This window comes from Legionella nigrisilvae, from assembly GCF_977063395.2.
Window position 1 is genome coordinate 1 of sequence record NZ_CDRUGZ020000043.1, and the last position, 57,671, is coordinate 57,671.

The following is a 57,671-nucleotide window of genomic DNA, read 5'->3' on the forward strand; positions in this document are numbered from 1 at the left end:
GAGCTTGCTTCAATATCGACAGGATTTGGCTGTCACTAAATTTTGATTTCTTCATGCAGAATCTCCTTGCACATACATTACGAGAAAATTCTACTTTTGGCATCAACTATTTTGTGGGCGGATTACCGTCTCACTAGTGTTAATTCCTTTTGTGATGCAATTGAGGAGTTCCTATTTTATAAAGATAAGAAAGAATCTTCCCCTTATACTGAAAAAGAAATGGAAGCATTTCCCTCCGAAGAATTAACCAAAAGTAACTTTAGGGAAAATCTTTCCACCATTCAATCGCCAGGAGAATACGAGGAAAAAATTCGACTAGCAGGGTGTGAGATTAGAATACAGTGTGATAAAACATGGTTGCAAAATACCCCAAAAAAGGTTTCATACGATGACAACGACTTACCCAGTAAAACCAAATACTGCGGTTTCTTTAAAAGAAGCGATGAATCCAGTGCAACTAAACAGGAAATAACAGCTGTTCAATGCTTTAATCCAAACTAATTTAAGAAGACCAAGAAGCGCGACGAAGCATTTGGACGCGCTTCAGTGCGTCGCGAAGCGATGAGGAGCAAACAAAGTAAGCGACGAAGCTATCCTTCCCTTGAATTTCTTATCATACACCGAATCATCCAATCTCTTAAATAATTCGGTGTTACTGGAAAACATTTCCACCCAAGTAGCGACAGTTAAGGAAATCTTCTAACAAGAAAAGTTAAAAACCGTTGCTACACTATACGGTATGTGGCGATCTTTAAAAGTTTCTGTGAACGCAGATTGCGCCTGGCTCCCCGTACAGTGTCCTGTAATAACATAATCCGGGTTAAGGCTGGATAAATCAGCAACAGTTGGATCAATCCTTGGTTCAAAGGTTGGTCCTGCTAAGTGAAATCCACCCATGACGAGATAAATTTTATTTAACGCGGTGAGTTTAATAGCATGCCGGCAGGTATTTACCACTCCGGGGTGTAGCACCAGCTCAAAAGAGTTTACCCGAACATTTAGCAAATCATCCTCTTTTGCCACTAGTCCAAAGTAGTGACTCAAACACTTTTATGGGTGAACTCATAGGTAGAGCGGCCTTAGTTGCTCAATCAATTGATTTTACAGAGTTTCAGATTGAGAACCCTGAAGTTTTAGATGACAATGAGTTACATCATGAACGACACACTATAGAAACACATGATGGAGTACAATTAGATACACTCCAAATAAATCATTCATCTCAAGAAGAACTTCCTTCTCAATATCGAACCTATATTATTAACTTTAATTGTAATTTTAAAGCCTATGAGCAAAATATAGGAGAAATGCAGAATAATGCCCGTGAATTAAAAACAAATGTTATTGGCTTCAATTATCGTAGTGTTAGTCTAAGCAATGGACGTGCGAGTTCAATACGCCATCTTATAACTGATGGTATTGCACAAGTACAGCGTCTATTAGATCAAGGAGTGCCACCAGAAAATATTACTTTGAATGGTCTTTCTATTGGTGGTGCAGTCTCTACCATTGTTGCGTGGTATTTTCATCAATTGGATTACAAAGTTAATTTATTTAATGATCGCTCTTTTTCTTCAACCGAAAAACTAGTTTTGAGTCATCTTGAGGCAACTAATAAATCCTTATTCGCAGCGGTTGTAAATCCCGTAATTAAAGCAGTCGCCCCTACTCTTCTGCATTGGGCAGATTGGGAAGTTAATGCCTATCAAGCTTTTAAAGAAATTCCAGCTGAATATAAAGAGTATATGTTGATTCGTACACATAAAACTCAACGAACAGAAGAAACCAAAGATGATCACGCGATTCCTTTTAATGGTTCCCTGCATGCTGCTTTAAAAATGCTTCGCGTAATAAAAAAAGAACGAGATGGATACTCAAATTGGATTCCCTATAACGAAACAGTTTTTTGCGGCACAACAAGCGATGGAAAAAGAAAAAGCTAGAGAAAGAAAAATGTATACCCCTATTGATATTGTTGATAATAGTGCTCATACCCTATCAAAAAAGATTTTAGTTAATTATTCAGGTAATTCAGCGGATGTCTTTTTCAAAAATTTTGTTCATAAGACTTATGATGACCATGGAGTTAAATCTGAAGAAAACTTAGTTGCCTCACTTACACAATGAAGACCTTTTCTTCGCCGAACTAGTCCAATGATCTGGCGCCGTTTTCGCGTGCCAGAACTACATCATGAGCTTATTTGCATTAGGACTTGTTGACAATCTCTTCATATTATCCAGACTATTATAGCTGGAATTTCTCCTTTCTTTGAACAATTAATTAAATTACAAATTTATTTGAAAAATTTAACTAATTGTTTAAAGTAAGCCCAGTTAATGTTAAGATAGTCTTCATTTTCTTACCCTTTTGCTGTATATAAGTGAACAATTTTCATAGCATGATGTTCCAGAAACCTAGAAGGACTTTCAAAACCTTATATCGCAATGGGGGCAAAGCCAGGGAAAAGCTTATAGATATTTAAAAAATGGGAAAGGTCGGAAAGTAAGTGTTCGACTTCTACCATAACATTTCGAAGCAAGGAATCAAATAATGCAAACAGGTACAGTAAAGCGTTTTAATAAAATTAAGGGTTATGGTTTCATTACACCCGATGCAGAAGATAAAGAGGTGTTTGTTCATTTTACTGAAGTTCAGACCGATGGTTACAAAGAATTAATCGAAGGGCAACGCGTTCGTTATACCTTGGCCGAGGGTAAGCGAGGCGAATATGCCAAACAAGTTGAAATCATGTAGTAAAGTAAATGCCTAGATTAAGGTTGTTCACATGTTAGAAGTAAGAAGCCTTGGGATGGATTTTGGAAAAAAATCCCTATTTCAAAATGTTGATTTGATTTTATTGTCGACTAAGCGTTATGGCATAGTTGGAGCAAATGGGACAGGAAAATCTACGTTTTTAAAAATTTTAGCGGGTGAAGAATCCTCGACCAGTGGCAGTGTTGAAAAGGCGAAGAGTCTGAATGTGGGAATATTGAAGCAAGATCACTTTCGATATGAAGACGATTCGCTTCTTGATGTGGTGATTCAAGGAAATGCGATCTTATGGGATGCACTCACCGAAAAGAATAAAATCTATGCCAGTGAGCACTTTAGCGAAGAGGACGGCTATCGCGTAAGTGAGCTTGAAGAGCTTATCATGCAACAAGGAGGCTATGAGGCGGAATCCACTGCCAAAAATTTATTACTTGGTTTAGGCATCGCAGAAAAATTCCATAATGGCCCACTAAGCGCCTTATCTGGCGGTTATAAGCTGCGTGTTTTGCTGGCGCAAGTTTTGTATCAAAATCCGGATATCATGCTGCTCGACGAGCCGACTAACCACTTGGATATTTTATCGATAGCATGGCTTGAGTCATTCTTAAAAACGTCTTTTACAGGGTTGCTCATTTTCATTTCGCATGACCGTGGTTTCCTCAACAACGTGTCAACCAATATTTTAGATATTGATTACGATACCATTCAAAATTACCATGGTGATTATGATCAATTTGTTGCCGCTAAAGAAGAAAGACTTATCCTGAAAAAAAGTGAATTAAAAAATCAACAAAAGAAAATTGATGAAATGCAATCCTTCGTCGATCGATTTGGTGCAAAGGCAAGTAAAGCTACTCAAGCAGCGTCACGTCAAAAAATGATTGATCGCATCGAATTGGTTGAGATAAAAGATTCTAATATTTTTAAACCGTATTTTAATTTTCAACAACAAAAACCGTCTGGTAAATCAGTTATTAAAGTTGATAATATTCATAAACAATTTAACGAAAGAATTTTATTAAAAGAGGTCGCGTTTCATGTTAATCGCGGCGATAAATGCGCGATTATTGGCCCTAATGGCATCGGTAAATCGACCTTATTAAAAATTTTATTGCGTGAACTTCAACCGGATCAAGGTTGTTTTGAATGGAGCGATACCGTTAAAGTTGGGTATTTTTCGCAGGACTATAGAGTGCAGTTGGAGCCGACTCAAACTGTGTTGGAGTGGATGGAAGAGCAGGTTGTCGCCACATCTCAGGAGATCAGGAAAATATTAGGGCAGGTTTTATTTCGCGGCTCAGACGTTGATAAGAAGATTGGGCTGCTAAGTGGTGGCGAATCGGCAAGATTAGTTATGGCCAAATTGATTTTAGAAAAAAACAACGTTCTTATTCTTGATGAGCCAACCAATCACCTCGATCTTGAATCAATTGACGCATTAGTAGAGTCCATTCAAGCTTTTCCCGGTGCTGTGTTATTCGTAAGCCACAATCGCCATTTTATTGACAGCATCTCAACCCGGGTCCTTGTCTTAACCGAGCGATATGGGGCTCAAAATTACCTGGGAAATTATAAAGATTATCTTGATCATTTTGGAACAGACTATCTCGCAACAGCATAAGTCAAAATCATTATAGCTAGCGTAGCATCCTTAGAAAAGTAAAGTAACATTTAACTCGGGAGTCATCTTTATTAGTGACATTCATTTTAGGTTGCTCTTTCCCAAATTCAATAATGAAATATAAATTTTACTAGGACATAAATGAATGCATTAATAAGATTTTATTTAAAAATTTTTATTTATAAAGAAAAACCCCAAAACTCACCCTATTCTCCATTTTTATTATTTATTTCTACCTTTATTACTTTTATTTTAAGTTACTTAGTAATTTATTGCATCGATTTGTACGCTCCTGTTTTATTTTTTGCATTAGTAGTAACTCCTATTGGAAGAATTGCAAATGAAACTTTATTTCTGCTTCCATTTATAACTATTATATACACTATAATTATTTGTATAACTTTTCATATAAAAAGAAAAATGGTTCAAATGTTAACCTGTCTTTTAATGAGTATAAATATTACCTATATTATATTATTTGCATTGTTTTTTTTCTTACAGTTTTTAATTACATTCACTCTTAACTTTACTTCCACTTCTATAGGATTAATTTCTATGAGTGTTTTTATTCAATATCTTGGAATTAGTCATGTTATTAACATAATCTATAAAATATATAATGAAGCTTTAGGCTCGAGATTGAATGCGATTTGTGTTGTAGTGGGGTGGGTTTGTTTAGCATTTCTTATTCCTTTGTCTTTGCATTAGTTTTTGTAATACTGAGCCTGTTGTAGCACATAAGTTTATTCCAAGCCTCTTCGGCGAAGTGGTGATACCAGGATCGCACTCTACGGCACAGATTACGGACAAGGAGCGCATTCTCGGACAGGTTTGCTCTGGACAAAATTTATTCCTGTAAAAATGGTTAACGACTGAAGATTAACTCCTCAATTTTGGGATATTTGCGTAAATCGCAACAAGAAAGATACATTATTTGAAAAATTCTGAATAAAAATAATACATATAATTTACCATCAACTAAAAAGCCTGTAGCAAATTTGTAACATAGTTTAATATAACTTCCCTGTCGTTTTAGGCAGTATGCAAAATTCGTAGTATAGCAAGTTACTGAACTCCATACTCTCTTTCCTGCAAAGTTAAGTAGATGGTGTAACTACTAATCCTATAATTTTATACTAGGGGTTTGGAATACATGATATCCTTTTTTGATTCCGGTCTTCTTCTCTTCTTATTAAAGCTTCAATTTCTTTTTTCTTTTCTATAGGCCCATTCATCCCAAAAAAGGATAATACCTGAGGTATAACAGAGTATTGGCTATAACTCATGGAGTTTTCCTGTTTTTTAATAACCATGTTAGCTAATCGACTATTTTCAGCAATCATAATTTTACGGGCATCAAAAACTTCAGGTAAATTAAACGCAATTTTTGTGATGTGAAATAGTAGTTCAATAGGTAGTGTGGGCCGTTCATTATCAGTGTTTTGCAACTTATCATTCTCATCAATGTATAATCCAGTAGAAAGTTGTCGCACTGCCTGTAAAAGCCAAATTTGGAGACCTTGTGTCGCTGCTAATAGCTTTTCTGCTTGTAAAGGTTCAAGTTGATAATCAACTATGCAAGAACGCAGGTTTTGAAGATATCCCCATCCTTCGTTTCCTATACATTGATATTTTAATCCTAAATACTTAGGCTCTATTCCTTCCAACGAAAATTGAATCTTACCTAAAAAGTATTCTGTAACAAAATAATTAGATTCCAACAAAAAGGCGGTCTGTTCTAAATATTGTTCATCGTAGCTAATTTGATCGAATAGATCTTCAGATAACCTATTTACTAATGCAGAAATTTTATTAGAAGGATGGAGATATTCACGCATCATTGTATACATATCACGATTATAACTTCGAACAAATCCTCTCGTAATATTATAAAGTAGTACAGATATTTTATCCTCATCATTTTCTTTGCTAAATAGTAAATCTACTAATTCTTCCTGCCCACCCCAAGCAGCACACAGGACTGCGTGATGTCTATTAGCATTAAATTTTTCAATTAAAAGCATCACTGCGTCTTGTTTTCCCTGCTTCGCTAAATAACCTACCGGTAAATAATTACCGTGTGGGAACTCTATGCCCTGTCTAGAATTTAATTCCCTTAATCCTTCCTCATCCTTCAGTTCTGCTAAGTGACAAATTTTTTCAAATAACGTACCTTCAATGCTGGGTTCAAAAAATTCTTCAACTTTTTCTTTCATAGTTATCTCGTATTTATAAATGTGAATTCAACGTTCAGTTCTCCATTTTTTCCTTAAGGAGAAGAAGATTAATCGCCATACCTGATTTGTCTTTAAAAAAGGGGCAATAATTATATAATATGCTCATCTTTTAACTTGCTCTTAATGATTCCTTTGTCGATACATCGCCCTTAAGAGAAACAGGGTTGTTACATGACGCCAGCAAAAGAATTACCCCTTGTGATTGAAAAATCACTCTTGTTTCATCATAATTTTGAATGAGTTTTACTATCATTTGATCAAACAGCTCTATGATGTTTCCAGAGGTTTTATGTATTGATACCTATCGACTGAATGCTCCCTCGATACAGAAATTAAATTGATACTAGAGTTCATTTAATCATTTGTTTGTATGCAAAAAACTTATCATGATCTTCAGAGTCAGCATAATTCTTCCAAAACTATTTTTGTATCCATACTGTTCTATGTGTATAGAATAACAATCAACTCAAAGAGAATATTTTCCAAAATAGTGCAACAATTATCTTTTGGAGTTATTTCTTTGAAAGTATTTAGGCCTTCTCTCCACTCTTCAAACACAACTTCCGTATCTTGTATTATTTCATCTTGTGTTGGCATACTAATAATTGTTCTTTAAATTTCTATTAAAGAGTATGTTGATCCAATCTCTTAAATAATTCGGTGTTACTGGAAAACATTTCCACCCAATAGCGACAGTTAAGGAAATCTTCTAACAAGAAAAGTTAAAAACCGTTGCTACACTATACGGTATGTGGCGATCTTTAAAAGTTTCTGTGAACGCAGATTGCGCCTGGCTTCCCGTACAGTGTCCTGTAATAACATAATCCGGATTAAGGCTGGATAAATCAGCAACCGTTGGATCAATCCTTGGTTCAAAAGTTGGTCCTGCTAAGTGAAATCCACCCATGACGAGATAAATTTTATTTAACGCGGTGAGTTTAATAGCATGCCGGCAGGTATTTACCACTCCGGGGTGTCCACACCCCGTAAAAACACATAGTCCTTTATTTTTGAGATTAAAGATAACTGCACGTTCTTCTATGACAAGAGGTTCGGGCTGCCATTGATCATTTAATTTTCTCATTTCACCTGGCGCCCCTTTTTCATAATCATTTTTTCTAGGGACCTCGCCACTGATTAAAGCAAGGTTATCCATAATATACATGGGATCTCTACTTTCAATAATTTTACCCCCATATTTTTCAATGTCCTTTTTAGTAATTAAATAACTTTCAACAACCCGGTCATCTTTCACATCAAAAGCTCTGGGAGTAAATAAATCAGGATGAACATAGACAGGAATATCTTTTTTTCCAATGGCATCTAATGCCTTAATGAGCCCTCCATAATGATCGGAATGCCCATGTGAAATAAAGACAGCATCCACTTCCTTAATGTTAACACCCAATCGTTCAACGTTTTCAAGAAATAAGTTGCCATCAGGACCCGCATCGAAAAGTAAGGTATATTTTTTATTATCGACCGATAATTTGATTAAAAGTGATAAACCGGAACAAGCACGGCAAAGATCAGAACTGGAAAATTTTCGGCGTTTCCTTACTTCGAATTGATATTGGTATTCATTCCACCGAATTTCTTCATGGCTTTTGGTAAATATATCTGAGACATTATCCATCAATACGATTACTTGAATGTTAGATACCTCATTTAAATGGTCTGCCATGATCAAACTCCTTTCTGAATTACATATATAATTATATACGGATTTTCGTCGAGGAATTTTAATTTCATGCTCTCATTACCCAGAAAATCTGGATTGAGTTTGATATCCTATTCATCCATTTAGAATTGATTTTCTGTATACTGCCATAGGAACAACACTAAAACCCATGATTATTCGATAGAAACGCTGAATCAAGCCTGTAGGTTTTCATTTTACCTCTCAAACTGCAGGCTGGTATTCTGGAGAGGTAAAAATTTTTTCTTGATTTGTTTTTGGACTAGCCCCTGATAGTTGCCTATTTTCGAAGGAGTATCACCCAATAACTCCCTTAACCTGCCCCATAACTAATCATAAAGATAAATCAGCCCGCGCGACCGATAATCCAATTGATATTTTCCTCTAGGAAATCTGAATTATACTTAAATAAAGTTTACTATCCAACTTGGAGAAAATTTATGAACTCAAAGGTAGAAGAAGAAAAAAAAGCTGCAAAAGAAAGATATGAAGGACTCCTAGCCGCGCTCGAGGTCGAAAACACGAAGAGAATACATCAGAATTTATTATTTGAAATGCGCCCTAGTAAAATGCTATTTGAAAAAATGTATGAACAGAATCAGGTTAACCCGCTACATATTGAATTTATATCAAAAAACTCAGGCGCTAAATTTACTATAGAGAATAAATTTTTTCCTCATGGATGGATTACTACTTGCCCAGAAAATGCGACTAAAGAAGAACTGGACTGTATAAGGGATGTGGTGTTAGAAACAATTGCTCATCCTAAAAATGCATGTGAAGGTTACCAACCTAAACTTTTAGCCTTCTTTCCTGATGATACTCCTGAAGAAGAAATTTTTGAATTCGTTAAAGCAGCTAAAGAAAAAGGCATTGAAGTAAATTTATTTATTGGCAAAAGGTCAGAGTTTGACAAAATAAACCAGGATCATTCGCAAAAAACAAAAGAAGTCATTGAATCCGGAAATCTAGATAAACTCCCTGGATGGGATGGTTTTATGCGCGAGATTAGCAAGAGTCAAGGAGGAAAAGTAGGTGCAGAACTGCTAAACAAATATCACTCCGAACAGACAAGCTTATTCAGGCCATCGTCAAGTTAACGATGAGAATAAGAATGAACAATTTCTCGAGTTTTAGGCGCAAGGATGCTCAAGAGCAGCATGGTTCCAAATTTGATTTGCACTTTGTAAAGTTATAAAAAAACCACTTATCATTCATATGAATGATGAAATAATAAAGATAATCAAAGAGCGTCATTGTAGTAAATGAAACTGTGGAGCACCCGCATTAATGACTCATTATACATACCCAGAGGGCTACATACCAGAGAGAAAAGTTGAGTTTGAATTGCCAGGACTCCAGCTTTAGAAACTAGGAATGCGTATTGAAGGATATGCAGCCGTTGCTTGGAAGGTGCTGGAAAAATTTTTCTCAAATACCCTAAGATACATTTGAAATTAGCTTTGTGTAATCAAAACCGCTTAAAACCAAAACTTCCTCGATTGAATGGAAGGCAGAATTACACTGCGAAATAAGATTCGTTCAATTGAGCACGAAATGAATATTGCTTTAATGATGGGAATTTCTTATAGTCCAGTGAAGAAGATTCTTAATGGATTTTTGAAATATGGCTGAGAAAATCTATTGGGTTTATATTTTGCTCTGTAGCAACCAAAGTTATTACACAGGATACACTGATAACCTCGAAAAACGTTTTCAGGATCATCTCACAGGTAGAGGTGGTAAATATACACGGAGCTTTAAACCTATCTCAATTGCTCAATGCTGGAAGATAAAAAGTGATAAATCAATTGCAATGCGGATAGAACGTTATATAAAAAAACTTTCTAAAGCACAAAAGCAACAACTTGTACTTAACCCTTATTCAGATACCTTAATAAACATTTTAACAAATTATTTTTAACCGATTAATTAAAAGCGACCTTTGTCGCTTCTAATTTCTCCTCCATTTTCCACAAGGTGGGTCTACTTATGTTGGGTCAAGAAAATTAATTAGGTTATAGCCTAAATTTATACATATGAATATTTAATAAAAGATGCATTTTGTTAATTATTGTTATTTTTAATGGAATTTAAAGATTTAATTTATTATTGAGTTTCTGAGTTTTTGTTCCCTCAGGTAGGTTTGATGAGTGCATCAATGCAACGATCTGCTCAACTTCTTCCTGTGATTTTTTAATGACAATGGGTAATTCTTTTGCTGGTGTCATGTAGCAACCCTGTTTTTCTTAATGACTCAATGCTTTTTTGCTGCAAAGTCACAATCCAACACGATGACAAATGGCTCATTTGATGGCTACAGGCGGTATTTTATCAATCCCTTAGAGTATTCCCGAGTCGGGCGGTAGTCTAGAGGAAAGGACTGAATTCTATCGTTTTGTTACAAGTTGATACTTCAATAAAATTTTCTATAGCTTGTTTTAAAATCATTAACGTCTCATCTTCTTTTTCAATGGATAAACTCCAATGATCATCTGAAGCATTGTTATATAAATTAATCCATTTCTTTGAGAATAAAATTTTGCTATTTGGGAAAAGTGCTTCATTAACTTTAGTTAAAAAATCATAATCTAACCATGCTGAACGAGTACCGTAAATTTCAAAAGTAACTTTTTTTACTAACTCATCAAAAAAGGATTTGTCTATAGAAGAGAGATATTTTTTAACTAATTTAAAGCTATCCTCGTCATTCATTTCAAAAATTGAAGTTCTACTCAGAAACAAATACTTTTTAATTTTATCAGCCAGATTCTGTAAAGCTTCAGAATTAAGATATGGATTATTAGGAATAAAATACCAATCAGCAGCTAACAGGGTATTTTTAACAAGATTATTTAACCAATCGCTTTTCAAGAAATTTTTTTTCATCGCTTCAGTCATAGTTGAAAAAAAATCAAAACAGGATGTTTTTCCGCTTATCATTTGATTAATTTGGTCATTTAAAATATCTACATTTTTTTGAGATTTAAGACTTTTATCCTGAAGCTGACTTAAAATTTCTCCTAATACTTCTGAGTTATTAATTTCTTTTAATAATTCAGGTTCAGTTTTAGATTTGATAACTAAATACAGGAGGGAGATGAGGATGATGTGAAAACCGCAATTACCTGGCCCTTTACAAGGTGAAACAATTATCATAAGGAAGCCTCATTCATTATTTTGTCAAACTGGAATTATTTTGAGCAGTAACTATACTAAAAAGTATAGAATATTCCAAGAGCAAGACCAAAGTAATTGAAAAATATTATTTGGATACAGTTTTTAATACTGATCTAAAGTAATACTAGAGGTAAGGTGTAATATGTTTAGAAAAAAATTTTTTATTCCCCCTTCGACTTCCCCAAAAGAACGCCATAAAATCGATAACTGGTTTGACGCTGTTTCCAAAATTGCTTTAGAAGGTAAAGAAACAGGGGTAGCTAGCACCCGAAAGTCAGGTATAGTTCAATCAGATACGGTCTCCGTTAGTAAGGAGCAATTAGCAGTAATTAAATATCTATGGGATAACGTTGTTCAGAATATTAATTTGGGTGGTGTAGATAAAAAACAATTTTGGAACTTGTTCTTAACAAGTGATATGAAAGAGATAAGTAAACATGAAGTTGAACCAACCGGATTAATACCATGGTATAAAGGGCCTTTATATTTATTAACCCTACTCTATTTCATGAATGTAGACCTTTCCCCTTTTTTCAAAGAAATGGGTATAGATGAAAGACAATATGAGAATATATATAAAGAATTTAATGTGGTTGCTGGAAAATATTCATATTGTATCAATGAATTATCAAAAGAGTTAGCTCAGACCTTGACTAAAATGCAAGAAGAATTACGTGATATAAAAGTAAGTTTCGATGGAGAGTCGCAAGAAACACTGGCTAAAATTAATCAAAAATATTTCGAATTATTGAGTGAAATTCGGGGTGTTTATATTCCTGAAGAAATAAAAAAGGAATATTTACAAAAAAGTAATGCAGAAAATCATTTTGTCCCTTCATATTCAGTATTTGGTGAGCATAAACCTAACCCTAAAAGTTCATTTGAAGACCTTATGAATAATATCCGAACTTTAAACTCTAAAAATGTTGAACCTTTAGTAAGTGTCAATTTAAGCGATTCTCTTTTTGGAGAAGAAGAAGATTACAAAGATTTATTGAGTTCAGTTGGCAAGATATTGGAAAAAGAGAACGGTACTTATTTTATACCAATGGATCTCAATGAGAATGGAAAAAAGCATTTGGCTTTATTAAGAGTTAATATCAAGAATAGTGAAATCCAGTTGGTTGAGTACATTGATCCAATGAGCAATTCATCATTGCCGGGTAAATTTCCGTCAATCCCAGATGAGATTAAGTATTTCATTTCACGGAATCACTCCCTCCCAGCATTTACTACAAAGTATGGCAAGAGTTCATCGATTGAACTAGTGGCTGAAGCAAAATTTGTGTTAGATCATATTGAAAAAGGTTTAACAAATTCTGTTGAACCACCAGCAAGTACTTTTGGGCCTAACTGAAATATTATTCATCCAATGGTGTCATCTCATTGATTATCTCTACCCAGATTTAATCTGATCTCAACTTATCTGTAATTATTTTTTTTGTCTTGAAGTTTGAATTCAAAGTACCTTTCGACAAAAACTGATTAGAGTATGCTGATTACGCTCTAGACTGTAACGAATCAATACCGCATTAAAATCAGAACCTTCTCTGACTGCTATGTTTTTTAGACGTGCACGAACAGACTCACCAATATTTTTTGTCATTGAATACAATTCTCCTCTCTCTAACAAGATTCAGAGCTATCGACTGTGTGTGCTTTATGCAAATAGTTTTCTTTATAATAATATAAAATTATTCTTTTTTCTCAATATCTTAGAAGTGTCCAGGACGGTTACTTTTCCTAGAATCAGAAGAATTGATTAGGATTCAAAGATACTGTTCTTTTTTAATCTGCGCATTTTACGTAGGTCTGGTAAGAGGTATTTAATCTTAAATTTATATACTGATTACATGCTTTTCCTCAGGAGTGTTAAATGTATTCGAAACCTGCTATTCGCGTTCAAGAGTTTATTCAACCCCAGACGCATCAAACTGATTTTTGGTCTCCAAATAATTCACACGTGAGAGCTTATCATCCCGATGAAGTTATGGAGGTTATTAGTAAAAAGGATGGACTTGAAGATCAAAAACAAAAAGAAATACCAACACTTTTTTTCTTTGATAATAATCAAAGACCTGTTGTTTTAGATGTAAGTATTCCTAAAGAGGTCAATAAGTTTCATTGTCGCGTTATGCCTCCTATCATTAGAGATAGCAATGGAACAAGTGATTATGATCCAACCAGAGATAATCCAGAAGGTCTTAAAAACATTCTCCAAGAACATTCAAAAATGGCAATGCAAAATCTTAAATACAGTAATCCTCCACATTCATTGCCTGTAACGATTGTATATCATTTTGGAATGGACAGTAGTACTGCCGGCCATGTAGGTACGGTTGCTCTCAGAATTGATAGTTTTGACGATCCTAGCAAAAATGAAATCATGGTTATTAACTCCTTAGACGGTTATGACGCTTGGGAGAACGCTGCCGTTAGGGGAATTAAGCAATCATTTTTCAATATGGGTGGCGAACCTACAGTCCATGTCATTAAACCAGCTACTTATCCTCAAGCAAATATCACACAAGCAGCTAAAGGGATGAACGGTTCATGTGGGGCTATTACTGCTGAAATGTGTTGTGCTATTTCGCCTAATATATCTTTTTCTCAGCAAAAAGAGCAATTAGTTGCATATATGAGCAGCATATGTGGTGAACGAAATGAGGCTCAGATTAGGAAACAACATCATAGCTTACTACATATGCCTCAAAACACGATTCATCCCACTACTGCAAATGTTATCGTAGCAGAACTGTTAGTGGATCCCGCAAAAATGAATAATCAAAACCTGCAATCCGGACAATTGCTGAAAATCTGCAAAAGCGTAAATGATCCCAAAATAATTCATCATATGCTTAAAAGTCCCCTCTTCAAAGAAGCAATTCAACGACAATCAGGTGTTCAATCATATGAAGAATTTCAAAATAATCATCGAGATAATGCAGTAAAAGATCGTGAATTTAAATACGTAAGCACCCCAAAAACATCTGAGGAGTTTGTCGTCACTATGCTTTCTTATCCTCATTTTCTAGCCAGTGCAAAGTTACAACTAAAGGCTGCAAATTTGAATGTGTATGACGTACTTTCGAGAGTTAATGATAAAAATCTACTGCAACAATTTTTCACAAATCCAACCCTTGCAGGTAGCATAACTCAGGAACAACGAGAGCAATTAATGTCAGAAAACGTACATAATGCATCTCTCCCACAAGTGAATCAAATATCAGAGAACGAGCCTAGCTCGTGCAGAATAGGATATTAAAAAGCTTGTTTTCAAGACAAGGCTGGATTTGAATCTCGGGGATCATCGGGGAACCTGGTGAGAATTAATTTGGGAATATCAACAAGCATCCAAATTTGTTCCCACAAGAGCCTTTTCGTGTAGGCTTTTCCCGTGTTTCAATAATAGTAGGCTAAGAGGTGTCTTCTACCTCTTCAACCTTTAATCGATTACCAATACCCGCGAATTCCACCGACGCAGGTTTGACTAAGGGAGTGCAAGATTTTGGGTGATTAACCTTTGGGTTCCTGTGTACAGCCGTGATGCTTTAAACGTGACGCACTAGCCGCAGGACTAATATTTACTTAAAAAGAGCCCACTACGCTCACGAATATTAGTTTTTTGTAAAAGAATCTTTATTATCGGGTTAAGTACAACATTTCCCCAACCTGTCAACAAACAAAAGTTGGCACTAATATACTTATGATGTTCCGCATGTATTTTGAAGGGATAAATAATATGGTATTTTTGTGCCCACGTTATTAGAGAACGTACAAATACAAATGTATCTCGACCATGGACACAGGTGTGGATGTATTGAATATTGCAAATAAATAAAGCAGCCGAAGATAGTATTAACTTGAGATCTGATTGGTTTGGTTTCAGTAAAAATACAATACACACTAATAATAATGATGGAACAATGGTTTCAAAGCATAAGTGGGTATATATTTTCTTCGACAAATGCATTGGCTTATTATGATGAATTTTAAAATTGTAAGAAATCTTATCGATAATATTATAGTTTCGAAAAGCTTCTTTTTTTAAGTAATTAAATCTCTCTGTGTTTCTATCACCACGATAGTTATAAATAGGAATAATCTTTGTCTTTAAAGGATAATAATCCAAAAAAAAGTGAACGATACCCGTTAGAAAATCAACTATAAAGAGAATGCTGAATAAACAAATAAAATCATATCCTATAATTAGGTTCTCTGAATCAATACTTAAAAAAGCAAGTAATAACAACACATAAAAAAATACTACTAATAAATATTTTAAATCCCTTAACTTCTTCATTTCGTTATTCAATAATCTCCAAAATGCCAAAGTGTGGCTCAAAAAAAGCCTGGGTGCAAATTGATTTTTTGATATATACATGAAATTCTTAATTAAGATGATATAAAAATTCATTGTATAATTCAAAAAATATAGCTAATCCCACCGAGAATACCTACGCCATAAGTTGTAATGTCAATCGATAAATGTTCCGACAAGCGTAAGTCGAGTTTCAACGCCACTAATGGCCCTGGATCATGGCCTAAGATGGGGCCGAAGTAATTTTTAAATTCATTACCATATCCTTCCATAACACCGAACAAGTAGCTCAAATTAAAAAGATTATTTCTATAAATTTGTCGGTTAAACCCCTGATAAAAAACGCGCCGATTAAATGAATTTATAAAGGTCCCCGCCGCGATACCTCGATAGACACCTCCTACAAGCCATTGCTTATTATTAACTCTGTTGGTATGAAGAAAATGAGTCCCTATAGGGAAAAAATTGACCTGAGAGGGCACGGGGGTACCCCATAACCAACTTACTAAATGCTCTAATTTATTATTGAAATCGCGTTCATTATCTCCAAAAGCCTGATAGGACAAAAAATAAATACAAACGCCAAACATTAAAGACCAAAAAGTCGATAAATTCATCATCCTCGGAGTTTTATGAAATAGCATACACAAAATTTTTTTATTAGGATGCGTATCCACAATATCTATATTCCCTACTTATACTACTTCACTTATACGGTGTTCCCAGAATTTTATGTCCGCGTATATAAAATTTAGTGTGTGCATAGAAGAGCCATACTGTATCTCATGTTATATGTCTCTTCTTTCTATTATTTACTATCTATGACGCATTATTCTAGAACAAAATGATTTTCTCGAATTTATTCAATGCTAGGGAAACTATCGTCTAAATTTTTGTCTAGTTCAATTGTTTTAACGAACAGAATCATTTTTCTTAATATTGCCTTTATATTTCATAAGCATAGAAATACAGTCAAAGATCAACCAGATGTTAATAGAATTAAGCATAAGCAACAATCTGCAAACTCAGCAGTTAAAAGCAAGCACAAGAGGATGCGGGGAAAAAAATTAAAGAAAAAAAATTAGCCTGTCAAATAAAATTAGGTCTTTTCCTACGGTGATTAAAGACACGGCTATTGCAATTACATCTGAACGTCCTGTGCAGCCAATGGAAAAACCGAGACAATTTCAAAAAGTGTTTTAGGATTGATTTTTCAATTTCAGTTTTACATTACAAAAAACTAGGATGGCCTACTATTGAGTATTAAAATGTCACTAAAATATTTACTCCTATATTATGAAACTTCCTCCCATTGCTATAGCCATCCCTATCATCATTAAGTTTTCTGTTAGTGAAACAAATCCCAAAGGAACATTACTGTCACCACCCACGCAAGCACATTTTAATTCCCGTTTTTCAATATATACTGCTTTAAACACGGAAATAGCTCCTATTGTTCCAATAAACAAAGCAACTGGAATTGAAATCCAATATAAGGCACCTGAAATCATTAATATTCCCGCCAATGCTTCTGCAAAAGGGTAAATATAGCTATAAGGTACCCATCGCTTGGCCAAAATGTCGTAATTCAAAAACATAGTTGAGAAACCTTCAACATTTTGAAGCTTCAGAAGCGCAAGAATTGTCATGCTGAAGGAAATAAACCAACTTACAGAATGCATTGTAAATATAGTACCAAAAACAGTATAACTTGTCGCAAGTGACATTAATGCGGTTACTGTGAAAAGAACCATTACAGGGCGATAAGTCTTCTCCTTAGGATCTTGTACTTTTTTGCCGAAATATCGACGTAAATCATCATATCCACCAATTCGTTTACCATTGATAAAAGTTTGGGGAGTGGTTTTCACGTGATGCTCTTCTTTAAATGCATCTACTTGCTCACGACTAGTCAGCCAATTGTCTTCAACGCTATATCCTTGCGAATTTAGTAGGAACTTCGATTTCAAACCGTAAGGGCATGTGTGTTTAGGCATTACCATTCGATAAAGAGTTGCTTTTTTAGCCATATTGTCCATCTGATACCCTAATGATGTATGTTTTATAATAGAGATTTTATACCGTAAACTTAATAAACTTGTCATCTAAAATGAATAGTCATGAAAGGAAAAATCTCTAACACGAATTTTCTATTGGCAAGAATAACTAAAGGGCATTTTTGGACAGAAGCAAGTTGCTTTTGGTGGCTCTCGATAATGACCAAGTTCTAAATAAGATAACTCAGCACAAGGTCTCACCAATGTAGATGCCCAGAAAAGACAAATTTTATAGGGTAAAAATGTTCTAGGTCGCAAACTTTTCCGCTCAGTTATCATTGAATCGATTTCTAATTCGACTAACCCTCTAGTTATTTTTTGGTTGTAGCAGCTTTATTATCAGCTTTTACTGGAAATATGATCAATGCTGGCATTATCAATACGATAATAATTTTCAGTGTTGGCGTAGATTATTTCCCTTCTTTCAATTTTCTTTTTCTTACAGGCGCAACACTACTCTATCTAGTATTAGTAGAAATTATTAAAAAGAAATTAATGTGGCTATGATTGGAAAAATATCCACAGCAGAAGTATCAGCATCTTAGCCACCTAGACATTTATGTAGCAAAGCAGGCATAATCTATATTCCAAATGAAAATGAAAAAGTTTGGGTAATCTCTATTCGGCAATCCCTTGCTTAAGAATTTAAATAAGTTGAAGACCATTAAGTATGAGACCTCTGGCACGTGGGTATATACATCTAGCAGCATTTTTTATCACCCTTTATGCATGCACTATACTAATCCTTTACAGTAATGGGGTCTACGCCATTTATGCCAGTATAATTTATAGTGGAAGCCTTATTGGGCAGTATGGTGTGAGCGCACTTTATCATACCCGCCTGTGGAGTCGGCAAAAATATTTATTACTAAGACGGATTGATCATGCTGCTATTTTTGTTTTAATCGCAGGAACAGCAACTCCCATTTGTCTACTTAAGTTAAATAAAGCATCAGGATTGCATCTTCTCTCCATACTTTGGCTGGTTGCACTATTTGGAATGTTAATAACGACCCTATGGCCTCACGTACCGAAATGGTTTAGAGCGTTCCTTTATATTATTATGGGTTGGATTGGAGTTCTCTATTTTCCCGAAATTAAATCTTCGCTAGACCCAACCAATATCCAGTTGTTAGTAATAGGAGGGGTTACCTATACTCTAGGTGCTTTGATCTATGCTTTTAAGTGGCCGGATCCCTTTCCTAGAATTTTTGGATATCATGAAGTCTTTCATGTTTTCGTTGTTTTGGGGAGTAGCCTGCATTTTTGGCTTAACTATAATATAGCTACATAACCCAGTTTCTTAGTTTCGTCATCGATTGGCGAGTTCGTCGGAGAAACCCTCGAAGTAGAAAGTTGGGTTTCTCCGAGGCAAATGAACATCTGCTTCCCTAACATTTATTTTCCACAGGCCAGTGAGAAGTCTTATTCATTTACTTTTTAAAAGGATTTTTTCCCTTACCTTCCTGTTCAGCTAATGGATGCTCAGAGTGGATTGGGTGATGCTCAAATGTACTGAGCTGTATATCCGGTAGATTAATCGTTGAGTCATCCGGTATACTCATCTGGTTTAATAAACCAGTTTTTGGTTCTGGCATTCCCATCTTACGCTCTAATTTAGTCATCCTTTTTTTAAGCTTACCTTCCTTTTTATCAGAAACAGCCTTAGTGAGCACCGGCAAATCTTTTGGGCTCTCGTTCGAAATGATGGGTTTTTGTATTGAGATATCCTTCTTACTCTCTGACAGCATTGTTTTGCGCGCGGGTATATTTTTCTTGTTCTCAGGTAAAGCTGTCATAGGAGCAGATCCATCCTGTTTAGGTGTAATCTTCGTTGCTTTTTGTTCCGACTTCACTCTATTCGGTACTGGTGCACGGGTGGATGCAGTTTTATTTTTTGATTTCATCAAAGTATTCTTAGTAGCAGTAATTTTATTTTTATTTGCAGTTTTCTTCTGCGCCGAAGGTTTCACCGTTTTCTTCATTTCAGAGCTAAACTTTCGATTTTTTGACGGCTCAATTCTTGAGCTTTTAATTGATTGAATTGTATTTTCTTTAATTTGTTTAGAATGTGATAAAAGAGCATCCTCTAAAAGTTGAAATGATTGTCCTACATAATCTAGAATCAAATGACTATTTTCAATCATGAGTTGAACCTGTTTATCTAGTAATTCCCCAGGCTGTTTCATAGAGGACATATCTTCAAACGTTAAATATTTTATACCTTGTAATGTTTTAACATTAAGATCCAGCATTTCTTGAAATGGTTTTTGCAGTTCACCTGCCATCCAATTGTGTGAGTGGTCCTGAGTCATGATTATCTCCATATTGTTACAACACATAATTCTAGACTAGCAGATTAATTAATCTATCGCGAATTTATTGAGAGTGTAATACTGATTAAGTGAGATATTTACACTAACTCGAAAATAGGTAGTATGAAGTACCATTGATTTTTAGAGTCACGAAAAAATCTATCGAGTACCTGCGGAGTATCTTAAATATGAAAGATAAAAGCACGCCTCTCCACTAAGGATTACAAAACCCTTTTTGATAGGGGCATATTTTATAGTCGTATCTCAACACTGAACTCTTGGAGCAAGATTAATGAAGGATGGGGCCAAAAACTTTCCAACCTATTATGGCTAATAAAATGAATAACATTATATTGCCACCGACGATACCATAGTTGCCACCAGAAAACTCATTTCGATGCCAATATAATCCGAAAAGTAACCAAATGAGCATCAGAACCCAAAACAAAATTCCAATAGGCATTTTATACTCCTTGTTTGTTAACCAGAAACTGTATTTTCAATTTAATCATTAAACTACAACCACCTTAGTAAATTATAGCTGATTATTGCTCGCATTTAGGTCGGTTGGTGTTATTTATTTACCCATGTTTATCAAAATGAAAGGTGATACTTCCTATAGAGTGTTCTAGATATAGGTGATCCGCTCTCACTATGCTCTAGAAAAATTAGATATTTCGCTGCAATTCGAAGCCCTTTTTTTCTATGAATAGATTATTTTGCCCTATTAGCTTGATTTCCCCCCTCATTATCCATGGCTTGTTTTGCTTCACTCTCTTCCTCCGGTGTTTGTTCAAATTCTTCTGAGTGATAAGAATGAGGTATGTCACAAACTGGACAAGATACGTGTTTTGATGGGCAAACATAACAGCACAGCTTATTAAACAGACATAAAACAACTCCTGCAGCAAATAATGCGACTATGCCAAGACTACTGTGAGTAGATATGGTTAAACCAGTTGCGATAGCTAATAGAATAACGCCTAATACTTCAAAACGAAGCGTCCAGAGACAGGTGATCTTAGAACATTCCATTTTCTTCATTTTATTACTCCTAGTATTAACGATGCATTGATGTTATTAACTTAAACAAGCTTTAATTAATTCTAGACTACTATTTGATTCTTCATATCTTTGCGTGGAGATTAGCCTCATTAGGTAAAACCGATAGTATTTTCCTAAGATCGATCAAACATTGCAGAAGTGAGGGAAATATTACCTGAAGTAGCTTCTAATAAAGTTGAGGCTGAAGATTAACTGATACAGCAAAATCCCCCCCTTCCGCAGCGTTTACTGCCTTTATATGCTACAGTTGATATAAGCATGTAAATTTCAAGGAGAAACAAAATGCTTAGTACAATATTACTTGTGGTTTTAATACTCATTTTAATTGGTGCCTTGCCAACATGGGGGCATAGTAGAGAGTGGGGCTATGCACCCTCAGGTATTATAGGGACTATTTTAATAATTTTTTTAATATTATATTTGCTTGGTCGTGTATAGGTTGGTTTTTATTTTAGAAAAGAATCAATCATGAAAACAATTTTAGATTTAATTGTTGCTCGTTTTTTGTTATCACTGCAGTCTTGAAGTATGGGTGCGGCTGCAGCAAAAACAGGGCTTCATTCATTGATTTGCACAACAAATGTAAGCAATAATTCCAGTAAATTCCGATAAAAAAGCTGATGAAAAATGGCAAAAACTGAAGCATCTGCTCACTGTCGGGATGCACAAAAATTACTTGTGAAGTACAAAGTATATAAATTCTCGTTAACTATTCCCCCGTAGAATAAATAGAATTACAACTATGCGTATATTTTTCTAACATCTCTCACCCTTGCTTTTAAAGCAATGTAAAGAAAGCAGATTTAAGCGAATCAAAGGTTAAACGCAAGAGGTTTGCTTATATGAATTCAGCTCGTCTAGGCCAGTGTATTGAGAATCCATATCATTCCATTAAGGTAGCTCGCAAAAATAAGCCATAAGAAATAAGGAGTCAATAATAGAGCACTCCCTCTTTCCGTATCTTTAATTTTTAAGATAATGATTGCATTCAAACTAATCATTACGAGTATCCATAAAAAACTAAACCCTATCCAATGCAGTTGAAAAAAAATTGGGGTCCATAGCCAATTCATGATGAGTTGTATTATGTATAGAGGCATTACTATTTTAATTTGAGGTTTGCTGCGATTTTGCCATAACTTAAACCCAACAATGGCAAGAAATGCATATAATATGGACCAAACGACGGAAAAAACCCACCCTGGAGGAGTTAGAGTTGATTTATGGAGCCTGTCATACCAAGAATAAATATTTGCTTGGGTTAATAAACCTAAAAAGAAACCTATCAATTCAAAAGATAAAATCCAAATAATCAATTTAATTCCGTTTGTTTTGTTCAAAATTTTTTCTCCATACATTGTTAGTCCTTCACGAAATGAGGGATAGTCAAGAACAATATTATGTTCCTTTTTTATTTTTCAGTAGGCTGATCACACAGAAATTTTTTTTACTAAATCTAAAATAATTTCTATTGACCCTTACCAATTTACTCATAAATTCATAGAAATGAAATGACTGGAGTAACGCCGCAAAAACTGGCGTTACTAAAGAGTTTCAGCTCATTCATTTTTTAGAGTATAGAAGATGTCGCAATTGATTTTTTGAAAGTAACAATCAAATTTGAATCTTTCATTTTTGTGGTCATCGAAGTTGGATCATAACCCTTCGGTAATTGAAATGCTTGACTGTAATTACTCTGAGAATAACTTACACTTTTGCTATTATTTTGTTCACTCGTAATTTTTTGCGTTACATTGGAGCTCACTATCAATTGTCCCTCTTTGACAGAAACATCGACTTTACTATCAGCATCTTTTGGTAATTTTATTTTATAAGTAATCTCATTTTTACTTTCTCTAATTTCAATAGTATTTGTACTACCAAATGGAATTTGATTGGATTGATTCGCCAAGTTATGTTGCATTTGTGAAAATTGACTTTTCATAAATTGATCCATAGCTCGTTGCATTTGCTCCATTTGTTTCAAAATATCATTTGGTGATTGAAAAAAAGGATCATTATCGAAGGGATCCAAAGTTGCTTGTTGATTACTTTTTTGAACTTGATTATTTTGTTTAGCCTCAACAGCTATGGCTCCTGCTGATACCATAGTCATAAGAGGAGCAGAAATTAAAATAGGAAGTAGTTTCTTTTTCATATAAATCTCCTAAATGGATATCAAAAAATGGAAGTTTTTTGGATAAGCAATCATGAACTAATTGTCATGACTAAGGGACATAATATCATTTCTTATTAAAAGCAAATAAATGCAGGATCCAACTCAATTTTACTCATCAAAAAATTTGACCTCGCCAGAGGAAACATCGTATAAACCGCCAATTATTTTAATGGTTCTTTGATCCTTTAGTTCCTTTATAATACTACTTTTATTTAGAATATTTTTAATGCTATTTTTGATATTAATTTTGGCAACTTCATTGACATAAGGGAGGTTACTTCCGTTTCGATTTTCTTTAAATGTTTTTTCCTGGTGGATTGCAGGTTTTATTTTTTCTAAAAGCTGAGTCAAATACCCCAAATTAGCTTCATCACAAGCCCCTTTTATTGCACCACAATTGGTATGGCCTAGTACTACAATTAATTTAGATCCAGCTGCTTTGCATGCAAATTCTAAACTACCAATAATATCATCATTCACAATATTACCAGCAATTCGAATACTAAAAATATCTCCTAGTCCTTGGTCAAAGATTAATTCTGCTGGTGTTCGTGAATCAATACAACTTAAAATTGTGGCGAAAGGGTATTGCCCATCAGCTGTTTCATTAACTTGTTGAAGTAAATTTCGATTAAATCGCAAGTTTTGAATAAACCGTTGATTACCCTTTCGCAGCAAATCAATTGCTTGGTCTGGGGTGATATTATGTTGATCTCTTTTACTAATCGTTTTCATAAATACTCCAATCAAATAATTTATTATCGAGTTTTTTGAATTTCCGTGACGTTATGCTCAATTGTTCTACAATATCATTCAGAGGTAAATGACTCAAAACCTCAGATGTATGCTGACTGATCAAAACTTTTAGTATATCTATAGTAGTCATGATTTTATCATTAATTTGCTTCTGATGATTGAGCAGGGCAAATCATGGGTTTTTTCTTTGGTTTCGAATGCGCTTTTTGCATTAATGCTTTACGAAGAATGATGCCATCTGCTTTAGTAGCCCCAGACCAAAAACCGGTAGCGCAGGTATTTGTATTACAATCACCGCCAAAAGTAACAAACGGTTGAGTCCACTCTATCGTACAGTTACATAAAGCACGTTTTGAATTTTGCGGATCAACTGTGCACAACATATCAACACAATTTGTCCAGGGTGAACCTTCTGGGCAATTCATTGAACTTTTAGTTGCAAATTGCTCAAATGAAAATGTTGAAATGAGTGATGTCACTTTGTATTTATCTTGAACAGGCTTTCTCTCTTTACATGTTTTATAGCCTACACTTTTACCTTTTTCGACTACACAATCGCAAATTGCATTGGTCGAGCTCCCTGGGGTGGGAATACAGCGAGCAGAAGTACATAGCGCATAGTCTTGATCGCATATAATTGGAGTTGCAGAAGTCTGCGCAAAACCATTAGTAACCAACAAAAAAGCGCATATTAATCCAAGCCAATTTCTCAGTATTAAGTCCATTTTGCATTCCTTTATTGAGGCTTTATCAAACTTCTTGATATTTGTAATACTGTTTTACAAATTATAATGACCGAAAAAGTATTAATATCAACCCTACTCCCACAACGAATAATTCCTACCCTTTTTGCACACACACTTAAAATAACCATTTCTTTACCCTACCCACCAAACAGTCTCATCATAATTTGGTTTGATGCATTCTTCGTACCTTCATGAAAAAATTTATAACGTACTTAACCAAGAATAGATTTTTGCGCTAAATATTCTCGGTGCAAGCGGTTCGCAATGGCCGCCAGTACCTTCTTTGTCATTGAAAAGAATGTATTCCTTTGTACATTGTAATTCATCATAAAGTTTTTTTGCCTCGCCTAAGGTAATATATTCTAAGGTATTATCACAAACCAGCATGGGGCATTGGATGTTCTTTACTAATCCATGCAGAGTATAAGCACGAGTTTTATCGAGCATTTCTCCAACTGTTTTAGCAGCAAATCGCCATTTTCGACTTTCTATCATGAATTTTAAATTTTCATCTGTTTTCATAAGTTCCGTTAAAACGTGTTCTAAAGGGGCATCCTTTAAGCCAGGGATTTTTTCCTTAACAGAATTAAATTTAGTTTCGAGGGGACCACTTGCATCAAATATCCCTGGATCTACAATACATGCTGCGATTCGTTTTTCTTTGGTTACAGCGCGAGCAGCAAGATAACCACCAAAGCTTCGACCAATCAAAAAAATCTTTGTGTGATCGATTTCAGGACGTTTAATGACAAAATCAACAACTTTTTCAACAACTCGTTCCCAATCCGGGATAAACGGTATTTTATTAAATCGCAGCATACTACCCTGTCCTGGTCCTTCAAAACTCAAACAATGAAAACCGCGCTTTAATGCTTCTGCTGCCGTACTAAAATATGATTCTTCTTTCGTACTATCACCTCCGCCTGTATCAATGAGGATGGGTTTAGGATGATTTGAAAGAGAATTAAGATATAGATAACCAGGTAATGTAATATTTTCAAAAGGAATTTTTACTTTTTCTACAGGAGTTTCGAAAAATTCAAGGGCTTCATGAAAAGCACTAATACTGTATTGCAATGCTTGTTCTATCCTGGGATCGGAAGGTTCATCTTCAAGGAAAAAAAACGCAGCCCGATAATAAGTACACGCTCTTAGAAAAGCCAATTTCGCATCCAGATGCAACCCCTGCTTACGGTAAGTTTCACCCATACTATAATTGCGATCACCAAAGTCGGCCCAACGGTCATACCAGCTATCCTTACAGCCAGATACTATTTGATTTGCTATCGCAAGACATTCCCCAACTTCGGCACCCTGATAGGTCGTATAGCCTAAATTTCTTATGAATTGAGCATTAAAAAGGGCCGGTTTAATAAAATCTTGCATGAAATATCCTTATTTTAAATACATTATTTAACAGTCTATTTATTCTATATAGCTATTTTTCTCATATTTGTTCAGTTCACTGGGTGATTTTATCTTTTCGAAGCTCTTGGAATACGTGCAAGGATGCTTGCTCAAATCAGCATATTCATTCGTTGTTCACCTAGCTCTATCCACTGGTTTTAAAGCAAACCAAAATAGCCAGTGGATTTTTGAGAGCCGGCATTTTAATCACGAAAGCATGCAATATGAAAAGGGCGAGCTGCGGGCTTACCATTAGGTTCAAAGGTATTTACCCGCATTTGTGATGCATTTTGCATCAAAGAGACGGTAATTAACCCCGGAGATACTGGCTCATCAAGAACGCTACCTATAGTTCCAGAGAAGTTTGTCTTTACTCCCCCACCCTGCAAAGGCAGTTTCCAGGTTATAATATATTCATTGATACCGTTAAATTCACATGTATCAATCATATAACCCCGTGCAATAGTGCCATCCGCCTGAATCACACACGCCAATCTTCCTTCAAATTTTTCCATAGCTGCTCCCTGATAATTATATAAGTAGATGTAACAATAACTAAATTATCTTAATATCTTTAATAATAGATTATTATGGGAAAAAAACTTTCCAAATAAGTGCTAAAGCAATGGGCGTTTACTGCACACATGAAAGTGATGAATCTAAAGTATAAAAAAGAGCCATTTTATTTGCTCTATGTTATCATGCCGCTTACTCTAATGACTAAGCTCTCTCATCACTGTTGGTGGTGCATCAATTTCCTATGTGGTAATGAAGACTTACAATTTATCCGTTATTGATTTAGCCCTTCCCTCTCCTCGCGTGGGAAGTATTGATACCTATTCAGGTTTTGGATTGACCTCCAAACTTGCAGTAAAAGCGCATCAAAATTTTCAACTTCAACAACTAAAGAGACATCCCAATTACACGGCAGAAGTAAGTATATCGCACCTGCTTTCTTATAAACGTTACCGCTTTTACATTTCCGGGCGAATAGATGGCATTTATCATGAAGAAAATCCAAGAATTGAAGAAATTAAAACCGCGTTTGAGCCTCAGAAGTTAATTGATATACTGTCGGAAAACTATTTTACCCACCCTTATTGGCTACAACTGCAAGTCTATGGCTACATTCACTGGTTACAAACAAAAAACACACCCCAACTTAATTTATTAATTCTTTCGTTGCGAAACAAAAAAAACACTTCTCTTGTTTTAGACTTTAATAAAGATGCTTTTGAACAGTGGTTGAATCACCGATTAGATGAATTGATTCGAGAAATCAAAGAATCGAAAAAACGGATAAAACAACGTATAAAGCAGAGCACTAAACTTATTTTTCCATTTGAACAACCTAGGCCGCATCAAAAAGAGTTAATGGAATCAGTAGACTCTTCAATGAAAGCAAAAAAACCTATGTTGATTCAAGCTCCAACGGGCCTTGGTAAATCCATGGCCATTTTATATCCTACTTTGAAAGAATCTTTACATCGAGGACAAAAAACATTTTATCTCACACCTAAAAACTCACAGCATCAAATTGCACTTAATGCAGTTGAACTTCTTCAAGAAAAAGGTGCAGCATTCACCTCATTAATTCTCACTTCCAAAAAAAAGATATGCATGAAAAATGAGCCTGTTTGTACCAGTAAGCAGTGTGAATTTGCAGAAAATCATTTTACAAAATGTACAGAACACAAGTTAATGCAGCAAATTAAAAAACAACAAAACCTAGACTCACTTTTTTTTAAAGAACTCGCAAAAACCTACCAAGCGTGTCCTTATGAGCTGCAAATGGGAAGTATACCCTATGCTGATGTGGTAATTGGTGACTACAATTACGTTTTTTCTTCTACTCATACCCCCGATCGCGTAGTCGGGTTGCAACTAGGCGAAGAAGAAAAGCCGAACCTAGTCATTGATGAAGTGCACAATTTACCCAGCCGGGGTATGGATTATTTTTCACCTGCTCTTGAAGTACAATTTTTTGAGTATTATTTAAATGCATTGGATAGATACCCTCACCCTTTTCAAAAAAAACTTACCGATATCATTAATCAATGCGTCACCATCATTGATGGATGTGCCTTACCAAATGTGTATGAACCCCATATTACTAAAGTACCTGAAGAACTATTTAAACAACAAGAGGAACGACTGAACCAGTTGCTTACTGATTACTTAGAGACGGATTTAATAATCGAAACAGACGACCCTATCTTAAAATTAGTCAATTATTGGTCTGATTTTACTGCAGCACTGGAATTTGTGAACGAAGGACGTGATGAGTTCTTTATTTCGTTTAATCCCAAACGCCATGCATTAAAAATTAGTTGTTGTGATGCATCGAGTTTTTTGAAAGAGCATTACTGTCATTTTCATCAAATCATTGGTTTTTCAGCTACATTAAAACCTTTTGATTATTACAGCCAACTTATTGGATTAAACAAATCATTCTTGCATACTGAAGAGTTTTCTTCTCCTTTTTCATCTACTAAACGTAAACTATTACTCATTCCGCAAGTATCGACTAAATATCGAGACCGAAAATCAAATACTCCTAAAATTATTGAGGTCATCCTTCGCCTTTCAGAATTACAACTTGGCAATTATTTTGTGTTTTTTCCAAGTTTTGAATTTTTAGAGCAAATTTATTCACAAATGCCCACCACTTCGCAATTTACCCTTTTACGTCAGGAACGACGAATGGAGACCAAAGAAACAAAACATCTATTAAAACAATTGCATCACAAGGGTAAAAATCATTTATTTTTCGCCGTACAAGGAGGAATGTTTGCTGAAGGCATTGATTATGTGGGTGATTTAGCCATAGGAGCCTTTATCATAGGTCCTCCTCTTCCCTCCTTTGATTGGGAGCGAGAACAAATGAAGCACTATTATGAGACTCATTATCAAGAAGGCCAAGAATACGCATACACCTATCCTGCAATGGCCAAAGCCATTCAGGCAGCAGGAAGGGTCATACGATCTGAGACCGATAAAGGTTTGATCGTCTTAATGGATAATCGCTTTTTACAACCCACCTATAGTCAGTGCATGCCCAAGGATTGGTATGCGCAAAGTCCGCAAGAGCTCGTCTCAACATCAATTATTAAAGAGGTGCAATCCTTTTGGAGAGATGAAGATATCGGACCGTTAAATCATTCAGGGAAACCATAAGGAACTGTGCGCTGATGACTGAATTATCACAAAAACAAATTCTTATCCTGGATTGCCAGACGACTGGTATGCACCCGAATACCGGTCATCTTTTGCAAATTGGTTGGAGCATTGTAGATCCTCGCTCATTTAATGATCTTCACATTGAAAAATGGACATTAAAGCTTCCACACGAAGCGATCATCCCACCTAAAATTAAAAGGATGCTTCATTTAACTGAGAGCGAACTGCAAGACAGCGCGGAACCCCAGCTGGTGTTTGAATCATTGCAGCGTGTTTTAGGGGAAGTAGGGCCGGAGCCCATCATCATTGCGCATTATGCTCAGTTTGAAAAAAGTTTTTTAAAGCAATTTTATCTAGACCATGGTCAAGCTGAGTTAAATTTTAATTTAATCTGTTCTCAAAAAATTGCAAAACGCCTATTACCACACCTTCCAAGTCATAACTTAAAGGCAGTGGCGGGTTTTTTAAAATGGCCTAATACTCCTAAAAATGAAATTTATTCTCACGTATCCATGACCATTCATGTCTGGCAACATCTTCAATCAAAACTCCTTGCAGCAAATGTAGGTTGTTATGCCAGCTTAGAAGCTTGGCTCAACATGAAACACCCCACTCAAAGTGAATTGCAGTATGAATACAACATCGAACGATTAGAGCGACTTAACCTTTCCACCAAACCTGGTATTTACCACATGCTTGCCCAAGACAAAACAATATTATACATCGGGAAAGCAACCTCTTTAAAAGCACGAGTCAATTCGTACTTTCGTGGCGTTAAAAATAGAGACCGACGCAAACTAGAAATGTTAGCCCAAGTATGGGATATCGAAACGACAGAATGTGACACTGCACTAGAAGCGGCACTACTCGAGTCCGATGAAATAAAAAAATGGGAACCACCCTATAATATTTTATTAAAATCAGACAACCGAAAACTTATTTTTTATAATTACGACTTCACAGCCTTTACAGAAAGTAAAGATAATACGTTCTTTAACGGCCCTTATAAGCCCCATGATTCCTTAATGGTATTAATGGAATTACTTCATGCGCTTAAAACGCAAGCAGCTATAGAATATCGAGAGGAGTACATTAGTCCGGTACAATTAAAAAGCGCCTGGCGAATTTTTTGCGCCATGCACGCTATAAAGAGTAAGGATATGGAACAATTGACAATGAGAACATCTTTTCTTATTGGATATCAACTCTTAAAACAATTTGAGGCCATTCATGGAAAGGGTTCTTTTCAAAAATGGTGGGCTACCGAAAAAAAGAAAAATCTCGAAGATGAGTCAGTATTGGAGGAACGAATCGCTAGAAAAATTGCACGCATCTTAATTCGAGCAGCAGAGACAAAACGCAAAGTCCGTATGCTAACTCGCTTATATAACGCCAGTTTCGTGATTAATTCCACCCAGAAAAAATTAACGGTGATAAATGGAGAACTAGCAAATGAAATCTCTACCCTACCCCTGAATAACAAACTACCTCCATCTTTTGACATACATCATTATGACCGGCTATCCATCTTGTTATCCGCTCTAAATAATAAAACTATTTCTCTTCTTTAAATAATTTTTCCACTGTGGCAATTCTATCTAATTGAGTCTGATCTAAGTTTAATTTAAGTGGTATCTCTTCATGTCAGCTTTTGCTTTAATTTAATTCCTCAACCTAACAATCATATTGGTTAGCCAACCTCATAAAAAAATTGTATACCTCCTATACAATTTATTCATTTTAATTTTAATTTTTAAGTGATTAGGATATGCAATGAAGCTAATCAACATCCAGTACCTTAGCAAATTCAGCTACTTAATTGGCATGTTATTTAAGTTGAACTGTATGAGAGGTTACTCATGATGGTTTAAAGATGAATTAAATTTTTGGAAACTACATATGGCTATGTTTAGAATAGAACTATTAAAAAAGAAAGCAGAAATTGATCGGAGTTTTCTTGCCGAAAGCGAGCGGCAGGAAAAAATATTAGATGAGATGAGAGCAGAACTCAATGTCTACAGGGAGCAGCTATGCCAAAAAAACCAGGATTTAATTGATGAGCTCGTATATTCGGGACGGTTTACAGAGAAACCAGAACTACCCCATTATGTCGTAACAAAGGCAGTAATATACTGCAAGTTCAAGGAAATATCTGATGGGTTAGAACCCTTCATAAATGCTCATCTCCAACTCTTCGGTGATGACCAAACACTATCGAAACAGAAAACAGAGGATATATTAATTAATTTTTTCAGAAACGTGGATGATGCAATTAAATTAATTAATGATAATAGGACAGGATGGGAGCTTGCGGTGGATTTTTTAAAATCAGCCCTTAATCTTGTTGGTTACGTAGTGTCCTTTACCGCCTACCCTGGATTTTTTAGGACAGCAGCCCAGCCATTTTATGAGACCAAATCAAGCATAATAAAACTTATCCATTTGAAAAATGAATTAGCCTTATTATCTCACTCTGATGCGAACTTTGAAGACAATAGACAAGTTTCTTTAAATACATAAAAAATTTTTCTAATTTGAGATAAAAGTGGTCAAAATTTACAGAAAATCTGACTCGCGCCCTTGCAAGTAAACGATAGTATATATGAAAAAGAAAATTGAAAGCCAAAATCCTGGAAAGGAAAAAGAAAAGCAGCAGAGCCCTAGAACCCTCATTACTTCTGATAATATGACTTACTCGGAAGCGATGCTTCTAGCCCGTCTTGATGAAACGGGCTTGTTAGATGACTATATCGGCAGCAAAGAAATTACAAAGCATAGCTTGCAGTGGATTGAATGTTTTTCAGAAGATGAAATGCTGCGTATATTTTCCAGGTTTCCTAACGTATATGAACGTTGTATGGATAAAATGAGTAAAACTCTAGGTTCTTCCGTAAAAGATGTCCTATTATTCAATGAAGTGTTTTGCAATCTGTTTAGAAACATTTTAACAAAAGCTAAAACTATTCACCTTCACTACAGATGGGCATTTGCAGAAAACACCTCCGAATTTCATGAATTTGAATTTGCAGTATTTTTATTTCACACCTTCTTGGAAGAAGACTATCAAGTATCTACTCCCAAAGAGTCGAGCCTCATGAAGGCATTAAATAGATTTGCTGATTCTAATTTTGTTAATTTGAGAAACCTAGGAGCCCCTATATGTTCTCAGCTAAATGAAATTATTGAGCATGGAGCTTGTAGTGCAGGATTCTCTGAACAATTATCTAGAGTTTACACGGCCATGATGCTTGCCCGTGCATTATTATTTTATGGGAATGTGCTCAAACAACACTTAAATGAAAGCACCAGTGAACATAGTGAATCCAAGTTTTGGAATTATTCCCAAGCAGCATCGTTCTTCAAAATAAATAAAGAAATTGAAAAGGAGATGAAAGCTCCGTTATATCACGGCAATATTAATTTGGAAGATGCAAAACGTTTACTTACTAACCCAGGTGACTATCTAGCTAGATATTCAGCTAATCAAAAGAAATATTATTTAACCATATGTTTAGATACCCAGACCAGCCGAAATAAGCTCATACTCAACTTTGTAATACCCAAAGATAAAGTGAAACCCTGGATAAAAAAGCCAATCGAAAATTACGAAGAAATCGAACACTACATTAAAGAGCAACTCACTAAGGAACAGCCAAAAAGCATACAATCTTCGATAACGGATTTTTTGCAAAATGAAAAATATTCCCCTGTGTTTAATCCAATTTGCAATGCGGATATGCTCCATGCATCATTTAAAGCATGATTTAGTTAGTGGCCACTTGTAACTCTCCTAAAACAGTGACCTTCGATTCAATTTTTTATGCTTATAGTGTCAAGTTTTAGGTGATTTTCTAAAACGTCTATTATTTTTGAGTACGACTCTATGACTTGCTTATTGGTTCCACCACTTTCAAGATATTGCTTTAAATTATGTTGAGCTAATTCCAATGCTGTTTGGCCTTCAGGTTCATTGTTTTTATTTTTTATATTTAAATTAGGATTATATTGAAGCAGTAATTCAACTCGCTTGAGATCTGCTTTATCAATAGCGAACATTAAGGGTGTGTATCCAAATCTATCCTGAGCGTTTAGTATTTGCTCCAAATAATTGGGCATATTAAAAAAAAGGGGGTTGCTTGTAGCCTGGTTTTTTACAGAATCAAGATAGTTTGCGATAATGCTTAAGTCTGCCTCTGCAACGAGGATATGAATTAATCTTACGTCATTATAACTAACGTAATTAATGCAATCTTTCCTTGTTGGATCATGAATAGCCTGCCAAACAGGATCTTTTTTAAGGGTTTCCTTTATTACTTCGCCTCGTGTTGTATCCGCAAATAGTGTGGAGGAGAAAGCAATATATTGATCTACATCCTTCCTTACTAAAGCGTTGAAAACCCATTCTGCCAGCTTTTGAGTATTAGTTGTTCCCTCTAATAAGTATTCCTTTTTTATGTCCTCGCTGTTGGATATAAACCATTTTTTGGTTGTTGTTTCATATCCAATACTAATTGAATGCGTAGTAGTCCCCATTAAAAAGGAAACTGCAGGATTAGGTAATTCATCTTCTTGTTTTGGCTTTATTTCTAATACATTATGAAGTTGTTCAAAGTATTTAAAAAATTCTGTTTTACTATAAATACCAACCGAAAACTTTTCGACGCTACACTTTTTATATTCCTTTGGAGTGTACATTAAAGGATAAACCAGTTCAGCTACTTGACCCACGGGCTCTTTGGGAGAACCCTCAAACAAAACAGGAAACGACGCAGGATCATGATAAACCACGAGTTCCTGGGCAAATGAACTTAAATCGTTAAGGATAGGCAGATCATCATTTTTAAAAAAAGAAGATTGTTGGCTGTTGGGCTGTGCTAGAGACGATACAATTTCTTGAATAACTTCCTGCATGTGGTTAGAGGCTGTATTTAAAGAAGTGGTTGAGGAGGCTTGCTTCTTTATCTTAAGTAATTCTCTAATGATTTCAACTCGCCGGTAAAAATCTGTTCTACCCTTCTCTCCCTGACGCATAGCATTCATGAATAAGCTCGAAAATCCATTACAGTGTCCAAAATCTTCCATTTTCTCGGCTAAGTGAGAACCTTCAAACATAGATTCTAAGAACTTTGTAAGTTCCTCATAAGTCAATGCGATATCAGATGTTTCAGTTTCAACCATAATCATTACCAATTCTATCTTTAATCAGTTAATAGCCCATTGATTTTGTGTTCATATGCACACTTAAATATTAGACTAAATTGGCAAATTATTTTACATATCATGCTTTACAAAAGCTTAAATGCACCCGATTATAAGAAAACATATTATGCAGATTGAAATACGGCAAAATAATCTTCAATTAGTAAATACAGCTATCCTAAAGAGTAGGACAAATTTTTTTTCAAATAAAACGCAGCCATTTTACTTAAAATCAATCTTATGTATGTTTAAAAAACTGATTGATATCTGGCTCCGCTTCAACCATATTATCTGAGTTTTTGATGCCTTCCTCTTTATCCTTAACGGTTTCTTTTTCTGAGTTCTTTAAGTTTTTTTCTTCATCCAAAACCTGTTTGGACTTATCTAAAAAAGACCATTTTTTTGGTGCCTCACTAGATTTTTTTGCACCATTCGCTTTTTTCGACATCATGTTAACTCCTTGTGAATAAATTATGACATTAGACTTAGTCAGCTATAGGTAACTTATACTTTAAAAGCCAGAGTTGATTCATCCTTTGGGAACTCCAGTTCAAAACCTTTCTCAATCAATGGACCGAAATATTCCTCAATTGAACGAACTGGCCTTTCTAAATATAAAGATTCCCCTGGTTTTGCTTTAGAATTAATATTTTCTTTCTTAATCCAATTGTACATCATCTCATCATTATAAATAATAATCTCTTTCATACTCATATTAATTGAAGCAAACAGGGTCAACTCTCTTGTAGTACTATTATTATCGAACATCGCCACAGATACATTAGAACCAATTAACTCCTCTTGGTTTAATGACTTCATCATTTCCCCAGGAACTGCTTGATGTGATCCGAGAAGACCCTCTGTATGCTCGTATCGTTGAGTGTCTTTGCCACGACCATGTGCTCGTCCGATTGCAGCGGCTACATCAGTGGAAATCGCAACAATATCTACCTCACCATATCGCTGATTCGCTTCTCGGAGTTCATCCGGTTTTAATTTGGTTTGATCATGAAGAAAACAAGGAAATCTTTTTCCTTCCAATTCATTGCTCTTTTTGGCAATAATTTGCATAACTCTTTCTTTAACCAATAAGGCTTCTTCGTAGGTAAATTGAGAGTATCTCAGAGGATCGACTTCTGGTTTTTGCAGAAAAGGCTTAAGTCTATCCGCATTGTGATGTACCAATTGATTCCATTCAATAGGTGGTTCATATTTTTCAATAACTTTTGAAACGAGTTTAAGGCAACTTCCTTTCCCCGAGGCAACTCCTCCAGTTGTAAACAGAGCTATAGCTTGTTCTTTTTTAACATATTCTAAAGGTTCAAAATCACCATGATCACAAAGTTCGTTAATAGCTCCTGTTACCATAGGTTCTATTATAGCTCGGGCTCTCTGAGTATAAATCGATGCCATGGCTCGTTGAATGTAGATCGCCTTAAGTAGTTCTTTATCTTTTTCCCAAGTCTCTTTTCCTGAAATGGACGAATAATAAAATTTTAAATTTTCGAATTCCTCAGGCGAAAAAGGATAAGTTTCTTTTAACTTTCCTTTTATTAAGTCATTGAATAAATTTATAATATCCATCTGAAGATTATCATGCATTAAAGTGATCTTAAAAACAATTCGGTCATACACTTCTCCTGCTATTTCTTTTTGCACTTTGGTGAAGGCGTGTCCGAATGTATCCATTTCGTCATCAACATGTTTATCCAATTTAATGGTTGCTTGTAACTGGGCAAGTATCTCATGCTCAATAAGCCGTCCGGGATGTAAACATACTAAATTTCTGACCATTTCTTTGGGGAAGGCAGCCATTGTTTGTTCTAATAACGAGATAGACTGTTCATCGGTACCTGAACTCGAATAAGCTATTATAGTAAAATCATTTGGGCTTACTTCCTGTTTTGATTTTATTCTTTCTTTTAGTTCAATTGTTGCCACAAAGAATCGACCGTCATACCTTGATAACATTAAACACCCTTTGAATAATTAAAGAGCTTACATAGTACAATATATAAATTAAGTGTATATTAAGAATCCATAACACAAATTTTGATTATCAGAATAGGACTTTATGATTTTACAAATGAATTTATTCTTAAACTTGGATATAAATTAATATTTTCGTACTCTGTACCGTAATAATATTAATAAATTTTTAAACGCTCTTTCTCTATAAACTGCATGATCGCATTTAAAGTAGCTTTTTTATCTTGGCGAATGGGAGAATGCCCTGCGTTAGGAATTTGGATAGGAAGTAAATCCGGTTTAATATCCAGTAATTTTCGAACATCTTCAAGTTCTACTAAACTTCCATGGGCAGAATTACCATACAGTAACAATGTTGGATTTTTTATTTGTTTAAACAAACGTTCTACCTTGTATTGTTTAAAAACCTCATCGAATTGATCAATCATTGCTAAAAGCATTTCAGGATCACAATGTCTTACTTGTTCTGGAATAAATTGATCGATGGGTAATCCTAGTTTGCTTAATCGAAGTGCTTGAATAATAAAATTTATTTGCTCCCTAAAGCCTAGGGTTAATTGACGAAGAGCGCTTAAATTTAAAGGAGGATCCATAAGAACAAGAGCTTTCACAAGAGAGGGTTGGGTTGCGGCAAGCATGCCCCCAATCATTGCACCTAATGAATGTCCAATTATTATGGCAGGTTCTTTTATCACTTCTTGAATAAAAAATTGAATATCCGTCAAATAATCCTCTAAAAAGTAATGACCGGTTATTTTTTGTGATTTGCCATGACCGCGAAAATCCGGAGCGTAGATATGAAAACAAGCACATAGCTCAAGAGTAATGGACGCAAACGCTTGCCACTGACGGGTGGCACCATGTAGCAATAACAAAGGCATACCATTATTAGGTCCTTCTGCATAATTAATTTGACACAAATGGTTATGATGCAAATATTCTTTCATTCGAACCTCTAAAATCCAAACAAATCGGAGTTTGTTCTTATTCTCTGCGTTTAAGTATAGTCAAAACCAATAAAATTTTTGAAAGTTGAACATACCGAGTGAATAATACATGCGTTAGTTGGCGGTCGTGGAGCAGTACTCAGAAGATAATGCACCTCCAGGACGGAATGAGAGTTGAGTCTCCATCAGAGAGTTTTAGCAGAGTGTCGTCGTATTTTAATGAGGATACTTTATTAAAACTAAATGGTATCCTAAAAATCTTAAGTGTGAGTATTAAAAGAGCCCATCAATGAGAGCTAGATTATTTAAATTATTTAAGTCGGTAATTAAGTTTGTCTGCTTAGCTCTTTTAATTTTGCTTGGGTTAAGGATATTCGATTCACAACGGGGACCGGCCCTAGAGTTATGGCATACTTACGTTCCAAAAGAAAAACATGCCCAAGAACTGGATAAACTTAATTGGGCTCAATATATAAGAATAGAAGATGCCCTTTTTGATGCTGTACGGATCGAAGTCACTGAACAATTAAAGAGTAAAGAACGTGTTCCAATAAATCGATATTTCTCTGGAAGCCCAGTTTATCCGAAAAAATTTTCCACTGATTGGAATCACTCCTATATAATTGAACCCCGGGGTACCGCTATTGGAGCAGCTGTATTTTTACATGGACTAACGGACTCACCTTATAGTCTGCGCCATATTGCCAGACGATATGTAGCTCATGGTTATGTTGTTATTGCTATCAGACTACCTGCTCATGGCACAGTACCTGCTGCGCTCACAGATGTTAAATGGGAAGATTGGTTAGCGGCCACCAGGCTAGCCGTACGAGAAGCACGAAGACGCATAGGGTCCTCAAAACCTCTTCATCTCATAGGTTTTTCGAATGGCGGCGCACTGGCTTTAAAGTACGCTCTTGATTCTCTTGAAAACAAACAGCTAACACGACCCGATAAAATTATCCTAATTTCACCTATGATAGGAATCACGCGCTTCGCTCGCTTCGTTGGATTTGCTGCTCTCCCGGCTATCTTACCTCCTTTTGCAAAAGCCGCTTGGCTCAGTATCCTTCCTGAGTTCAATCCATTTAAATACAACTCTTTTCCGGTCAATGGAGCACGCCAGTCTCATCGTCTAACTGCCGCATTACAACAACAAATAGTACGCCTTGCCAAGGAAGATCGACTTATAGAACTTCCACCAGTATTGACGTTCCAGTCTGTAATGGATTTTACCGTGAGTACACATGCAATAATTACTGCTTTTTATGCAAACCTTCCTGCAAATGGTAGTGAATTAGTATTATTTGATTTGAATCGCGCTGCTAAATTAGGTCTGTTATTACGTCCTTCCGCAGATACAGCAGTGATAAAGCTTTTAAATGCGCCTCCACGAAAATTTCGCACTGTAATCATCACCAATGCAAGTTTCGACAGTATTGATGCTGTCGAGCGTGTCACTGAAGCTGGAACAGTACATGAACATGTCTCACCTATAGGATTGGCCTATCCTCCCGATGTTTACTCGTTGTCACATGTTGCCATCCCCTTTCCGGTAACCGACAGTTTATATGGACTTTTTCCAGATTCAAAAAAATATGGCATCCAATTAGGAACAACGGCTTCGCGTGGTGAACGAAATGTCCTCATCATGAGTTTAGATTCCATCCTTCGACTTTCATCCAATCCGTTTTTCCCCTACATGATTAAACGCATAGAAGAGCATATTCCCGATAATAAACAAAAGATCGGTTGGGTTTCTGGCACCACAAATTCATCGTCTCATCATTGTATACAATCGATAGATTCTTGATTCACCATTAGGCTAATTATAAGATTGATATAATATAAACCTGGATATAACCAAAAATGAATCAAAAACGACCACTCTATTTTATTGGCGAGGCGTTTGCGCCACAAACAACTCGTTCAACACGTAGAGTGCTTAGTAATGAAATTTAATGTATATATTAAAATTTTGACCGCGTTCTTTGGAATTTTTTTAATTTTTGCTTTAGCTTTTTTTAAATATTTAAAGTCAGTTGAGACAGATATTGTTATTAATGCCGGAAAAACAATGTCACAAGGACTTTTAACTAGTTTGGAATATGAACTTATTAATACCCCAGAATCAAACTGGGATGGGATAATAAAGAACAAGACTGATAATCATGTTCACCTTATACCAATCGACCGTCTAAAACTTACCTCTAACCAGAAAAACCAATTAAATCGAGGTCAGATAATTTACTTATCCGGTACAACGTATCAATTTCTCAACCTGGTTCTTGTTCAACATACAGCATTAAAAAAAATTGGTAATACATCCTATGCATTATCTTATTACTTTTCAGATCCAGCCCAAGTTATTTTTCATTACATGAGCCCTACTTTAAAACAAATCGTGGAATATTTATTATTAAAACCCAAAAATAACTGGGATCAAGAACTATTAAAATTAGAAAAGATATATGGCTTTCCACTCCATGTTTATCAACCCAATAGTAACCTCTTGCCCAGCACCCTAAATAATTCTTTATCAACAGAGCGTCTTGTATTTGAAACATCTCAAAACTCCTCACAAATTAGTATTTTTTATTATGGTTTTAATGGTGGAATCCTCAAAATTGGCCCACTTAGCTATCTGCCAGTTACAACGAGAATTAGTGATGTAATGTACTATTTTATATGGGCTTTCTTTTTCTTTTCCCTTTGTCTTATTACATTTTTCTCTCTGCTTTTTGTGAAAAATATGAAAAAGGTATATCAGATTACAAAGCAATTTAGTGAAGGAAATTTCGACTTTCATCAGAAAATAGGAGCTACCTCTGTTTTGTATGGTCTTTATATAAATATCATACATATGGGTGAGCGATTAAAGGATCTGATTGAATCACACAAACAAATGTGTCGATTTGTCGCGCATGAAATTAGAACACCATTATCAACCATACAGATGGCAACTGATAGTATCAAAAGAAAAAACACAGAGGATGTATTACTCAATAAACAGGTGCATAGCATCCAGGAAGATATTGCAAATATGAACCGCATCGTCAGCACCTTCTTGATCTACTCAAAAATGCATTCCAGCGAATTAAAATTAAAACCATCTAGCACAAATATGATAGTCTGGTTAAGAGAGTTATTAGAACCTTATTCTTTATCCAGATTTAAAATTACATTACATACTAATGAGTTAAATTATTTAGAAGCATGTATCGATAAAAATATTTTAAAACATGCGGTTACTAATTTGATTACAAACGCCATGAAATTTGCAGTACAAAATATTTCTGTGACCCTCTCGCAGGATAATAATCATATTTATATTCACATAGATGATGATGGTCCTGGCTTATCAAATGAGAGCATGAATGACATTTTTTCTGAATACAACATTGCTGAAAACATCGAAATTGGCGATAAACATATTGGTTTAGGATTAGCTATTGTAAAAAAAATTCTTACTCTTCATTCAGGAAAAGTCTTCGCTACACACTCTCCTATACTAAAAGGCGCTCGATTTACAATTGAGCTACCAAGACGAAACGTTTAATCATTAGAAATGAATGCAGGATTAGGGACTTTAGAATCAGTTCCTATCAGCTAAATTTTTAGTACGCTACCTTCTTGCCTCTTATATCATAAATAAAATTGGGATTTTGTTTCTGCGCTGAGATAACCAGGCTGAGATTCTCTCAATTGTTGCATTTCCTCCTTATAGGTCAATAGAGATTTTGGTGAAGCCTTTTTGGATAAACATTTATCCAACCCCCCGTGCACGTAACTAATGCTCATTTTTTCTCCATCAAATCTTATTTTGAACGTTTGGTCCTTTTCTGGCAAAAAATCAGTCTCAGTTATTCGTATCAATTTAATCTCCTCATCAAATTGCTTGAAGATCAAACTCCCCTCTCGTATGGACATTTCCACATCATCGTTATAACGATTCTCATAGTTTCCAACAAAAGCCTTCAAGGAGGTAGTAAATTCTTTTTCTAATGGAAGATCATGTATCGCATTAAACCATTGTAGACGTCGTAATTTGGTTTCGTCTGTGGGTGCAACCTCAGCGGCCCTTTCAAAATAACCTCTCGCCTCTTCAAATTTACCATCAACTTCAGCAATTTTTCCTAAAATTGTTTCCTGCCACCCAGGTTCGTCGCTTTGAGCATAATGTAAGTGTTTATAAAGCTCTTGCAGGGTGCCAATTCGTACTAAAGCTTGGGAATTGAACACCTGATTTGCAATACTCATTCCATTTTCTGAATTGGTAAAAAAAACGGCTCCCTTTTTAGTGGTTACATTGATCGCAATAAAAGCTCGCGTATTAGGGTTTTCACCAAATTGATAGGCTACTAGTTCGTCTTTTTGTCTATATAGATGCCAGCCCAAGCCACAAGTCATTAGATCCTCCGTACTCCTGGGTTCAAATGCCTGCTTTAGGATGGGATCATCTATATTCTCTAACCAGCCAGCGATGAATTTCGAAAAATCTTCACCCGTGGTCAATAACGATCCAGCGGCGTTAACAGAAGGGTCGCCCACATAAATTGGAACCGGTTTTCCTAGCTCAGTATGAACACTTACCACATTGGTGTCGGATTTAAGGGGGGGTATAAATGTAGAACGCTCCATTTCTAAGGGATCAAAAACATATTCTTTAGCCAACATCTCTAAATCTTTACCCATTTTGGTTTCTATGACTTTTTGCAAGTACAGAAAAGCCTCGCCTGAATAAGAGTATCCCTTACCTAACTCTGATTTAGGGTCAAAAATAAGGGTGGAAGATAAACTTCCTCCAAAATTGGGCAAACCTGTAGTATGCGATAATACATGTCGAGCCGTTAATTCCTTCGCTTTTGTGGGGTACTCTCCAGCCACTAAGAATCGCTTATATTGGAGTATATTATATAATGGTTCGTCCAAATCGATGTGTTTATCCTTGACCAACTGCAACACTAAATAAGTAAAAACAATTTTACTAAGCGAAGATCCTGGAAACCTAGTTTTATCATCTACATCCATTCCAGAGTCGGTAGATTTTTTGCCAACAGATATTGAGGTTCTTATAAACTCATGCTCATCGTGATTTGAAGTTTCAACACAACCATAACTAACAGATGGAACATGACCAATTTGAGCGATCAGCTGTAGTGCAATCATTAAAGGAGGAGTAGCCATATTGTCGAATTCCGCTTAAAAATAAATTTGATGTTTTAATCTTATCAAGAATTCTTGAGCGAAGTGTATATAAATTGTACAGCTGTTGTTTTTACTGCAATTAACCCTCTATACCCAAGCTTCTGATACAAAAACATATCCTTTTTTATGAATTGTTTTTATACGATAAGGCTTGTTACTATTATCATTTAATGCTTTTCTTAAACGTGATATTTTTAAATCAATACTTCTGTCAACCCCATCATATTCGTGCCCAGAAAGAGCATACATAATACTATCTCTACTAAGCAGCCTATCATGATTCTTTACCAACAAAGCAAGAACTTCAAAGTCAGTTGTACTTATTGAAATTTCTTTTCCAAAGAGAGATACACTTTTAGTACTAAAATTGATAGAAAAATTTCCAAATTGAAATTGATTTTGATTATTAACTAAATTAGGTCTACGTAACAAAGCTTCTATCCTTGCTTTTAAAACTTCGTCTGCAAAAGGTTTGGTTAAATAGTCATCTGCTCCAAGGTTTAAAGAGGATACTTCGCTTTCAATATCATGAACTGCTGTTAACATGAGTATTTTTCCTAAATATTCTTCTCTAATGGTGTGGCATACTTGATCCCCATTCATTCCAGGTAGCATGATATCTAATAGTACTAAAGCAGGTTGCTCACGGATAATGCGATAGACCGCTTTATCTCCACGTTTTTCGATAGAGACATCATAACCGGCTTCTTGTAAGCTTTCTTTAAGGTAATTGGCGAGCTTAATATTATCTTCCACAAGCAATATTGATTTATCTTTCATTGGTTTTGTCTCAGCCTCTATAAAACAAATTGAAACGAATTTTTGAAATCTTTTCTTTGGTAAGTTTTACATAGATATACGGAGGGAAGCAAACAAACCAATATCGAATGTACATTTTATATACAATTGATTTTTATTAAATCGGTATACTAACAAATAAATAATCAATATTTATTCAGATTATCATTATGAACGTGTACCGGAGTATTCTCATGAAAAAAACTAACCAAATATATCAACCTGTTGCTGAATCCATAATAGCCAATGAACCTAAAACATCATCTATAGCATTCGCTTTACAACAATTTAGAAAAGAAGCAGAAAAAAAAGAAGCTGCTGAGGAAGCAGCAAAGGTACGTTGTCGGGTTTGTTTTAAAGAAATAGCACCAAAGCGCGTTTGCTCGGGTCATGGAGCTAACCGTGATAGCAGTGAGAATAGTGATGCTACTTCTATTAAGGCATCTGAAAAAAAAGCAAATCCTGGTGAAGATAACTTTTTAACTAAACCACGTAAATTAGTTATCACTACTGATGAATTGATAGGCAATTCTGATTTAGAACCTTTAGATGAACAACGTTTTGACTCGAAAATAATTGAGGAATTAATCATTCAAGGTCGATTGTTGGTTGACAATGATCGCGAATCAAAAACGCTAACTATTAAGTTGCTTTGTGAGTATAATTCATTAACTGAAGAACAAAGAAGAGAATTAAAAAAATTCCTCGAAGTGATTATAAAAGACTTCCATAAGTTTACAGAAGAACATCATCTTGCAGAGGCCTGTGCACAGGTTTCTCTAGACAAAGAAGGTACTATAACTTCTCTTCGTATTACTATGCCAACATTGGCCATATACGATGAATTTATTAGAGGATTAGCGAATAATTTACTACCTAAAGTACAGGTAAAGGACAAACTTAAGAACGATCAGAGCGCTGTCCCTAATCCGCGCTCAATGGAACTTAAACCGTTCCCCTCTACAGGAGAGGAGTATGAAATGAATGAGAAGGAACAAAAAATTTTCACTCCATCTCCTTTCAAAATGCAGCCTTGGTAAGTAGCCTTAGAGACAATGCAAAGATGACTGTCTTAAACGAGTTGTTCCAAGACAGTCGTTAAACTACTCAGCTCTATAAAAGCTATACTCTAAGAATATACGGAATCACTTATGGAGTTCTGTCATGGATACCAAATATGATAAACTCATTTACATCAATTTGACTCAAGATCAAATTACGGCAAATATTGATACACTTATCATTCATGAAAGCCCGACAATACTCGTGAAACTACCAGATGGGTGTGATCTTAAAACGTTGCAGAATCCTGATTTCTTTCCTAGACCGATTACAAACCGTAGTAAAATATATTTTTCGGCTCATGGGAGAGAAGAATTAGTCGATATGGTTCTTGATAAACAACAAGGCGATGCAAAAATATATGATTTAAATGATGTTGCTATCTATTTTGGAAAACTCCTAACAAATCCAGATTTTAAAAATCCAAATGTAATACCCCGGTTGACACTGGTAATGAGTATATGCGAAGGATTAGGATTTGCTAAAAAATTACAAAAAAAGCTACTTGATGACCATGGGTTATATATTGATGTGATTGCCAATAAAAATGTAGTACATGAGCAATTTATAAAACCTAGCCATGAAAGAAATGCATATCTAACGCACAAAGAAACATCCATCAAAGGAGTGGGTAGAGAGCACCAACGAGTACATAGTAAGATCTTACTGACTATTGATAGAGCGGGTGCACAACAGGAAATTGACGCCTATGAATTTAAATGGATAGAAAAGGTCCTCAATGGGGCTCATCAACAAGTAAGAACATTTAGTAAATGGGCGGATTTTGATAAGCAAGGAAATATTAGTATATTAGAAGGACTCAATGCCTTTTGTAAGGATGTGACAACGCTCGTCTCGTTAACTATCGAGCAAGATATTCATTTGACTGCTAATAACCTCCTGGCATTGTTACAAAGTTGTCAGAATATTGCTGCCGATCCACTGTATCGACAAGCAATGAACTATGAAATGTTTCAATTCACGACAAAAAATCTTATTAATGAAGGAGTAAAATATATTAATCCCAGCATAGAGATGCAAGAATATTTTCAGGCTCTTAAAGCGCTTGAGTCAAAAAAGAGCAAAATGATTCGAGATGAAGTTGCCACCAATCTATTTAAGGCAAAAAAAGCAGTTTTCTCTGGATTAATCTTTGAGGCTTCAGAATATGGTATAGAGTCGGTATTAGATAAACTTGAAACAGCAATGCAAGACCTATCCCCGGGGATTGATCTCTCTAAGACGTACTCTTAATCAAGTATAAACCAATCCAGATTTATTTAGATAAAAGGAATGTAGCGTCTTATTTATTTCTATCCAACCAAAATTAAAGCAGTTTGCCTCCATATTGATCGCTACAATCTAGAAAATTAATATAAAATGATAAGAGTTTAGCACCAGACTTAATATTTTAACCATGCATCGATTTTTTTTAGATAATACCTACGAGCAATTAAGTGCAAAAAGTACATTAGATCGAGTACAAGAAGGAATAAGGGATGGAAAACTCAAAAAACATTATTGTAAGGATCTGGCACGTGAGCTGATAAATTATCTATGTGGAAAACAAAAAGGATTTGAAAAGCCAGAGCAATTCACAAGTTTATATTTTATTCAACAGGTAATGCAAGAACGACTTATAAACAATCAACGCGACGATAGGTTATTTCTACTCCAAATAGGCAAGGACTACCATACGTTTGTTATTGAAAAATTACTTAATGAAGAATCAGTAACATTTATCATTTACCAATCTTGGTATAGTACCTTTTCCTTAGATTGGTGGTTGGGAAATGATGGAGCGCCGCATCAAATTTCTGAAGAGCAACTAGCATTAAGGGAACAGTACGGTAAAGGGAAAGAGTAAAATATCAATGAGTTGGCAAACTTTATTTATAGTGTTACTCAATCTAAAGAGCTACGTTGCTCAAAAAAAATAGGTATAGTGGGTTCTTATAAAATTTATGAATATGATGTTGAAACCAGTAAGCTACAATTTACCTAATGCCAAATAATCACTGAGCCATTGCTTCTTCGCAAGCAGTGTCACATTATTCATCTTTAACAACCCATTATCTGCCATCAACATGAATATAAGTAGGGAACAATAGACAAAATAAAGCTCATTAGGGCTATAATTGCGAAAAATAATTCAAAATGATTTATGCAAAACGAACTGAATATAGATTTCACTTATAATTACAAGCAACCTGACGAATATCATTTCAGTCTTGATTCAATTTATCTTGCCAAATTTGTCGCAGCACAATTGAAATCTCATACCGATATTGATTCGCTACGAGTATTAGATCTCTGTGCAGGATGCGGTGTCATTGGGTTCGAATTATCATGGCATCTACCTGCAATCCGGCAGATTGATTTTATTGAGATTCAGGATGTTTATACCGAATACTTTTTTTATAACTTGGCCCACATTAATCGACCCGAATTGAAATTTCGTTGGCAACTTTTAAATTATGATGAGTTATGTGAAAAGAAATGGGAAGAAAAATTTGATTTGATCGTCAGCAATCCCCCCTATTTCCACCCAGAACACGGAGTTCTCTCTCCTTCCCAATTTAAAAATCGTTGTAGATTTTATTTAGATAGTTCTTTTCAGAGTTTTATTAGAGCACTGGAAAATTCGCTCGCTGACAAAGGGAAGGCATATTTTTTATTACGCTCATTAAAACATCATGGGCTGGATTTATTTTCTGAGATACAAAGCATACTCCAGCAAACATCAGTTAGCGTAAAAAAAATATCACAAATCCGTGGCACTGATATTATTTTATTAGAAAAATTGAAATAAATTGGATGCTAATTATAGAGTTTATTATTGCCTGTCCAAACACGCCTGTTTTTTATTGCGACAGCATCTCCTTCCGAACCAATCTGTATTACAATAGGCTCTTATATTCACTCCCAAGCATCCAGACCTAGATTAAGACTCAAATATGCTTTACAGAGCTTCAAAAGGCTCAAATGAAACAGCGACTCGAAAAAGCTCTTAATCTGATTTTTATAAGTGCTCGTGCATACAAGGAATATCATGTGTACTCAACAACTAGCTTAGCTCGTTCAATGCTTGGGATTATTATTCTCCTCTACCCCAGGATTCGTTGTCTCGTGCGCTTCTTTATTTATTTGAGATAGATGCAATCCATCGCTAAAATCCAAGTACTCAGCAATTTGCTTAGCCAAATCTTTTGGTAGCGCATATTGTTTAAACAACCCCATAAGCGCATTGGGTGTTAAATTATTTACTTTTTCTTCTTCTTTGGTTAAAAAATCTTTTATTTCCTGATGTGATGCTAAATCAATCGGTTTCGCGGTGTAGCCTTGGGTAAAATCTCGTTCAGCTGAGTTTAATTTAATGTAAAAAGGAAGTTTTAACAGTGCCCTTTTTTGAATCTTAGACAAGGTTCCAAAAAGTTGCTTTATTTGATCTAAATCACCTGTTTCAGTTGAATGAATATAACTTTGAATTGTTGTTTTCTTAAGTTTAAAGGGCTCTGTAAAGATGGGTAAACTTATAAGTTCGCCTTTAGCAGAATTATAAGTGACTTCATCTACAAAGTATTTGCCTGCATTTAAGCTGATGATTTCATCTAGTGACTTTGGAATTTCAATTATAGATTTGTTTCCCAAGGGATCCAGAAGTGGTTTTTCACAGAAACCATTTTTTTTAATATAAATACCAAAATCAAGATAAGTAAACGTACTGATTTTTAAACTCATAACCCAAGGATATTCGCCATTTTCTTTCCCCAGTGAGAAAACAAATGTTCCAATTTTTTTATCCTTTAAGGCATTTTTAATTTGCTCTTCATTAAGCTCCAATTGCTTCCAATTTAGCGATAGTAGCGAACATCCAGGTAATTTATCTCTTCCCTTTACCGCTTCAATTTGATTAAAAGGAATCCAATGTCGAACTAGAAGTCTATTTACCATTGTGGTCAGATCTTTGTAAGAACCCTGGTGATTTTGCAATATAAGGGTATTGTCCTCTGGATTTTTGTTCACTAAAAAATGGGTGACCTTGATTTGATTATCTCGCCCTCTGACAACGATACTCATTGCCGCAATTGCATCTTTTTGACTACTTGGACGTAATACGAACGTTCTAAACGGCATATTTTTAAGCCGTTTTTCAGCTTCTGTTCGATCAATTTGATAATAACAGGAAGGATAAACTAAATCCGATTTCTCTTGCATATAAGATACCTGAGGTATTTGTTTTAATTAGTATATTATCTGTCCATTTATAAATCAAATTGGAAATAAAAATTCAAAATTAGTAGTGGATCTGGAAAACATAAATTTCAACAATACTTCAAAGTCGAACTCAGCTCGGCAACCAACTCCTAAATCTCTAAAATTATAGTTTGGTAAACTAAGTCACATTTCGACTATTTGCTCGCAGACGCACAATTTTTATAAATAGGTGCTACATTGAAAAGTAACCCCTTTGAGATTCTCCTTAAAGGTTACTCGTTTATTTGGACTAAAAAAAAGCTCCATCAGTTTGTTCTGATGGAGCTTTTTTAATGATACAGGCTATATTACGCCATAGCTGCAGCTTTCTTTTCCTTCTCTTTAGCAATAACTGCTTCAGCTACGTTGTTTGGACAAGCAGCATAATGAGAGAATTCCATTGAGAATTGGCCACGACCAGAGGTCAGAGTACGCAATGTACTAATGTAACCAAACATTTCTGAAAGAGGAACATCAGCCTTAATGCGGACGCCAGCTGCACTCGGTTCTTGGCCTGAGATCATACCTCGACGACGGTTCAAGTCACCAATCACGTTACCCACATCGTCTTCCGTACTATAAACATCAACCTTCATGATTGGCTCAAGTAATTGTGGAGCAGCTTTGGGTATTGATTGTCGAAATGCACCTTTTGCCGCGATCTCAAATGCAATTGCCGAAGAGTCAACGGCATGGTAAGCACCATCAGTCAGGTCCACTACAACATCTAATACAGGGAAACCTGCTAAAGTACCTGAGTCCATCATTGAGCGGAACCCTTTCTCAATTGCAGGGAAGAATTCTTTGGGAACGTTTCCACCCACAACAGATGTGATAAAAGTAAATCCAGTGTTGGGCTCGCCTGGACTAATTGTGTAGTCGATTTTACCGTATTGACCCGCACCACCTGATTGTTTTTTATGGGTATAGCTGTCTTGAACTGCTTTAGTAATGGTTTCGCGGTAAGCAACCTGGGGTTGACCAACTATCAATTCAACGTCGTAGGTACGTTTGAGAATATCCACCTTAATATCAAGATGTAATTCACCCATGCCACGGAGAATGGTTTCACCGGAATCTTGATCAGTTTCCACTCTAAATGTGGGATCTTCTGCAACCATCTTACCAATAGCAATAGACATTTTTTCAGTAGCGCCTTTATCTTTTGGCGTGACTGCAATAGAAATAACGGGCTCAGGGAAAACCATCGCTTCCAGTGTACACTCGTGATTTGGATCGCAAAGAGTATGACCGGTTCGAACGTTTTTCATCCCCACAATCGCTATAATGTCCCCTGCTTCAGCGCTTTGCAATTCAATACGCTCATCAGCTTGCATTTCAACCATACGGCCAACACGTTCCGTTTTACCGGTGAAGGAATTAAGAATCGTGTCCCCTTTATTCAATTTTCCTGAATAAATACGTACGAACGTTAAAGCACCAAAACGATCATCCATAATTTTAAATGCTAAGGCGCGGAATGGCTCATCTGGAGAGACGATAGCGAATTGGCCATTTGGTTTACCTTCAGCATCAGTCAAAGGTTGTGGATTAACTTCATGTGGAGCTGGTAAATAGTCAACTACTGCATCCAATAATAGTTGCATTCCTTTATTTTTAAAGGCCGAACCGCAATAAGTTGGGAAGAATGTTAATTCCAGAGTACCTTTACGGATACAACGTTTAATTTCTTCAATTGAGGGTTCCTCTCCTTCCAGATAAGCCATTAACAGTTCGTCATCCATTTCAAGCGCTGTTTCAATTAATTGCGCGCGATACATTTCAACATCGTCCTGCATATCGGCTGGTATGTCAGTAACTTTGTAGTTTTCAGGCTGACCAGATTCATCCCAAACATAGGCTTGACGAGTTAATAAATCGACAACACCTACGAAACTGTCTTCGAAGCCAATAGGCAATGTCATAATTAGTGGATGGGCACCTAATACTTTTTTAATTTGCTCGGTTACCTTCAAGAAGTTGGCGCCAATTCGGTCCAGCTTGTTTACGAAAATCAAACGAGATACTTTTGAATTGTTCGCATAACGCCAATTGGTTTCAGACTGAGGTTCCACGCCGCCAGAACCACAGAATACCCCGATACCACCATCGAGAACTTTTAGTGAACGATATACTTCTACTGTGAAGTCCACGTGTCCTGGGGTATCGATAATATTGAAGCGATGACCTTTCCAGAAGCAACTGACTGCAGCTGATTGGATGGTAATACCCCGCTCCGCTTCCTGTACCATAAAATCGGTTGTTGATTCACCATCATGAACTTCACCAATCTTGTGGATTTTACCAGTGAGCTTAAGGATACGTTCTGTCGTAGTGGTTTTTCCGGCATCCACGTGGGCGAAGATACCAATATTTCTATAAAGGTTTAAATCAGTCATAGCGCTCTTATTAAAGTTAATGGATAAAAATTAGTCATATATTGTACAGTATTTTATCCAGATTTGCAGCAAAAAAATGTTCCATTCATCATTTTTATGATTTTTTTTCCTATCGACACAGCGCAAAAATAGCGAACAGTCACTAAAAATTAAGACGGAAGAATGCAAAATGGAAGTCGTACTACTAACTTAATGCATCTATCTACCCTATAGGATGATTTAATAGTGTGCAGTTTTATAGTCAGTCAGCTTAAATAATAAAGAGAAAGTTCATAATCAAATTAATAATCAGCCGGTTATAGAAAATAATGTATGTTTATGTTATTACCTGCTTTAAAAAACAAAGTTTTTAATTTTAGAAGCATAAATCATCGATAGAAACATCGATCATAGACTTTATGGATTCGACCAAATAAAAACATTAGTTTTTTAATAATTGAAGGAAGAATCAAAAATGAAAGCGAAATTATTTAACCCGAAAAATACAAATACATGTCCCTATTCCCAAAATACAGCAACATCTCCGCATGAAGCATTGGCCGAAATATCCGAGGCAGAGACATCTTCTAAAGCGTTACCCCAACACCAACAAGGGTGGCGTAACTTAGGGCGTTTATTTGATCAGGGAGCTTCGCCTTTCTTTTATGAGATGGCCGCACGTACAAAACAAAAGTTTTTCAAAATTTACATTGGAACCCAATGCGTATATATGGTAACTGATGGCAAAATTGCAAAAGAACTACTGACAAAACATCCAGAGCTTGGCCGGGGAGATATCCTTGAACCTTTTACTCATATGGTAGGAAGGGTTTTTTTCGCGGAAGATGGAGTGGCGGCTTCTGAACCGCGCAAAGTTTTTTTGAACACCATTGCTCGTGGATCCATAAATTTCAAAAAAATCGCAGAAGTAAACAATCGTACCTTTGACTCGATGCAACTGGCATCCAATGGAGGCTTTGAAGACCTTTATGCCTGTGTGGCATGGCATACAATAGGTTGCATTGCCGCATGTTTTGTAGGCACCCATGATCTGTCAGCTTTACCACCAGATACTCACAAAATTTTCATGGATGCAACCCGTCTAATTACAAAAGCAAGTATGGATCCCTTAAGCCGCTTAGCCCATCCAAGTTTACGAGCTGACTTTCGGGTAACAAGCAGAGCGATGGCTGATATTGCCCAAAAACTTCTTTTTGCAAATATTGAAAACATTTGCAAAGGGAATAATTACATATGGGATTTGGGGATATTTCGTGCCGAACAATTACATCCGGAGATGAATTTTGATGAATGTACCCACTTTGATGAACACAATCCACAAGCAAAGATTGTGAGGGATCTTATCGAAAAGGATCGATTTATACGAGAACACGGGCCTCTTACAATTTTCGCCTCCTCGAATATAGGTGCGACGATGTTTTACATGTTGGATATACTCAGTCAAAGACCTGATGTGGCAGATAAGATGTATGAGGAAATCACTCGGGTTTTGGGGACAGAACCATTCACATACAAACACATGACAAAGTTACCCTATGTGCGCGCAGTCGTTCAGGAAGCATTATGGCAAGCAACTCCTATTCCCAATTTTCCTCGAGCGGTACTCAAACCTTTTCAAGTTAATATTAACGGAGAAACTGTATCATTTCAAAAAGGTGAAATGTTGATGTTCCTTTTTCGACCTATGCAGGGACCAAATCGATCGTTTTCACCCGAAAGATGGCTTGAAGGCGATGAGGATTTATTCTCATTCGGCGCAGGGCCAAGACATTGTCCGGCCAATCCCTTCGCAAAACAAGTGTTGACTCAATTCTTGGTCGACATGAATCTTCATGGATTGCGAATCATGCCAACGAGAAAAGCCACTTACACCACGCGCAACGGTTTGTTAGGACCAGATTATCACCCCGTAGAACCCCTGTCCGCAGAGGTGGAGTATCTTGAAGAAGAGGGATATCCGAGAGAAAATGCAAAATTATGACAATAGCTTGTTAGGAACTGTCCGGAGATAAATTAAAGACAGTTCCTGCTGTAGTTAAAACAATTGTAGGATTTAATCAGTCTTGACTGATGAGATTCATCTGAATCTATCTTTGCCCAAAAATAATTTCCAAATCCTAGGCGTATTTTGTATTTTGATAATTTGCGCGTATTATGCGCTATAGTATATACAACCTTATTTGATAGAGACTATTATGGGAAACGTTGTTAATCTTAATAAAAAGAGAAAAACCAAAATTCGTTTGGAAAAAGAAAAAACAGCCTCTGAAAATCGCGTTAAATTCGGAAGGACAAAAAAAGATAAGCAGATTGCGAGACAAGAAAATGAGCGCGCGGAACGACATCTAGATGGTCACAAGTTGGATAAAAGCGAAGAGTAATAACAAATATCTTTTGATGATATAAAAAGTCTTATAAGGTCTACTTGAATAGAACTAAGACCTAAAATAGAACGCTTCTATCAACTTAATGCAAAACACCCAAACCTAAAATGCCAGCAATAATCAGATAAATAGCTACAATGTAATTTAATAATCGTGGTATAAGCAGAATTAAAATTCCAGCAACCAATGAAATAATAGGTGTAAGATTACCAGTAAACATATTATACCCTCCTCCGTGAGCTCAATATGATTATTATAGCAGTAAAAATAATCCTTAAAAAACACTATCCACTGTCTCTATCTAGGTTGGAGGAGGCTTAAAAATCGAATTCCCCTCTTCTTTTGTTTTATGCCACTCTAAATAATGTCCCTTTACTTCCTGAAATAAAGTAAAAGCTTCTTTGAAAATGCCAGCCTCCTCAGCACTTAAGCGGGATAAAATCTCTACTGTATCTACATTAGGACTTACCATCTCATGACTTGAAATATAGTCTGGAACATCTAATATTTTTTCCATTTCCTTCTCTGCTCGTAAATATTCTTCTACGAGCTCTCTAACGGAGTGACCTGGAATTATATTGGAATTAAGAATTAAGACTGGCAAAAAATTTTCCCGCATTAATAAATCTTGTAATAGAAGCATGGAATAGGTACGTCCGACCCCATCTTGAAAAGGATGATGTAGCACATCATGCTTTAAATAAGTAAATATGGCAGTCAGTTTACCCTGTTTTGAGTCAAAGTGTTTTAATGCTTCTTCTAATTCTAGAATATGGTCTGAACATACTGAATGTAAAAACTTACTGGAATCTAAAGCTGTTTTTTCTCGAGAATTATAGTAAATAATAGCCCCATCTTTTAGCTGGTTCCATATTCTAGTAGCTAGCAAATGAGTATCTTCAGTAAGAAAACTTGAAATGTTTTCATTCCCATCTTTACTTAGTATAGAAATATCTAAACCCGCGATTCCCATTTTTTTCTCAACTGATTTTAGATAATCAATGGTCTCGGTTAATCCTTCAAGTGAGTCCAATTTAGAATCCATTTGCCATGAGGCTCCATAACTACGAAACTCACCTGATTTTTGCTCGAGCATATTTTTCACTTCCTGAGTACTGGTTTTATGGAGCTCTTTAATGAACTCTAATGTTAAAGGTTCATTAGACATTACATGTTGAACAACAAGGCAGAATCCTTTTGTTACATTAAGTAAATAGCCTGGTTCATTATCCTCAAACCCCAGCCATGCTTGATGTTGGTTAAAAAGTGAGGTAATTCGCTCACTTTTTCTATTTTGCGCATGAAATAAATTGTTTAGAGCGGTTAAAGCCTCATGATCATTCAATTTATCTGCAAGCTCATATACTTGTCCAACAGTGATATCTTTTACACACTCTTCAATTTCAGAAACTGGAATTATTTTTGCACTTTCTTCTGATACCCCATTCATTTTAGCAAACAATTTTCGATACAATTCAGTTCTAAAATCATATCTACTGCGTTCCACAAAAAATCGCCAGAATTCTTTTTCGGGAAAATAATTAAAAAATCGTTTTAGAGTATTTTCTTTAGATGCCGTTAAATCGTACATCTTAAAAAATTTTTGGTCCATAAGGTTAAGAATTTAAATGAAGTTAGTATTATTATAGGACAAATTAATCTCGTTCTGTTCATTATTAATTCAATTATGCAGGAGAATTTAACTGTTAATAGTGAGCCTTAAATTGATCAAAAATCGATCATCAGTTATTCATAAACTATAATTACTAAAAGATATTAACAATCGAACCACGATAAATGGGGCGGAAAATTATGAGTTTTAGCAAAGATCCAAATGTGCACACACAACCTGAGCAGTTAAGAGCTCAGATTGGGGATTATAGACCTATCTCAAAAAATTCTAATGTAGAGCAAAAAGAGCCAGATAATGTTGATCAAAAAGCAATAGACAGTCATTTTGTAAGTGAACGCTTATCAAAAGGAGGTGCAGGCAACTTATATAAAGGAGTTGTTGAATATAACTTACAGTATGAAGACAAAGTTCAAAAATATGCAGCAAAACATGGAAATAGTACAGATTTAATCGATAAAACATTCAATGATAGAACATTTTTTAGAACTAAATTAATAGAACTGGTTGCCAAAAAAAATGCTTCACCAGAAGGCAACTATCATGGCGATCTAGCGCTTCGGGAAACAAATCCTGAAAAGGCAACTATTTCAATGGAGCGTTTTCTTGGTAAAGAAGGTGCTGAATTGTACAAACTAGCCTTAGAAGAAGAAATGAATAGCCATGCATATATGAATGCAGTTTTTCGAGCTTCTACAACACACTTTAAAGGGGAGAAATGGATACAACGTCCCGTTGTTATTGTGTCAGGACCTTCCGGAAGCGGAAAATCATTTGCTGCTAAAGCAGCTGTAGAGAAAGCAACTGAACTTCTTCCTAAGCAAGAAGGTGATACATCGGGAAATGATGTGGTATCAGTTGACGGTGGAGTGATTCGCGAAGTCTCTCAAATGAGAAAATTAGTCATTCAGGCTGCCAATAATAAGGGGTATACGGGAATTTCAGATTTACACTCAAAAAGCAGTATTTTAGAAGATGTAAAAGATAGAATGCGCGAGGCTGTTTTCGCTCCCACAGAATCCGATGAGAAAGTACCATTACTTGGGGTAGTCATTCCCGAAACGTTCTCATCTAATCTCAATCCAGCAAAAGGTCCCAAATTACTTAAAGATATTGAAAAATTACCTGATACAAAGCCAATATTCTGTCGGGTAGATGGTGAAGACTCCTCTTTATTCCGTAAAGTGGTTGCTTATATGGGGAGTAGAAGAGCCTGGAAAACTTCAAATTTTCCCGAAGGAGATATGTCACGCTCCCTTAATTTGAATAACACTGATATTCCTGAATCCAAAGCCTATGGTAAAAAAGGATTTACTTTCGGGCAATGGGGCTCAAAATTCGCAGAAAAATGGTTCAAAAATCATAGCCGAGACAATTTGAGGATGGTTATTACTAATGATCTAGTACTCAAAAAAGAAGATCCTCCAGGATCACACAACTGGATTGATGCCAAGCCGGATGATAAAGGGGCTGTTTTAGTTTCACAACGAGTGTTTGATACGTGGGAAAAGGCACAATTACTCTTAACGGAAGCGCAAAGGAAAGCGCAAACCACAACATTTCATGATTTTATTGAACAATTTAAGTTTGGCTCCCTTATAAATTCTTCGGCGGAGACAGATTTAGCCATAGCTAAACAAGAAATAAACCGACAACAGTTGATAACTGCACAGGATCTGAAAAAAGCCGAAAGCAAATATGGGAAAGAGCACAGTGGCGTAAAAAAATTAGAAGAAAAAAAAGAGCATTTAAAGATTATTTTTCAGAATATTACGATTGTCGATACCAAAAATAAACAGGATATAGATACGTTGCGAATGCAAATAATACGAACAATTGATGAAATGAAAAAAAATCATGAGTTTGGCATTTTTAGCAAAACGAAAAAAGCTTTAAAGCAAACAGTTAAAGCATTAGATAAATTATCTGAAGAATTGAAAGATACTGAGAATAAGAGCCAATACCAACAAAATCTCAGAGGGGAACTTCAGGATCTTAGATCGTCATCCGCTCCTGAGGTGAAAGAAAACGTTACAGCCGGCCCCACTATTCCTCAAGGACCGTAATACGGGGCTTACATGTGAAATCTCTTTCCAACATTTAACTAACTTTCCTTAGATAAAGCAGCGCTATTGTAATTATCTTTCTTCTTTTCCTCCACAAAGCTTGCTTTAATTTGGTACCTCGTGCTCCGGCCTCCTCCGGGTAATTTTTCAATACACCCTTTTTCAAGCAAATCAGCAAGATGTCTTGTCGCGGTAG

55 protein-coding genes (1 of these 55 running past the window's edge) are annotated in these 57,671 nt (G+C 35.7%); 25 read left to right on the plus strand and 30 right to left on the minus strand.

Translation table 11 applies throughout. From position 1 onward, the window contains the following. Positions 1-96 precede the first annotated feature (96 nt). The gene (locus tag ACWTE2_RS30465) at positions 97-501 is read left to right on the plus strand and encodes a hypothetical protein (RefSeq protein ID WP_454785702.1); all 405 of its coding nucleotides are present in this window, start codon (positions 97-99) and stop codon (positions 499-501) included. A gap of 198 nt (positions 502-699) precedes the next feature. On the opposite strand, the gene ACWTE2_RS30470 is transcribed toward ACWTE2_RS30465, so the two are convergent. Continuing rightward, positions 700-1,044 (minus strand): MBL fold metallo-hydrolase, encoded by a 345-nt coding sequence (locus ACWTE2_RS30470; protein ID WP_454785703.1) that lies wholly within the window; start codon positions 1,042-1,044, stop codon positions 700-702. Positions 1,045-1,052: 8 nt separating this feature from the next. On the opposite strand from ACWTE2_RS30470, the gene ACWTE2_RS30475 reads away from it, so the two are divergent. The 5 genes from ACWTE2_RS30475 (at position 1,053) to ACWTE2_RS30495 (ending at position 5,102) form a co-directional block, all read left to right on the plus strand. After that, positions 1,053-1,943, plus strand: a complete 891-nt coding sequence (locus ACWTE2_RS30475) for a hypothetical protein (RefSeq protein ID WP_454785704.1) — start codon at positions 1,053-1,055, stop codon at positions 1,941-1,943. After that, positions 1,924-2,127, plus strand: a complete 204-nt coding sequence (locus ACWTE2_RS30480) for a hypothetical protein (RefSeq protein WP_454785705.1) — start codon at positions 1,924-1,926, stop codon at positions 2,125-2,127. The genes ACWTE2_RS30475 and ACWTE2_RS30480 overlap by 20 nt, the downstream gene beginning before the upstream one ends. 424 nt (positions 2,128-2,551) lie before the next feature. Further along, positions 2,552-2,755 carry a cold-shock protein gene (locus tag ACWTE2_RS30485; RefSeq protein WP_454785706.1) on the plus strand — a complete coding sequence of 68 codons (204 nt, stop codon included), beginning with the start codon at positions 2,552-2,554 and terminating at the stop codon, positions 2,753-2,755. Positions 2,756-2,810: 55 nt separating this feature from the next. Further along, on the plus strand, positions 2,811-4,394 hold the full coding sequence (locus ACWTE2_RS30490) for an ABC-F family ATP-binding cassette domain-containing protein (RefSeq protein WP_454785707.1): 1,584 nt from the start codon (positions 2,811-2,813) through the stop codon (positions 4,392-4,394). Between the two features lie 141 nt (positions 4,395-4,535). Next, positions 4,536-5,102: a hypothetical protein gene (locus ACWTE2_RS30495; protein ID WP_454785708.1), complete on the plus strand. Its 567-nt coding sequence runs from the start codon at positions 4,536-4,538 to the stop codon at positions 5,100-5,102. Between the two features lie 428 nt (positions 5,103-5,530). On the opposite strand, the gene ACWTE2_RS30500 is transcribed toward ACWTE2_RS30495, so the two are convergent. Both ACWTE2_RS30500 and ACWTE2_RS30505 read right to left on the minus strand, forming a co-directional pair. Further along, positions 5,531-6,610: a hypothetical protein gene (locus tag ACWTE2_RS30500; protein ID WP_454785709.1), complete on the minus strand. Its 1,080-nt coding sequence runs from the start codon at positions 6,608-6,610 to the stop codon at positions 5,531-5,533. Positions 6,611-7,340: 730 nt separating this feature from the next. Then, positions 7,341-8,315, minus strand: coding sequence for an MBL fold metallo-hydrolase (locus tag ACWTE2_RS30505; RefSeq protein ID WP_454785710.1), 975 nt, complete (start codon positions 8,313-8,315; stop codon positions 7,341-7,343). A 455-nt stretch (positions 8,316-8,770) separates the two neighbouring features. Between ACWTE2_RS30505 and ACWTE2_RS30510 the strand changes: the two genes are divergently transcribed. Both ACWTE2_RS30510 and ACWTE2_RS30515 read left to right on the plus strand, forming a co-directional pair. Further along, positions 8,771-9,430: a hypothetical protein gene (locus ACWTE2_RS30510; protein ID WP_454785711.1), complete on the plus strand. Its 660-nt coding sequence runs from the start codon at positions 8,771-8,773 to the stop codon at positions 9,428-9,430. Positions 9,431-9,957: 527 nt separating this feature from the next. Continuing rightward, on the plus strand, positions 9,958-10,254 hold the full coding sequence (locus ACWTE2_RS30515) for a GIY-YIG nuclease family protein (RefSeq protein ID WP_454785712.1): 297 nt from the start codon (positions 9,958-9,960) through the stop codon (positions 10,252-10,254). Positions 10,255-10,423: 169 nt separating this feature from the next. On the opposite strand, the gene ACWTE2_RS30520 is transcribed toward ACWTE2_RS30515, so the two are convergent. Then, positions 10,424-10,561: a hypothetical protein gene (locus ACWTE2_RS30520; protein WP_454785713.1), complete on the minus strand. Its 138-nt coding sequence runs from the start codon at positions 10,559-10,561 to the stop codon at positions 10,424-10,426. A 139-nt stretch (positions 10,562-10,700) separates the two neighbouring features. Next, a complete protein-coding gene (locus ACWTE2_RS30525; protein ID WP_454785714.1) occupies positions 10,701-11,489 on the minus strand; it encodes a hypothetical protein in 789 nt (262 codons plus the stop codon). 163 nt (positions 11,490-11,652) lie between these two features. Here ACWTE2_RS30525 and ACWTE2_RS30530 point away from each other — a divergent pair, with 163 nt between their 5' ends. Further along, positions 11,653-12,867: a hypothetical protein gene (locus tag ACWTE2_RS30530; RefSeq protein ID WP_454785715.1), complete on the plus strand. Its 1,215-nt coding sequence runs from the start codon at positions 11,653-11,655 to the stop codon at positions 12,865-12,867. Between the two features lie 102 nt (positions 12,868-12,969). Here the strand turns inward: ACWTE2_RS30530 and ACWTE2_RS30535 are convergent, their stop codons facing one another. Continuing rightward, on the minus strand, positions 12,970-13,116 hold the full coding sequence (locus tag ACWTE2_RS30535) for a hypothetical protein (RefSeq protein ID WP_454785716.1): 147 nt from the start codon (positions 13,114-13,116) through the stop codon (positions 12,970-12,972). 270 nt (positions 13,117-13,386) lie between these two features. Here ACWTE2_RS30535 and ACWTE2_RS30540 point away from each other — a divergent pair, with 270 nt between their 5' ends. Beyond that, positions 13,387-14,775, plus strand: coding sequence for a hypothetical protein (locus ACWTE2_RS30540; protein ID WP_454785717.1), 1,389 nt, complete (start codon positions 13,387-13,389; stop codon positions 14,773-14,775). Between the two features lie 312 nt (positions 14,776-15,087). Here ACWTE2_RS30540 and ACWTE2_RS30545 read toward each other — a convergent pair whose 3' ends face one another. The 3 genes from ACWTE2_RS30545 to ACWTE2_RS30555 all read right to left on the minus strand — a co-directional run bounded on the left by ACWTE2_RS30545 (position 15,088) and on the right by ACWTE2_RS30555 (position 17,861). Next, positions 15,088-15,813 carry a fatty acid desaturase CarF family protein gene (locus ACWTE2_RS30545; RefSeq protein WP_454785718.1) on the minus strand — a complete coding sequence of 242 codons (726 nt, stop codon included), beginning with the start codon at positions 15,811-15,813 and terminating at the stop codon, positions 15,088-15,090. Between the two features lie 122 nt (positions 15,814-15,935). Further along, positions 15,936-16,508 (minus strand): hypothetical protein, encoded by a 573-nt coding sequence (locus ACWTE2_RS30550; RefSeq protein WP_454785719.1) that lies wholly within the window; start codon positions 16,506-16,508, stop codon positions 15,936-15,938. Between the two features lie 612 nt (positions 16,509-17,120). Then, positions 17,121-17,861: a MauE/DoxX family redox-associated membrane protein gene (locus tag ACWTE2_RS30555; protein ID WP_454785720.1), complete on the minus strand. Its 741-nt coding sequence runs from the start codon at positions 17,859-17,861 to the stop codon at positions 17,121-17,123. Between the two features lie 697 nt (positions 17,862-18,558). On the opposite strand from ACWTE2_RS30555, the gene trhA reads away from it, so the two are divergent. Further along, positions 18,559-19,182, plus strand: a complete 624-nt coding sequence (gene trhA, locus ACWTE2_RS30560) for a PAQR family membrane homeostasis protein TrhA (RefSeq protein WP_454785721.1) — start codon at positions 18,559-18,561, stop codon at positions 19,180-19,182. A gap of 139 nt (positions 19,183-19,321) precedes the next feature. Here the strand turns inward: trhA and ACWTE2_RS30565 are convergent, their stop codons facing one another. The 3 genes from ACWTE2_RS30565 to ACWTE2_RS30575 all read right to left on the minus strand — a co-directional run bounded on the left by ACWTE2_RS30565 (position 19,322) and on the right by ACWTE2_RS30575 (position 21,247). Further along, a complete protein-coding gene (locus ACWTE2_RS30565; protein ID WP_454785722.1) occupies positions 19,322-20,203 on the minus strand; it encodes a hypothetical protein in 882 nt (293 codons plus the stop codon). A gap of 289 nt (positions 20,204-20,492) precedes the next feature. Next, positions 20,493-20,666: a hypothetical protein gene (locus tag ACWTE2_RS30570; protein WP_454785723.1), complete on the minus strand. Its 174-nt coding sequence runs from the start codon at positions 20,664-20,666 to the stop codon at positions 20,493-20,495. 251 nt (positions 20,667-20,917) lie between these two features. Continuing rightward, positions 20,918-21,247: a hypothetical protein gene (locus ACWTE2_RS30575; RefSeq protein WP_182393495.1), complete on the minus strand. Its 330-nt coding sequence runs from the start codon at positions 21,245-21,247 to the stop codon at positions 20,918-20,920. Positions 21,248-21,550: 303 nt separating this feature from the next. Here ACWTE2_RS30575 and ACWTE2_RS30580 point away from each other — a divergent pair, with 303 nt between their 5' ends. After that, positions 21,551-21,706, plus strand: coding sequence for a DUF3309 family protein (locus ACWTE2_RS30580; protein WP_182393494.1), 156 nt, complete (start codon positions 21,551-21,553; stop codon positions 21,704-21,706). Between the two features lie 419 nt (positions 21,707-22,125). Here the strand turns inward: ACWTE2_RS30580 and ACWTE2_RS30585 are convergent, their stop codons facing one another. From ACWTE2_RS30585 to ACWTE2_RS30615, 7 genes are all read right to left on the minus strand, one after another. Next, positions 22,126-22,608, minus strand: a complete 483-nt coding sequence (locus tag ACWTE2_RS30585; RefSeq protein ID WP_483099549.1) for a TspO/MBR family protein — start codon at positions 22,606-22,608, stop codon at positions 22,126-22,128. Between the two features lie 230 nt (positions 22,609-22,838). Continuing rightward, a complete protein-coding gene (locus ACWTE2_RS30590; RefSeq protein ID WP_454785725.1) occupies positions 22,839-23,426 on the minus strand; it encodes an Hsp20/alpha crystallin family protein in 588 nt (195 codons plus the stop codon). A 129-nt stretch (positions 23,427-23,555) separates the two neighbouring features. After that, positions 23,556-24,182 carry a carbonic anhydrase family protein gene (locus tag ACWTE2_RS30595; RefSeq protein WP_454785726.1) on the minus strand — a complete coding sequence of 209 codons (627 nt, stop codon included), beginning with the start codon at positions 24,180-24,182 and terminating at the stop codon, positions 23,556-23,558. Next, positions 24,169-24,333 carry a hypothetical protein gene (locus ACWTE2_RS30600; protein WP_454785727.1) on the minus strand — a complete coding sequence of 55 codons (165 nt, stop codon included), beginning with the start codon at positions 24,331-24,333 and terminating at the stop codon, positions 24,169-24,171. Before ACWTE2_RS30600 ends, ACWTE2_RS30595 begins: the two co-directional genes overlap by 14 nt. A gap of 10 nt (positions 24,334-24,343) precedes the next feature. Continuing rightward, positions 24,344-24,928, minus strand: coding sequence for a hypothetical protein (locus ACWTE2_RS30605; RefSeq protein ID WP_454785728.1), 585 nt, complete (start codon positions 24,926-24,928; stop codon positions 24,344-24,346). A gap of 222 nt (positions 24,929-25,150) precedes the next feature. Next, positions 25,151-26,335, minus strand: coding sequence for an alpha/beta hydrolase family protein (locus tag ACWTE2_RS30610; RefSeq protein ID WP_454785729.1), 1,185 nt, complete (start codon positions 26,333-26,335; stop codon positions 25,151-25,153). 224 nt (positions 26,336-26,559) lie between these two features. After that, positions 26,560-26,871 (minus strand): hypothetical protein, encoded by a 312-nt coding sequence (locus ACWTE2_RS30615; RefSeq protein ID WP_182393489.1) that lies wholly within the window; start codon positions 26,869-26,871, stop codon positions 26,560-26,562. Between the two features lie 253 nt (positions 26,872-27,124). On the opposite strand from ACWTE2_RS30615, the gene ACWTE2_RS30620 reads away from it, so the two are divergent. The 4 genes from ACWTE2_RS30620 (at position 27,125) to ACWTE2_RS30635 (ending at position 33,299) form a co-directional block, all read left to right on the plus strand. Next, the gene (locus ACWTE2_RS30620) at positions 27,125-29,533 is read left to right on the plus strand and encodes an ATP-dependent DNA helicase (RefSeq protein ID WP_454785730.1); all 2,409 of its coding nucleotides are present in this window, start codon (positions 27,125-27,127) and stop codon (positions 29,531-29,533) included. 14 nt (positions 29,534-29,547) lie between these two features. Then, on the plus strand, positions 29,548-31,107 hold the full coding sequence (locus tag ACWTE2_RS30625; protein ID WP_454785731.1) for a GIY-YIG nuclease family protein: 1,560 nt from the start codon (positions 29,548-29,550) through the stop codon (positions 31,105-31,107). Between the two features lie 328 nt (positions 31,108-31,435). Beyond that, positions 31,436-32,056, plus strand: a complete 621-nt coding sequence (locus tag ACWTE2_RS30630; RefSeq protein WP_454785732.1) for a hypothetical protein — start codon at positions 31,436-31,438, stop codon at positions 32,054-32,056. Positions 32,057-32,138: 82 nt separating this feature from the next. Continuing rightward, on the plus strand, positions 32,139-33,299 hold the full coding sequence (locus tag ACWTE2_RS30635) for an SH2 domain-containing protein (RefSeq protein ID WP_454785733.1): 1,161 nt from the start codon (positions 32,139-32,141) through the stop codon (positions 33,297-33,299). Between the two features lie 47 nt (positions 33,300-33,346). Here ACWTE2_RS30635 and ACWTE2_RS30640 read toward each other — a convergent pair whose 3' ends face one another. The 4 genes from ACWTE2_RS30640 to ACWTE2_RS30655 form a co-directional block, all read right to left on the minus strand. Further along, complete coding sequence (locus ACWTE2_RS30640) at positions 33,347-34,714, minus strand: ankyrin repeat domain-containing protein (RefSeq protein WP_454785734.1); 1,368 nt, start codon at positions 34,712-34,714, stop codon at positions 33,347-33,349. Positions 34,715-34,973: 259 nt separating this feature from the next. After that, the gene (locus ACWTE2_RS30645; RefSeq protein WP_454785735.1) at positions 34,974-35,186 is read right to left on the minus strand and encodes a hypothetical protein; all 213 of its coding nucleotides are present in this window, start codon (positions 35,184-35,186) and stop codon (positions 34,974-34,976) included. Between the two features lie 53 nt (positions 35,187-35,239). After that, complete coding sequence (locus ACWTE2_RS30650; RefSeq protein WP_454785736.1) at positions 35,240-36,706, minus strand: hypothetical protein; 1,467 nt, start codon at positions 36,704-36,706, stop codon at positions 35,240-35,242. A 176-nt stretch (positions 36,707-36,882) separates the two neighbouring features. Beyond that, entirely contained in the window at positions 36,883-37,671 is a 789-nt protein-coding gene (locus ACWTE2_RS30655) for an alpha/beta fold hydrolase (protein WP_454785737.1), read from the minus strand. A gap of 289 nt (positions 37,672-37,960) precedes the next feature. Between ACWTE2_RS30655 and ACWTE2_RS30660 the strand changes: the two genes are divergently transcribed. Further along, positions 37,961-39,484 carry an alpha/beta hydrolase gene (locus ACWTE2_RS30660; RefSeq protein WP_454785738.1) on the plus strand — a complete coding sequence of 508 codons (1,524 nt, stop codon included), beginning with the start codon at positions 37,961-37,963 and terminating at the stop codon, positions 39,482-39,484. A 138-nt stretch (positions 39,485-39,622) separates the two neighbouring features. Continuing rightward, positions 39,623-41,230 carry a sensor histidine kinase gene (locus ACWTE2_RS30665; RefSeq protein WP_454785739.1) on the plus strand — a complete coding sequence of 536 codons (1,608 nt, stop codon included), beginning with the start codon at positions 39,623-39,625 and terminating at the stop codon, positions 41,228-41,230. 86 nt (positions 41,231-41,316) lie between these two features. On the opposite strand, the gene ACWTE2_RS30670 is transcribed toward ACWTE2_RS30665, so the two are convergent. After that, entirely contained in the window at positions 41,317-42,858 is a 1,542-nt protein-coding gene (locus ACWTE2_RS30670) for a serine hydrolase domain-containing protein (protein ID WP_454785740.1), read from the minus strand. A 108-nt stretch (positions 42,859-42,966) separates the two neighbouring features. Continuing rightward, a complete protein-coding gene (locus ACWTE2_RS30675; RefSeq protein WP_454785741.1) occupies positions 42,967-43,659 on the minus strand; it encodes a response regulator in 693 nt (230 codons plus the stop codon). A 212-nt stretch (positions 43,660-43,871) separates the two neighbouring features. Between ACWTE2_RS30675 and ACWTE2_RS30680 the strand changes: the two genes are divergently transcribed. From ACWTE2_RS30680 to ACWTE2_RS30695, 4 genes are all read left to right on the plus strand, one after another. Then, entirely contained in the window at positions 43,872-44,717 is an 846-nt protein-coding gene (locus tag ACWTE2_RS30680) for a hypothetical protein (protein WP_454785742.1), read from the plus strand. A 124-nt stretch (positions 44,718-44,841) separates the two neighbouring features. Next, positions 44,842-45,993, plus strand: coding sequence for a hypothetical protein (locus ACWTE2_RS30685; RefSeq protein ID WP_454785743.1), 1,152 nt, complete (start codon positions 44,842-44,844; stop codon positions 45,991-45,993). A gap of 163 nt (positions 45,994-46,156) precedes the next feature. Then, a complete protein-coding gene (locus ACWTE2_RS30690) occupies positions 46,157-46,606 on the plus strand; it encodes a hypothetical protein (RefSeq protein ID WP_454785744.1) in 450 nt (149 codons plus the stop codon). 297 nt (positions 46,607-46,903) lie between these two features. Then, the gene (locus ACWTE2_RS30695; protein WP_454785745.1) at positions 46,904-47,551 is read left to right on the plus strand and encodes a methyltransferase; all 648 of its coding nucleotides are present in this window, start codon (positions 46,904-46,906) and stop codon (positions 47,549-47,551) included. Positions 47,552-47,820: 269 nt separating this feature from the next. Here ACWTE2_RS30695 and ACWTE2_RS30700 read toward each other — a convergent pair whose 3' ends face one another. Both ACWTE2_RS30700 and fusA read right to left on the minus strand, forming a co-directional pair. Beyond that, the gene (locus ACWTE2_RS30700) at positions 47,821-48,957 is read right to left on the minus strand and encodes an SH2 domain-containing protein (protein ID WP_454785746.1); all 1,137 of its coding nucleotides are present in this window, start codon (positions 48,955-48,957) and stop codon (positions 47,821-47,823) included. Positions 48,958-49,304: 347 nt separating this feature from the next. Next, positions 49,305-51,395 carry an elongation factor G gene (gene fusA, locus ACWTE2_RS30705; RefSeq protein WP_454785747.1) on the minus strand — a complete coding sequence of 697 codons (2,091 nt, stop codon included), beginning with the start codon at positions 51,393-51,395 and terminating at the stop codon, positions 49,305-49,307. Positions 51,396-51,849: 454 nt separating this feature from the next. Between fusA and ACWTE2_RS30710 the strand changes: the two genes are divergently transcribed. Both ACWTE2_RS30710 and ACWTE2_RS30715 read left to right on the plus strand, forming a co-directional pair. After that, positions 51,850-53,376: a cytochrome P450 gene (locus ACWTE2_RS30710; RefSeq protein ID WP_454785748.1), complete on the plus strand. Its 1,527-nt coding sequence runs from the start codon at positions 51,850-51,852 to the stop codon at positions 53,374-53,376. Positions 53,377-53,590: 214 nt separating this feature from the next. Continuing rightward, positions 53,591-53,776, plus strand: a complete 186-nt coding sequence (locus ACWTE2_RS30715) for a DUF4169 family protein (protein WP_454785749.1) — start codon at positions 53,591-53,593, stop codon at positions 53,774-53,776. Positions 53,777-53,861: 85 nt separating this feature from the next. Here the strand turns inward: ACWTE2_RS30715 and ACWTE2_RS30720 are convergent, their stop codons facing one another. Together ACWTE2_RS30720 and ACWTE2_RS30725 are read right to left on the minus strand one after the other, a co-directional pair. Next, positions 53,862-53,999, minus strand: coding sequence for a DUF3096 domain-containing protein (locus tag ACWTE2_RS30720; RefSeq protein WP_182393470.1), 138 nt, complete (start codon positions 53,997-53,999; stop codon positions 53,862-53,864). Between the two features lie 81 nt (positions 54,000-54,080). Further along, the gene (locus tag ACWTE2_RS30725) at positions 54,081-55,370 is read right to left on the minus strand and encodes a hypothetical protein (RefSeq protein ID WP_454785750.1); all 1,290 of its coding nucleotides are present in this window, start codon (positions 55,368-55,370) and stop codon (positions 54,081-54,083) included. A gap of 221 nt (positions 55,371-55,591) precedes the next feature. Between ACWTE2_RS30725 and ACWTE2_RS30730 the strand changes: the two genes are divergently transcribed. Beyond that, the gene (locus ACWTE2_RS30730) at positions 55,592-57,475 is read left to right on the plus strand and encodes a hypothetical protein (RefSeq protein WP_454785751.1); all 1,884 of its coding nucleotides are present in this window, start codon (positions 55,592-55,594) and stop codon (positions 57,473-57,475) included. A 38-nt stretch (positions 57,476-57,513) separates the two neighbouring features. Here ACWTE2_RS30730 and ACWTE2_RS30735 read toward each other — a convergent pair whose 3' ends face one another. Next, positions 57,514-57,671 carry the 3' end of a Fic family protein gene (locus ACWTE2_RS30735; RefSeq protein WP_454785752.1) on the minus strand. The gene runs 1,036 nt beyond the window's last position, so the window shows 158 of its 1,194 coding nt (coding positions 1,037-1,194); the start codon falls outside the window, past its right edge; the stop codon is at positions 57,514-57,516.

Bases quoted from the DNA above. Each gene is read 5' to 3' on its own strand.
- ACWTE2_RS30620 (WP_454785730.1), top strand. From the start codon at position 27,125: ATGAAGACTTACAATTTATCCGTTATTGATTTAGCCCTTCCCTCTCCT.
- ACWTE2_RS30505 (WP_454785710.1), bottom strand. From the start codon at position 8,315: ATGGCAGACCATTTAAATGAGGTATCTAACATTCAAGTAATCGTATTG.
- ACWTE2_RS30605 (WP_454785728.1), bottom strand. From the start codon at position 24,928: ATGGACTTAATACTGAGAAATTGGCTTGGATTAATATGCGCTTTTTTG.
- ACWTE2_RS30730 (WP_454785751.1), top strand. From the start codon at position 55,592: ATGAGTTTTAGCAAAGATCCAAATGTGCACACACAACCTGAGCAGTTA.
- ACWTE2_RS30640 (WP_454785734.1), bottom strand. From the start codon at position 34,714: ATGGTTGAAACTGAAACATCTGATATCGCATTGACTTATGAGGAACTT.
- ACWTE2_RS30535 (WP_454785716.1), bottom strand. From the start codon at position 13,116: ATGACAAAAAATATTGGTGAGTCTGTTCGTGCACGTCTAAAAAACATA.
- ACWTE2_RS30675 (WP_454785741.1), bottom strand. From the start codon at position 43,659: ATGAAAGATAAATCAATATTGCTTGTGGAAGATAATATTAAGCTCGCC.
- ACWTE2_RS30485 (WP_454785706.1), top strand. From the start codon at position 2,552: ATGCAAACAGGTACAGTAAAGCGTTTTAATAAAATTAAGGGTTATGGT.
- ACWTE2_RS30690 (WP_454785744.1), top strand. From the start codon at position 46,157: ATGCATCGATTTTTTTTAGATAATACCTACGAGCAATTAAGTGCAAAA.
- ACWTE2_RS30680 (WP_454785742.1), top strand. From the start codon at position 43,872: ATGAAAAAAACTAACCAAATATATCAACCTGTTGCTGAATCCATAATA.
- ACWTE2_RS30515 (WP_454785712.1), top strand. From the start codon at position 9,958: ATGGCTGAGAAAATCTATTGGGTTTATATTTTGCTCTGTAGCAACCAA.
- ACWTE2_RS30695 (WP_454785745.1), top strand. From the start codon at position 46,904: ATGCAAAACGAACTGAATATAGATTTCACTTATAATTACAAGCAACCT.
- ACWTE2_RS30610 (WP_454785729.1), bottom strand. From the start codon at position 26,335: ATGCAAGATTTTATTAAACCGGCCCTTTTTAATGCTCAATTCATAAGA.
- ACWTE2_RS30665 (WP_454785739.1), top strand. From the start codon at position 39,623: ATGAAATTTAATGTATATATTAAAATTTTGACCGCGTTCTTTGGAATT.
- ACWTE2_RS30685 (WP_454785743.1), top strand. From the start codon at position 44,842: ATGGATACCAAATATGATAAACTCATTTACATCAATTTGACTCAAGAT.
- ACWTE2_RS30595 (WP_454785726.1), bottom strand. From the start codon at position 24,182: ATGAAAACGATTAGTAAAAGAGATCAACATAATATCACCCCAGACCAA.
- ACWTE2_RS30570 (WP_454785723.1), bottom strand. From the start codon at position 20,666: ATGCCTATTGGAATTTTGTTTTGGGTTCTGATGCTCATTTGGTTACTT.
- ACWTE2_RS30630 (WP_454785732.1), top strand. From the start codon at position 31,436: ATGGCTATGTTTAGAATAGAACTATTAAAAAAGAAAGCAGAAATTGAT.
- ACWTE2_RS30625 (WP_454785731.1), top strand. From the start codon at position 29,548: ATGACTGAATTATCACAAAAACAAATTCTTATCCTGGATTGCCAGACG.
- ACWTE2_RS30715 (WP_454785749.1), top strand. From the start codon at position 53,591: ATGGGAAACGTTGTTAATCTTAATAAAAAGAGAAAAACCAAAATTCGT.
- ACWTE2_RS30475 (WP_454785704.1), top strand. From the start codon at position 1,053: ATGGGTGAACTCATAGGTAGAGCGGCCTTAGTTGCTCAATCAATTGAT.
- trhA (WP_454785721.1), top strand. From the start codon at position 18,559: ATGAGACCTCTGGCACGTGGGTATATACATCTAGCAGCATTTTTTATC.
- ACWTE2_RS30645 (WP_454785735.1), bottom strand. From the start codon at position 35,186: ATGATGTCGAAAAAAGCGAATGGTGCAAAAAAATCTAGTGAGGCACCA.
- ACWTE2_RS30530 (WP_454785715.1), top strand. From the start codon at position 11,653: ATGTTTAGAAAAAAATTTTTTATTCCCCCTTCGACTTCCCCAAAAGAA.
- ACWTE2_RS30660 (WP_454785738.1), top strand. From the start codon at position 37,961: ATGAGAGCTAGATTATTTAAATTATTTAAGTCGGTAATTAAGTTTGTC.
- ACWTE2_RS30500 (WP_454785709.1), bottom strand. From the start codon at position 6,610: ATGAAAGAAAAAGTTGAAGAATTTTTTGAACCCAGCATTGAAGGTACG.
- ACWTE2_RS30710 (WP_454785748.1), top strand. From the start codon at position 51,850: ATGAAAGCGAAATTATTTAACCCGAAAAATACAAATACATGTCCCTAT.
- ACWTE2_RS30540 (WP_454785717.1), top strand. From the start codon at position 13,387: ATGTATTCGAAACCTGCTATTCGCGTTCAAGAGTTTATTCAACCCCAG.
- ACWTE2_RS30655 (WP_454785737.1), bottom strand. From the start codon at position 37,671: ATGAAAGAATATTTGCATCATAACCATTTGTGTCAAATTAATTATGCA.
- ACWTE2_RS30490 (WP_454785707.1), top strand. From the start codon at position 2,811: ATGGATTTTGGAAAAAAATCCCTATTTCAAAATGTTGATTTGATTTTA.
- fusA (WP_454785747.1), bottom strand. From the start codon at position 51,395: ATGACTGATTTAAACCTTTATAGAAATATTGGTATCTTCGCCCACGTG.
- ACWTE2_RS30590 (WP_454785725.1), bottom strand. From the start codon at position 23,426: ATGAAAAAGAAACTACTTCCTATTTTAATTTCTGCTCCTCTTATGACT.
- ACWTE2_RS30495 (WP_454785708.1), top strand. From the start codon at position 4,536: ATGAATGCATTAATAAGATTTTATTTAAAAATTTTTATTTATAAAGAA.
- ACWTE2_RS30510 (WP_454785711.1), top strand. From the start codon at position 8,771: ATGAACTCAAAGGTAGAAGAAGAAAAAAAAGCTGCAAAAGAAAGATAT.
- ACWTE2_RS30600 (WP_454785727.1), bottom strand. From the start codon at position 24,333: ATGACTACTATAGATATACTAAAAGTTTTGATCAGTCAGCATACATCT.
- ACWTE2_RS30520 (WP_454785713.1), bottom strand. From the start codon at position 10,561: ATGACACCAGCAAAAGAATTACCCATTGTCATTAAAAAATCACAGGAA.
- ACWTE2_RS30575 (WP_182393495.1), bottom strand. From the start codon at position 21,247: ATGAAGAAAATGGAATGTTCTAAGATCACCTGTCTCTGGACGCTTCGT.
- ACWTE2_RS30565 (WP_454785722.1), bottom strand. From the start codon at position 20,203: ATGACTCAGGACCACTCACACAATTGGATGGCAGGTGAACTGCAAAAA.
- ACWTE2_RS30670 (WP_454785740.1), bottom strand. From the start codon at position 42,858: ATGGCTACTCCTCCTTTAATGATTGCACTACAGCTGATCGCTCAAATT.
- ACWTE2_RS30480 (WP_454785705.1), top strand. From the start codon at position 1,924: ATGGAAAAAGAAAAAGCTAGAGAAAGAAAAATGTATACCCCTATTGAT.
- ACWTE2_RS30650 (WP_454785736.1), bottom strand. From the start codon at position 36,706: ATGTTATCAAGGTATGACGGTCGATTCTTTGTGGCAACAATTGAACTA.
- ACWTE2_RS30720 (WP_182393470.1), bottom strand. From the start codon at position 53,999: ATGTTTACTGGTAATCTTACACCTATTATTTCATTGGTTGCTGGAATT.
- ACWTE2_RS30580 (WP_182393494.1), top strand. From the start codon at position 21,551: ATGCTTAGTACAATATTACTTGTGGTTTTAATACTCATTTTAATTGGT.
- ACWTE2_RS30615 (WP_182393489.1), bottom strand. From the start codon at position 26,871: ATGGAAAAATTTGAAGGAAGATTGGCGTGTGTGATTCAGGCGGATGGC.
- ACWTE2_RS30635 (WP_454785733.1), top strand. From the start codon at position 32,139: ATGAAAAAGAAAATTGAAAGCCAAAATCCTGGAAAGGAAAAAGAAAAG.
- ACWTE2_RS30525 (WP_454785714.1), bottom strand. From the start codon at position 11,489: ATGATAATTGTTTCACCTTGTAAAGGGCCAGGTAATTGCGGTTTTCAC.
- ACWTE2_RS30555 (WP_454785720.1), bottom strand. From the start codon at position 17,861: ATGGCTAAAAAAGCAACTCTTTATCGAATGGTAATGCCTAAACACACA.
- ACWTE2_RS30545 (WP_454785718.1), bottom strand. From the start codon at position 15,813: ATGAAGAAGTTAAGGGATTTAAAATATTTATTAGTAGTATTTTTTTAT.
- ACWTE2_RS30725 (WP_454785750.1), bottom strand. From the start codon at position 55,370: ATGTACGATTTAACGGCATCTAAAGAAAATACTCTAAAACGATTTTTT.
- ACWTE2_RS30700 (WP_454785746.1), bottom strand. From the start codon at position 48,957: ATGCAAGAGAAATCGGATTTAGTTTATCCTTCCTGTTATTATCAAATT.